The organism is Rufibacter sp. XAAS-G3-1 (assembly GCF_013623775.1).
Taxonomy (GTDB): Bacteria; Bacteroidota; Bacteroidia; order Cytophagales; family Hymenobacteraceae; genus Nibribacter.
On the sequence record NZ_JABFAM010000016.1, the window covers coordinates 1 to 57,671 of the forward strand.

33 protein-coding genes, 1 tRNA gene, 1 pseudogene and 1 riboswitch (1 of these 36 running past the window's edge) are annotated in these 57,671 nt (G+C 50.3%); of the genes and pseudogenes, 23 read left to right on the forward strand and 12 right to left on the reverse strand.

Going from position 1 to position 57,671, the window contains the following annotated elements; all coding sequences use genetic code 11:
- The first annotated feature begins 218 nt into the window (after positions 1-218).
- Positions 219-3,125, forward strand: coding sequence for a TrlF family AAA-like ATPase (locus HHO50_RS16700; RefSeq protein ID WP_181307603.1), 2,907 nt, complete (start codon positions 219-221; stop codon positions 3,123-3,125).
- A 32-nt stretch (positions 3,126-3,157) separates the two neighbouring features.
- On the opposite strand, the gene HHO50_RS16705 is transcribed toward HHO50_RS16700, so the two are convergent.
- On the reverse strand, positions 3,158-6,550 hold the full coding sequence (locus HHO50_RS16705) for a DEAD/DEAH box helicase (RefSeq protein WP_181307605.1): 3,393 nt from the start codon (positions 6,548-6,550) through the stop codon (positions 3,158-3,160).
- A gap of 391 nt (positions 6,551-6,941) precedes the next feature.
- Between HHO50_RS16705 and HHO50_RS16710 the strand changes: the two genes are divergently transcribed.
- From HHO50_RS16710 to HHO50_RS16755, 10 genes are all read left to right on the forward strand, one after another.
- On the forward strand, positions 6,942-9,170 hold the full coding sequence (locus tag HHO50_RS16710) for a M3 family metallopeptidase (RefSeq protein WP_255478789.1): 2,229 nt from the start codon (positions 6,942-6,944) through the stop codon (positions 9,168-9,170).
- 604 nt (positions 9,171-9,774) lie between these two features.
- Positions 9,775-11,334, forward strand: a complete 1,560-nt coding sequence (locus HHO50_RS16715) for a DUF3943 domain-containing protein (protein WP_181307607.1) — start codon at positions 9,775-9,777, stop codon at positions 11,332-11,334.
- Positions 11,335-11,969: 635 nt separating this feature from the next.
- Positions 11,970-12,404, forward strand: a complete 435-nt coding sequence (locus HHO50_RS16720) for a hypothetical protein (protein ID WP_181307608.1) — start codon at positions 11,970-11,972, stop codon at positions 12,402-12,404.
- A 62-nt stretch (positions 12,405-12,466) separates the two neighbouring features.
- A complete protein-coding gene (locus HHO50_RS16725; protein ID WP_181307610.1) occupies positions 12,467-13,264 on the forward strand; it encodes a HipA family kinase in 798 nt (265 codons plus the stop codon).
- The gene (locus tag HHO50_RS16730; RefSeq protein ID WP_181307612.1) at positions 13,242-13,625 is read left to right on the forward strand and encodes a DUF3037 domain-containing protein; all 384 of its coding nucleotides are present in this window, start codon (positions 13,242-13,244) and stop codon (positions 13,623-13,625) included. The genes HHO50_RS16725 and HHO50_RS16730 overlap by 23 nt, the downstream gene beginning before the upstream one ends.
- Before the next feature lie 371 nt (positions 13,626-13,996).
- Positions 13,997-14,170, forward strand: coding sequence for a hypothetical protein (locus HHO50_RS16735; protein WP_255478790.1), 174 nt, complete (start codon positions 13,997-13,999; stop codon positions 14,168-14,170).
- A gap of 472 nt (positions 14,171-14,642) precedes the next feature.
- Positions 14,643-16,163 carry a serine hydrolase gene (locus HHO50_RS16740; RefSeq protein WP_255478791.1) on the forward strand — a complete coding sequence of 507 codons (1,521 nt, stop codon included), beginning with the start codon at positions 14,643-14,645 and terminating at the stop codon, positions 16,161-16,163.
- Between the two features lie 225 nt (positions 16,164-16,388).
- Positions 16,389-17,915: a sensor histidine kinase gene (locus HHO50_RS16745; RefSeq protein WP_181307616.1), complete on the forward strand. Its 1,527-nt coding sequence runs from the start codon at positions 16,389-16,391 to the stop codon at positions 17,913-17,915.
- A 28-nt stretch (positions 17,916-17,943) separates the two neighbouring features.
- Positions 17,944-18,624 (forward strand): LytTR family DNA-binding domain-containing protein, encoded by a 681-nt coding sequence (locus HHO50_RS16750; RefSeq protein ID WP_181307618.1) that lies wholly within the window; start codon positions 17,944-17,946, stop codon positions 18,622-18,624.
- A gap of 476 nt (positions 18,625-19,100) precedes the next feature.
- On the forward strand, positions 19,101-19,301 hold the full coding sequence (locus tag HHO50_RS16755; RefSeq protein ID WP_181307620.1) for a hypothetical protein: 201 nt from the start codon (positions 19,101-19,103) through the stop codon (positions 19,299-19,301).
- A 257-nt stretch (positions 19,302-19,558) separates the two neighbouring features.
- On the opposite strand, the gene HHO50_RS16760 is transcribed toward HHO50_RS16755, so the two are convergent.
- Entirely contained in the window at positions 19,559-22,063 is a 2,505-nt protein-coding gene (locus tag HHO50_RS16760; RefSeq protein WP_181307622.1) for a T9SS type A sorting domain-containing protein, read from the reverse strand.
- A 1,605-nt stretch (positions 22,064-23,668) separates the two neighbouring features.
- Here HHO50_RS16760 and HHO50_RS16765 point away from each other — a divergent pair.
- The 6 genes and pseudogenes from HHO50_RS16765 (at position 23,669) to HHO50_RS16785 (ending at position 31,955) form a co-directional block, all read left to right on the forward strand.
- Positions 23,669-25,438, forward strand: a complete 1,770-nt coding sequence (locus HHO50_RS16765) for an APC family permease (protein WP_181307624.1) — start codon at positions 23,669-23,671, stop codon at positions 25,436-25,438.
- A gap of 1,473 nt (positions 25,439-26,911) precedes the next feature.
- Positions 26,912-27,352: pseudogene (locus HHO50_RS21055) on the forward strand (IS982 family transposase); the annotation flags it as partial.
- Between the two features lie 443 nt (positions 27,353-27,795).
- A riboswitch (TPP riboswitch) is annotated at positions 27,796-27,892 on the forward strand.
- Positions 27,854-28,114, forward strand: coding sequence for a hypothetical protein (locus tag HHO50_RS21580; protein ID WP_370457621.1), 261 nt, complete (start codon positions 27,854-27,856; stop codon positions 28,112-28,114). It overlaps the preceding riboswitch by 39 nt.
- Positions 28,114-28,443, forward strand: coding sequence for a class I SAM-dependent methyltransferase (locus HHO50_RS21585; protein WP_370457622.1), 330 nt, complete (start codon positions 28,114-28,116; stop codon positions 28,441-28,443). The genes HHO50_RS21580 and HHO50_RS21585 overlap by 1 nt, the downstream gene beginning before the upstream one ends.
- Positions 28,444-29,048: 605 nt before the next feature.
- A complete protein-coding gene (locus HHO50_RS16780; RefSeq protein ID WP_181307626.1) occupies positions 29,049-30,446 on the forward strand; it encodes a tail fiber domain-containing protein in 1,398 nt (465 codons plus the stop codon).
- Positions 30,447-30,494: 48 nt separating this feature from the next.
- Positions 30,495-31,955, forward strand: a complete 1,461-nt coding sequence (locus HHO50_RS16785) for a T9SS type A sorting domain-containing protein (protein WP_181307628.1) — start codon at positions 30,495-30,497, stop codon at positions 31,953-31,955.
- Here the strand turns inward: HHO50_RS16785 and HHO50_RS16790 are convergent.
- The 5 genes from HHO50_RS16790 to HHO50_RS16810 all read right to left on the reverse strand — a co-directional run bounded on the left by HHO50_RS16790 (position 31,928) and on the right by HHO50_RS16810 (position 39,214).
- The gene (locus HHO50_RS16790) at positions 31,928-32,278 is read right to left on the reverse strand and encodes a hypothetical protein (protein ID WP_181307630.1); all 351 of its coding nucleotides are present in this window, start codon (positions 32,276-32,278) and stop codon (positions 31,928-31,930) included. The genes HHO50_RS16785 and HHO50_RS16790 overlap by 28 nt on opposite strands.
- 401 nt (positions 32,279-32,679) lie before the next feature.
- Positions 32,680-32,754: transfer RNA gene (locus HHO50_RS16795), tRNA-Glu, on the reverse strand.
- 419 nt (positions 32,755-33,173) lie between these two features.
- Positions 33,174-34,490: a hypothetical protein gene (locus HHO50_RS16800; protein ID WP_181307632.1), complete on the reverse strand. Its 1,317-nt coding sequence runs from the start codon at positions 34,488-34,490 to the stop codon at positions 33,174-33,176.
- A 374-nt stretch (positions 34,491-34,864) separates the two neighbouring features.
- Positions 34,865-35,410 (reverse strand): RNA 2'-phosphotransferase, encoded by a 546-nt coding sequence (locus HHO50_RS16805; protein ID WP_181307634.1) that lies wholly within the window; start codon positions 35,408-35,410, stop codon positions 34,865-34,867.
- Between the two features lie 579 nt (positions 35,411-35,989).
- Positions 35,990-39,214 (reverse strand): S41 family peptidase, encoded by a 3,225-nt coding sequence (locus HHO50_RS16810; RefSeq protein WP_181307636.1) that lies wholly within the window; start codon positions 39,212-39,214, stop codon positions 35,990-35,992.
- 580 nt (positions 39,215-39,794) lie between these two features.
- On the opposite strand from HHO50_RS16810, the gene HHO50_RS16815 reads away from it, so the two are divergent.
- Both HHO50_RS16815 and HHO50_RS16820 read left to right on the forward strand, forming a co-directional pair.
- The gene (locus HHO50_RS16815; protein WP_181307639.1) at positions 39,795-42,236 is read left to right on the forward strand and encodes a TonB-dependent receptor; all 2,442 of its coding nucleotides are present in this window, start codon (positions 39,795-39,797) and stop codon (positions 42,234-42,236) included.
- Between the two features lie 86 nt (positions 42,237-42,322).
- Positions 42,323-43,624, forward strand: coding sequence for a PepSY domain-containing protein (locus HHO50_RS16820; RefSeq protein WP_181307641.1), 1,302 nt, complete (start codon positions 42,323-42,325; stop codon positions 43,622-43,624).
- 204 nt (positions 43,625-43,828) lie between these two features.
- On the opposite strand, the gene HHO50_RS16825 is transcribed toward HHO50_RS16820, so the two are convergent.
- Positions 43,829-45,466, reverse strand: a complete 1,638-nt coding sequence (locus tag HHO50_RS16825) for an amidase (protein ID WP_181307643.1) — start codon at positions 45,464-45,466, stop codon at positions 43,829-43,831.
- A gap of 165 nt (positions 45,467-45,631) precedes the next feature.
- On the opposite strand from HHO50_RS16825, the gene HHO50_RS16830 reads away from it, so the two are divergent.
- Together HHO50_RS16830 and HHO50_RS16835 are read left to right on the forward strand one after the other, a co-directional pair.
- The gene (locus HHO50_RS16830; RefSeq protein WP_181307645.1) at positions 45,632-46,768 is read left to right on the forward strand and encodes a P1 family peptidase; all 1,137 of its coding nucleotides are present in this window, start codon (positions 45,632-45,634) and stop codon (positions 46,766-46,768) included.
- Complete coding sequence (locus HHO50_RS16835) at positions 46,752-47,600, forward strand: aminotransferase class IV (RefSeq protein ID WP_181307647.1); 849 nt, start codon at positions 46,752-46,754, stop codon at positions 47,598-47,600. The genes HHO50_RS16830 and HHO50_RS16835 overlap by 17 nt, the downstream gene beginning before the upstream one ends.
- Positions 47,601-47,995: 395 nt before the next feature.
- Here HHO50_RS16835 and HHO50_RS16840 read toward each other — a convergent pair whose 3' ends face one another.
- From HHO50_RS16840 to HHO50_RS16855, 4 genes are all read right to left on the reverse strand, one after another.
- Positions 47,996-49,123, reverse strand: coding sequence for an endo-1,4-beta-xylanase (locus HHO50_RS16840; protein WP_181307649.1), 1,128 nt, complete (start codon positions 49,121-49,123; stop codon positions 47,996-47,998).
- Between the two features lie 178 nt (positions 49,124-49,301).
- Positions 49,302-50,060 carry an SDR family NAD(P)-dependent oxidoreductase gene (locus HHO50_RS16845; protein WP_181307651.1) on the reverse strand — a complete coding sequence of 253 codons (759 nt, stop codon included), beginning with the start codon at positions 50,058-50,060 and terminating at the stop codon, positions 49,302-49,304.
- A gap of 18 nt (positions 50,061-50,078) precedes the next feature.
- The gene (locus tag HHO50_RS16850; RefSeq protein WP_181307653.1) at positions 50,079-52,244 is read right to left on the reverse strand and encodes an alpha-glucuronidase family glycosyl hydrolase; all 2,166 of its coding nucleotides are present in this window, start codon (positions 52,242-52,244) and stop codon (positions 50,079-50,081) included.
- An 86-nt stretch (positions 52,245-52,330) separates the two neighbouring features.
- Positions 52,331-53,383, reverse strand: a complete 1,053-nt coding sequence (locus HHO50_RS16855) for a LacI family DNA-binding transcriptional regulator (protein WP_181307745.1) — start codon at positions 53,381-53,383, stop codon at positions 52,331-52,333.
- 665 nt (positions 53,384-54,048) lie between these two features.
- Between HHO50_RS16855 and HHO50_RS16860 the strand changes: the two genes are divergently transcribed.
- Positions 54,049-57,177, forward strand: coding sequence for a TonB-dependent receptor (locus HHO50_RS16860; RefSeq protein WP_181307655.1), 3,129 nt, complete (start codon positions 54,049-54,051; stop codon positions 57,175-57,177).
- Positions 57,178-57,189: 12 nt separating this feature from the next.
- Positions 57,190-57,671, forward strand: partial view of a RagB/SusD family nutrient uptake outer membrane protein gene (locus tag HHO50_RS16865; protein ID WP_181307657.1) — the 5' portion only. Its footprint extends 1,468 nt past the window's final position; 482 of the gene's 1,950 nt are visible here — the first part of the coding sequence; it begins with the start codon at positions 57,190-57,192; the stop codon falls past the right edge of the window.

Below are 57,671 nucleotides of genomic sequence, written 5' to 3' on the forward strand. Positions count from 1 at the left end.
CCCCAGAAGGGTTCCTGCTCAAGATAGTCCTGTTCCTTTTTGCCTACACAATCAACAAATGTATTTAATCGCAACTTGAGTTATGTTAGTAAGATGTTGATAAATAATTGTTTGCAAAAATATTGTAACAATCTAATTTTAATATATTTATGAAGTCAATCAACAGGGCTTTTGTTTTTACAGGTATGTTTATAACAATAATCCATTAGGAAAAAAATATGCAGGAATATACTCAATATAAAAGAGGGTCTGAATGGAGAATATGGGACTTGCATATTCATACTCCTGGAACTAAAAAGAACGATAGATTCGAAGGAAGTAGTTTAGAGGATAAGTGGCAGAATTACATCAATCATATAAATAATTGTTCTGAGCAAGTTTCAGTTATTGGTATAACGGACTATTTAAGTATTGATAATTATTTTATATTTAAAGATAAAGTCAAAGAAGGTGCTGTTACAAAGGTATTTGATTTGATAATGCCTAATGTAGAATTGAGAGTATTGCCGGTTACAGGTTCTGCAACCCCAATCAATCTTCATTGTATTTTCAATCCAAGTATAGATAATGAGTTGGAAAGCCGATTCTTTGGCAAATTAAAATTTAATCATGGAACAAGTAGCTATTCTGCTACAAGCTCCGAATTAAGAAGGTTTGGTAGGGATTTTACAGGAAATGCTAGTTTAAAAGATGAAGATGCTTTAAAAAAAGGTATAGAGCAATTTATAATACAACTTGATCAGCTACAAGAAATATTTAAAAATGATCCAAGCTTAAGAGATAATACAATTGTAGTAGTTTCAAATAAAAGTACTGATGGTGCCTCTGGTGTTATAAAACACATAGATTATTTAATTGAAAATGCTGGATCTCAATTAGATGCTACAAGGCAAAGTATATATCAATTCTCTGATGCAATTTTTTCTTCTAATAAAAAAGATAGAGACTATTTTATTGGTAAAAGTGGTATAGATTCTATTGATACTGTTGTTAAAAAATACGGATCATTAAAACCTTGTTTTCACGGGTGTGATGCTCATCTGAATGACAAAATATTCAAACCTGATGAAAATAGGTTCTGTTGGATTAAATCAGATCCAACTTTCTTTGGGTTGAAGCAGGTGATTTGTGAGCCTGAAGATAGAGCTATTATTCAGGCCTTAAAGCCTGAAATAAAAAATGATAGGTATGTAATTTCTGAAATAAAATTTAGTGATTCTAGCAACTTGTTTGGTAACCAAAAAATTTTATTGAATGATAATTTGAATGCTGTAATAGGAGGTAAATCTTCTGGGAAATCTCTTTTATTGTATTATGTCGCTAACAGTATCGATCCAGTTCAAGTATCTAAAACGTCTAAGAGGTTAGGGTTTGAAGGGTACAAATTCTCTACATCATTTAATTTTGAAGTTGTTTGGAAGAATGGAGAAGTAGACAAATTAAATGATGTAGATCCTGCTTTAAAGTCTAGAAAGATAACTTATATACCACAGTTGTATATAAACTACTTGGCTGAAAGGAATAACAAAGATGAACTTGGTAAGCTCATAATAAGCATCCTTTTGCAAGATCCTAATTTTAAAAGTATATATGAAGAGAGTACTACTTTGATTAAAGATATTACCTCTGAGATAAATACATTGCTAAGTGATTATTTAGAAGTACGTGCCAAATTAATTGATTTAAATACGAAGTCTACTGAGTTAGGTAAGTCTCCTGCTATTAAAAAAGAAATTGAAACAATTACTCTTTCAATTAATGATGGGCAAAGATCATCAAACTTAAGCCCTGAAGATTTTAAGATTTATAATGATTTAATCCAAAGCAAAACAAAGAATGAAGGATTGATTCTAGATCTAAGCCAAAAAAGAATTGCTTTAGGAAAGATTGTAACTGAATTAAGAACTTCTAGGGAGGATTTATTTGGAAATTATGAGATTGATGATGATTTTCCTGTTAGAGGTAAGTTAGATCGTATTTTGGATGAAATAATTGACTTGCCTCAAAATATACTGGAGCTAAAGGATAAGTGGCTATCCAATTATGATAAGATGATCTCAAGCGTTGAAAATGATATACAATTGTTAAAGTTAAGTTCTAGCTCTGAGCATTTTAATGAGCTTCTTGCTAAAGTAAATTTAGAGCTACAACCGTTTCAACTCAAGATTGCTGGTCAACAAGAACTTCAAAAACTAACAAAAAGGCTTGAAGTAGAAAATAACAGATTAGTTCAAGCAGTGAGCTTAGAAAAGCAGATTGCCATTCACATCGATGAATATAATAATCTTAGAATGCAAACAGCTAAACTAATAAAGAAACGGTTTGAATGTTATCAAAGCTTAGTAAAATACATTAATGAAAATAAAAGTTTAATTGGAACTGAGATTAAACTAAGTAGTTCATTAGTTTATAAGAAGGAAGATTTTATACTCTATGAACAAGTAAATAAGGCTTCACTTTCAAAAGATAGTTATTTTAATTCACTGTTTTCTTTTGATTTTGTTAATTATGAGAAGGTAATTGAGCTCTATGAAAAGCAATTGAAAGTTTCTGAAGAGCATTTAGTTATTGATAAAGAGACTAAGATTTCCTTAAGACAAAAGATCAGTTTAGAAGATGTGCTCAGAGGTTTGGTGAAAGATTGTTTCTCTTTAGATTTTAATATTACATATAAAGGAGATAATCTTTTGCACATGTCTCCAGGTAAGAAAGGTACAGTTCTACTTATCTTGTTTCTTCAAATTAGTTCTTCAGAGTACCCTATCTTGATTGATCAACCTGAAGATAATTTAGATAATAGAACTATTTACGATTTATTATGTAAAATGATCAAAGAGAAAAAGAAGGAGCGACAAATAATAATTGTCTCTCATAATGCTAATTTAGTTGTAGCAACTGATTCGGAAAATATCATTGGAGCTAACCAAGCTGGTCAGGAGGCTGAAAGACAAACATCAAATTATAGATTTGAATACGTTAATGGTTCGATTGAACATAGTTATTCAAAAGATACTGCCATTAAGGAAATTCTTTACCAACAAGGAATGAAAGAACATGTTTGTGATATTTTGGAAGGAGGTAATGAAGCATTTAAGCATAGGAAAATGAAATATTCTATTGCATAAATTTTATTACTTCAACATCCTTAAAGCCCACCTCACCCCAACAACGCCAGCAAATCCTGCTTACTCATTGCTTTCAGCATACCGCCATCGGTCTTTACTAAATCCTTTACCAAATCTTTCTTACTCGCCTGCAGCCGCATGATTTTCTCCTCCACGGTATCGGGGCAGATGAGGCGGACGGCGACTACGTTTTTCTCCTGCCCAATGCGGTAGGTGCGGTCAATGGCCTGGTTTTCTACGGCGGGGTTCCACCACGGGTCTACCAGGTACACATAATCAGCGCGGGTGAGGTTGAGGCCGGTCCCGCCCGCTTTCAGGCTGATGAGGAACACGCGCACGTCTTCCTGCTCCTGGAATGCCGCCACTGCGCCCTGCCGGTCTTTGGTCTGGCCGGTGAGCAGGGAGTACTTGATGCCGCGGGCATTCAGCTCTTTTTGGATTAACTCCAGCATGGATACAAACTGCGAGAACACCAGAATTTTGTGGTGCGGCGCTTTGCTTTCAATCTGCTCCAAGAGCACGTTCAGCTTGGACGAGGCCTCTCCGAAGGAAGCTTCCTCAGGCAGCAAGGCAGGGGAGTTGCAGATTTGGCGCAGTTTGGTGAGGCCGCGCAGCACGTGCATGGGGTTCTTCTGGATTTCTTCATCGGCCTGGGCCGAGATGAATTCCCGTATCTCCAGTTCATAGGCAGCGTACACTTGGCGCTGCTGAGTGCCCATCTTGCAGTAGAGCACCATCTCGGTTTTGTCCGGCAACTCTTTGGCAACCTGTTCCTTGGTGCGGCGCAGCAGAAACGGACTGATTTTGCGCTGTAATTCGGCGGCCCGTTTGCTGCTCTTGAACTGGTCAATGGGTTTGGAGTAGTGATCCCGGAAGAAGCGTTTGTTGCCCAGCAGGCCGGGACAGGCGAAGGAAAGCTGGCCGTAGAGGTCGTAGGTGTTGTTTTCCAGCGGGGTGCCGGTCATCACGATTCTGTTGCGGGCCTGCAACAAACGCACCGCCCGGTACCGCTGCGACTCGGGGTTCTTGATGTTCTGCGACTCGTCCAGGATGATGTAATTGAACCGGTATTCCTTCAGCACCAAAATGTCTGACAGCAGCGTGCCGTAAGACGTGAGCACCAGCTCATAGCCGTCCAGTTCCTGCGGATTTTTGACGCGGCTGTTGCCGTACACCGTCAGAAGCTTGAGCGAAGGCGCGAACTTGGCCACCTCTTCCTGCCAGTTAAACAACAGCGACGTGGGCACCACCACCAGATTGGTATTGCGGGCGACTTTGCCGCGCTGCGAGAGCAGGAAAGCCAGAATCTGCACCGTTTTCCCCAGACCCATGTCATCTGCCAGGCAGCCGCCAAAGTTGAACTGATCCAGAAACGAAAGCCAGTTCAAACCCTGCTGCTGGTAGGTGCGGAGGGTGGCGTGCAAGTCTTCGGGAACGGCTACCTGGGGGATGGCTTCAAAATTGGCGAGCTTCTTCCGGTAGGTGGCTAGTTCCTGGCGTACCTCCTGGCTTAGGACTTCCTCCTCGTAGAGTTCTTCAATGGTAGCAAAGTTCATCTTGGGCGTGCGCAGGCGTTCACCCACCACCTCTGCGGACTCAAAAAAGCGTTTGAGTTTCTCTATCCATTCCTGCGGCAGAATGCCCTGGGTGCCGTCGTCCAGCTGCACGAAGCGGCTTTTTTGGCGCAGCATTTTGTGCAGGTTTTTGAGCGAGGCCTTCTGCTTCCCGAACTGCACATCCAGAGAGGTGTCAAACCAGTTGATGCCGCTGGTCACCAGAATGGTGATTTTGACCTTGTGCGGGTTCAGGTTGGTGGCTTTGAGTTCTTTGAAGCCGAGGAGGGTGATGTCCTTGTTGCGCCAGGTGTCAAACGCCTCCAGAAACCAGTCCTGGTCTAGGAACCGGTCTTTGTGCAGGTAAAAGCAGTCCAGGTGCAGCTGTTCCTTGAAATACGGATGCTGCTTCAGAATCACGGCCAGAAACTGCAGCTCGGCTTCCTTGTCGCGGGTCACGGTGAAGGCATTGCCCAGTACATCGGTGGCGTAAATCTGTTTCTGGGAAAGCACCGGAACCTCCACGTGGCCGTAGCGCATCACTGGCGTGAGCAGCACGAAATCCTCTGATTCTGACAGATAAATGATTTGCTCCCGTCCATCGTCAAAACCCTGTTCCTCCAGTTGCTTCGGCGTAGCCGGTTTCAGGAACGAGTACGATATCTTGATGCGGGTTTCCAGACTGGCCAGAATATTCTCCCGGAACTCTTCAAACTTAGACGCATGCACCAGCAGGTAATAGCCGCGCTTCTGGAAAAAGTCGATGACCCGGCGCAAATCTGGGTTGTGCAGCAAATACAGCTGGTTCTGAATCTGGAGAAAGTGCCCGTATTTGAGTTGCAGGTGCTTCAAGGCGTACGGTTGGTCTTCAATGTGCAGCAGCGCCGTGACCGAGTAGAAATTGTCCTTCACCTGCACCTCCAGCACCAAGTCCAAGGGCGCTTTCTTCAGTTGAATGGGCGATACCGAACTGGCCGTGATGTTGGCCGAGACCTCGGGATTATGCTGGTACACCTCCAAACCCAGCGGATTCTGCACCAAGGCTTTAAGCGCCTCCAAATCGGCCTCAGAGGGTTCGGTGTTGTAGTTGTTCTGGAAACGGGAAAGCGCCGTGTAGAACTTGAGTTCCTCGGGCTGGTTGGTCTGCCACACAAAGTCCAGCGGATTCAGCGCCTTGAGCGGGTTCTTCACTTTTCCGGTTTGCGTGGTGGCCGCCTCCAGCAGTTCCACGCTCAGGTGCTTGTAGTATTTGTGCTCGCCCAGCACTAGGATGCGCTGCGTATTTTCTTTAGGGCTGGGGCCCGAAGGCAAAAAAGGCAGTCCTTGCTTAGGAACTAATTTCTCCTTCAGAAAGGCCTGCGATTCCTCGGTGATGGGCAGCAACTCCGTTAGCCGCGGTTTGATGAGCAGGCTTTTATTCGCGTACTCCAGGGAAAAGTATTGGTCCAGGTTTTCCTCGTCGGCCAGGCCGTACTCTGCGGCCACCGGTCTTATTTTCTGTTTCCGGAGCGTTTCGTCAAAAAAGGCCCGTAAATCGTTCCGGTTCAAAAGCGTTTGCAGCACCTGCGATTGGTGGGCGCACAGCGCTTGTTTGGGAGCCGGACAGCCGCAGGAAAGCAGCAGTCCGTTTTTAAGCTGTTTTACCGAAACGGCCGGAAAACGACCAAACGGCGACACCCCCGACATCACCGCCCGATTAATCTCCAGATGCGTCGGCTGCAAGTCAAAGCCGAGGGTGCCGCCCGCCATGGCCTCGGCGGAAGAGTGCCGGGCAATGATGGCATACGTGAGCGTAGCCCCCGTGATGCCTTCCAAAAAGTACTCTAAGGGGTGTACGCTTGCCTGCCTGGTTGCCTGTTCTTTCTCCGCCATGTCGCCGTTGCTTCTGCGGGTTGAAGGTAGGGATTTTCTGGCGAAGGCTTCGTTTTTGGGTTTCCGGATGAGAGAGTGGGTTCAAGCGTTTTAGGGCTGTTTTGAGAAAAAGAGGCTATAAACGGTTGAGTACCGGAAAGGGCAATCCCTTGTGGTTGCCCTCCACGCATGAACGGGTATTTTCTGGGAATTTCGTCTAAACCAGAAGACCCGTCGGGGCGGTGACGTTTTAAGTCTCATTTTTAGAAAACATGCCCAAAACGACTCTTTCAATTTATATGGATAGTAACCGATTTGCTTATTCCAGCGCGTTTTTGCTTTGTTTTTAGTAACTTCAAGTTTCAAATCACCCCTATGAGGTGCCTAAAGCACCTCTGATGAAACCGAACCTATGATGCGCAAACAAACTTTAGCAATTGGCAAGAAACCGAGTGTATTGGTCTTGCTGGCTTTGGTGGGCTGCACCTCCACCCAACCGCAGCAACCCACCGCCACTGTTCCCACTACTCCGGCCGTTACCCAACCGCAACAGGAGCCAGACAATCTGCTGCTGGCGGAATGGGCGGGCCCCTACGGCGGGGTTCCGGCGTTTGACAAAATGAAGCTGGCCGATATCAAGCCCGCCATGGAGAAAGGCATGGCCCTGCATTTGGCAGACATTGAGGCCCTTGTGAATAACCCGGCCGCGCCCACGTTTGAGAACACCATTGTGCCGTACGAGAAAGCGGGCGAGGACTTGGGCCGGGCATTCATTTACTACGGCATCTGGGGCAGCAACATGTCGAGCCCGGAGTACCGGAAAATCCAGGCAGAACTAGCCCCTAGAATCTCTGATTTCCGGTCGCAGGTTTCGCAGAACCCCCGGTTGTTCCAGCGCATCAAAGCGGTCTATGACAACGCGCAGAAAAACCCGCTGGCCCCCGACCAGCAGCGCGTGGTGCAGTTGATTTATGAGGAGTTCGCCATGGAAGGAGCGGGCCTCAGCCCCGAAGCCAAGCAGCGCTACGCCGCCATCAACAAAGAACTGTCCTCGTTGTACACCTCCTACGGCAACAACGTGCTCGCCGATGAGGAAAAATACGTGACCTACATCACCAAAGAGCAACTGGGCGGTTTGCCGGAGTCGTTCGTGAAAGCCGCTGCTAAAGCTGCCACGGATAACGGGAAACCGGGCATGTACGCCATCACCAACACGCGTTCCTCCATGGATCAGTTCCTAACCTATTCTAACAACCGCGCCCTGCGCGAGAAAGTCTGGAACACCTACTATTCACGCGGTGACAACGGCGATGCGAACGACAACAACCAGAACATCACCAAAATATTAGAGCTGCGCGATGAGCGGGTGAAACTGCTGGGCTACGACACGTACGCCGATTGGCGCCTGCAAAACCGCATGGCCAAGAACCCGCAGAACGCCATGAACCTGATGAACGCCGTGTGGCCCTCGGCGCTGGCCCGGGTAAAGCAGGAAGTGAAAGACATGCAGGCTGTCGCCAACGCAAGCGGGGCTAAAATCACCATCGCGCCCTGGGATTACCGGTACTACGCCGAGAAAGTGCGCCAGAAGAAGTACGCCCTGGACTCTGACGAAGTAAAGCAGTACCTGGAACTGGGCAACCTCACGCAGGCCATCTTCTACACCGCCGGTGAGTTGTTCAACTTCGCGTTCAAACCGGTTCCCGCTGGCTCTGTGCCGGTTTTCCACGAAGACGTGAACGTGTGGGAAGTAACCGATAAAACCACCGGGGCGCACATTGGGTTGTGGTACTTAGACCCATTTGCGCGTCCGGGCAAGCGGTCTGGAGCCTGGGCCTCGCAGTACCGCAGTTTCTCCACCTTTGACGGCAAGAAGACGGTGCTGGCCTCCAACAACTCCAACTTCATCAAGCCCGCTCCCGGCGAGCCGATGCTGGTTTCCTGGGATGATGCCACCACGTTCTTCCATGAGTTCGGGCACGCGCTCCACTTCCTGGCCTCTAACGTGAAGTACCCCACCCTCAACAGCGGCGTACGGGACTACACCGAGTTCCAGAGCCAGTTGCTGGAGCGCTGGCTGTCTACCGATAAGGTCATCAACCAATTCCTGAAGCACCACAAAACCGGCCAGGTGATGCCACCGGCGCTGGTCGCCAAAGTCAAGAAAGCCGCCACGTTCAACCAAGGCTTTGAGACCACGGAGTTCCTGGCCTCGGCGCTGATGGACATGAAATACCATACCCTACCCGATCCCTCCGGCCTAGACCCCGACAAGTTCGAGCGCGAAACGCTGGCCGCCCTGAACATGCCCAAAGAGGTGGTGATGCGTCACCGCTCGCCGCACTTCACGCACGTGTTCTCCGGCGAAGGCTACGCCACCGGCTACTACGGTTACCTCTGGGCCGATGTGTTGACGTCAGACGCTGCCGAAGCCTTTGAAGAAGCCCCCGGTGGGTTCTATGACAAAGAAGTAGCGGCCAAACTGGTGAAATACCTCTTCGCCCCGCGCAACTCCATGGATCCTGCCGAGGCCTACCGCCTGTTCCGCGGCCGTGACGCCAAAATAGACGCCCTCATGCGTGACCGTGGCTTCCCGGTTCCAAGCCAAAAACCAACTACCCAGAAAACGTCTAAGAAGTAGGTAGACGCGTAAAGCTATTAAACCCCGTGTGCTTCCGTAAAAAGGAAAGTACATGGGGCTTTTTGTTTTGTAGCAGTGAATACGCTGGCTCGCATACTCTCGCTCGCCTCCCGGACGCGTGTGGGGTACTTTCGGTCTCTGGCCGTATTTTGGGGTAGACCTGTTTCGGGCCTGTTTTTCCAAAAACAGGCCCGAAACAGGAACTGAAAACCTTTGTGCAGTTTGAAAGGAAAGTCCTTCGTAATGTTCTGCCTAGCGGCCAGAGGCCGAAGGTACCCCATACGCGTCCGGGAGGCGAGCGAGTGGTCTTCCGTAGTTTGAGATTACTTGTCCAGGACTACCCGGTCAAGGGGCAGCTTCTTTCAGAATGCGGCAGGCTCTGAGAGAAAAACGCAATTGCCGTTTGGGGCTATATTTCTGAAAATAAGGCTAAAACAGACAAGGAAGGTCTTGCGCACCTTTCTTCGGTAGGGGCCGGGCTTCGGGAAATACTACTTTTCTGTCGGTTTACCGTATGACGCCTGTAGGTACAAGAACTAGGTGGTTGGCACAGACAGGCGGCCAGAAAGCCTTGATAATTCTTGCAGGGCCATAAACTCATTTTATGAAATATACCCTTACGTTCTTCCTTTGCTTTTATTGGGTGTCTGTGTTGCAGGCGCAGGTAATCACGGCACCGGCAACGATTAAACCGGGGCTCGGCAATAGGGAAGAGCAGTTGCAACGCATCAAAGACCGTAAAAAGAGGCTTTTCGCTGATGCCCCCGGGGCAACAGAACCCGCCAACGCTTTTCTGCTGGACACCACGCGGTTCAACAGGTACGGCGACCTGCTGCATGATGATCCGGTGTACAACAAGCGGCAGCCCCTCTGGAAACCAGTGGCCCAGGTGCTGGGCGTCAACGCGGTGTTCATGGGCTTCAACCGCTACATCGCCAAAGCCGACTACGGCTACGTGAGTCCCAGCACCTGGAAAACCAATCTGGAATCAACCCCGGAGTGGGATACCGACGAGTTCGGCATCAACTTCATTGGGCATCCGTACCAGGGAACGCTGTATTTCAACGCCGCCCGTTCGCAAGGCTACAATTACTGGCAGTCTTTGCCCTTCGCCGTAGGCGGAAGTTTGACCTGGGAGTACTTCGGGGAAAACACGCTGCCCTCTTATAATGACATGATTTACACGCCCCTCAACGGGGCCGGCCTGGGCGAGATTCTGTACCGCCTGAGCTCCAATATTCTGGATGACCGCACCAGAGGGCGGGAGAGGGCCATGCGGGAGATTGCGGCGGGGGTAGTGAACCCGGTACGCGGGCTGAACCGGCTGTTGCAGGGCAAAACGTTTACAGTCACAAACAAGGAGGTGTACGAGAAAGAGCCCATCAACATCACCCTCTTTGCCGGGGTGCACCGCCAGAACGAAAACCAGGATGAGGTGTTCGGCTCCGGTGATACCAAGGGGATGGTGAACGTGCAACTGGACTACGGCAATCCGTTTGAACTGCAGAAACGCAAACCTTTTGACCTTTTCCGGCTTAGGGCCGAATTCAGCAAAGGCGGCGAGGATACCATGGCGGGCACTATCAACAACATCACCGGGTACGGAATCCTGTTCGGCCGAAACTCCACCATTGGGAAAGTGGACGTGCTCACGGGGCTTTTCCAATACTACGATTACTGGAACACCCGCAATTTTGATTTAGGGGCCCTGGGGTTTGGCGGCGGTGTGTTTACCCGGCTTCCGCTTAGTAACCAAGTCAGTCTGTACACCAATGCCCACCTGGGCGTCATTCCGCTGGCAGGCAACAGTACCCGCTTCGCTCCCGATGAAAACGGGCTACGTGATTATGTGTACACCACCGGACTGCACGGAAAGATAGAAAGTACCCTTAGTTTGGGCCGGTATGCCTCCGCCGCCTTCGTGTACTATCATTACTGGCTCAACACGTTTGAAGGGCTGGAAGGCAGCAACTCCATCGGGATTGTGCGCCCGCGGGTGACCGTGCAAGTCTATAAAAACCTGAGTTTGGGGTACGAACACTTCGGGTACACCACCAACCGGCGGTTAGAGGCGTATCCCACCCAGCGTGCCGTCATTACCGACCAGAAAATCTTTCTCCAGCTTTTCCTCCAAGACCCGCAACGGAAAGGGCGGTATAATTAATTGCCATTGGTATGGAGAGTTTTCTTGGAGGGAGTTGCGTTTTGAAGTTATTTAAGGGAAAATGGGCTGTAAACGGGTTGGCATAGACACTTGTAGGTCTGAAGACACTACGAGCTCTTTGGAGCGGGCGATAAAGCCGAGGCACACCGAGGAAGAGCAAGACCTCACAGATTTCCAAAACCTGTGAGGTATATAAAGTCTGCAGACGCATTGCCAATTCCCATTCTTTCCATCGAGCGCCTCGCCTGTGGCCCCTGGATAGCTGATGAGAAGAGTAGATGGCAGGCATGGGCCTTCAGGGGCAGTGCGAGAGGGGAAGACGGGGCCAGCGCACGGAGCGAAACCATGCAGAGAGAAGCACATGAACCCACGGAACAAACGGCAAAGCCAAGGGAACAGCGAACTGCATTCCCTAAATCAACAACTGCTTCGCCTTGCAAAATGAACAAACGTTTTAAGGCAGTTTCCGTGAAAACAGCCTTAAAACGCCTCTCTAGTCATCCTTAAAACGCATCGTTCCTGGAAATCTACGGCATCCTCACTTCCAAGCTGTATCTTTACTCCTAGAAACATTCCCAAGGCAACTCCCAACCGTTTCTTGAAGTATCACCAGGGAAAGGAAGCACCCAAAATCCATGAAAGTAATAGGCAACATCCTTGACATTTCCACCCAGCGAGACAGCCGGCACAAAGACATTGCCGTGTACCTAGATGCCATTGAATACCTCACCAGCAAGAAAGACGGCCGGTACTCCCAGGATTTTGAGTACCTGGATGAACTCGAAACCCCCTTGGTGATTACCGGCGACTGCCTGGCCCGGGTTAGTTCTAAGAAGGCAGAGGACAATGAGTATGAGTTCAAAGTCTATGACAAAGCAGGCGAGGAGTACGTCCTGAACCCGAACAAGCAGCTGTACCTGACCTTGGAGTACGACTTTGACGAAGACCTGACCATCCTGTCCTCGGCGTCTTATTACGTGACCATGCCCAACGAGGAGTTTACGAAATTCAAAACCGAGAAAGAGAAAGAAAACTCCCGCAAAAACTGGAAAGGCCGGAAGCGAGGGTAAGCCCGCGCTTCCAGAAAACCGGCAACAGTTTTTAAGTTATCTGATTTTCAAGAACCCAAATTATGAACCATACGCAACCAGAGCTTAGAACCGTCAATGTAGTGCGGTACGTGACCCCGCTGCGCGAAGGCGGTTCTTTGCCGGCCATTGTAGAGGCAGATGATGAGTTTCTGTACGTGCTCAAGTTCAGGGGCGCAGGACAGGGCGTGAAAGCCCTCATTGCCGAGTTGGTAGCCGGAGAACTAGCCCGAACGTTAGGACTACGCATTCCTGAACTGGTGTTCGCGAATTTGGACGAAAGCTTTGGACGAACGGAGCCCGATGAGGAAATCCAGGACTTGCTCCGCTTCAGCGAAGGGCTGAACCTGGGGCTCCATTACCTTTCCAAAGCCATCACCTTTGATGCCCTGGTGACCACTGTTGATGCCACGTTGGCCTCGCAGATTGTCTGGCTCGATTGCCTTATTACCAACGTAGACCGTACCGCCCGCAATACCAACCTGCTCATGTGGCACAAAGAACTGTGGCTCATAGACCACGGTGCGGCCTTTTACTTCCACCATTCCTGGAATAACTGGCAAGAGCAGGCCAAGCGGCCTTTTGTGCAAATCAAAGACCACGTGCTGCTGCCCCAAGCCTCTGAACTGGCAGCCGTGAATACGGCTTTCAAGGCCATGCTTACCCCAGAGAAAATCCAGTCCATCGTATCTTTGATCCCAGACGACTGGCTGACCGGAGATGCACCGTTTGCCACCCCAGAAGAGCACCGGCAGGCGTACGCCCAGTTCTTGGAGACCCGCCTGGCCCATACAGAAATCTTTGTCAACGAAGCCCAACATGCAAGAAAAGCACTTATTTGAGTACGCCGTTCTGCGGGTGGTTCCCCGCGTGGAGCGCGAGGAGTTTCTCAATGTGGGTGTCATTCTCTATTGTTCGTCGCAGGGGTTTCTCCAAACCGTTTTTCACCTGAACGAAGACCGTCTACGGGCGTTTGCGGGGGAGATAGACGTAGCTGAACTGCACGCCCGCCTGCAGGCCTTTGAGCGCATCTGCGCCGGAGGCAAGAACGGAGGCACCATTGGCAGCTTTCCCATCGCCTCCCGTTTCCGGTGGCTCACCGCTACTAGGAGTACCATCGTACAGAGCTCACCGGTACACCCCGGTTTGTGCGCAAATCCGCAGGAAACTCTTGCCCGATTGTATCACCAATTGGTGCTATAGGGGAGTGGAATACCCAAAAGCGAATTCATCGGTTACAGCCTTTTGAGTATTTGGATAAATATAACATACATTCTGCCTTCCTGAAAGGATCTAGTGGGCAAGCTAGATTGCCATTACTAACTGCTACTGCCGTTCGCCACCAAGATCCTTCCAGGATGATAAAGAAAAAAGCATGACCTTCGTTTCCTTCCTATTCTACTATTGTAATTGGTGGAAAGGCAGCTTTAATGAATTCCATGGGCGAAAATGATGTTTATCTAAAGCAGCCCGTGCAATTCATGATTCATTTAAAGTTGAAATGAGCGGCATGCAGGTTATAGCTAGTTTGAAATAAGAACTGATTAGTTCTGATAAGCAAAGATCCAATGAAAATGACAGAAGAAGAATTTGATAATAGATTGGTGGAGACATTGGATGGCTTCCTGGAAACCCTCGCTGAAAGCCCAGATGTGAACCTGGATAGGTTCTACACCATGACCTGCTTATTGGAGAATCTACGGTTTTTCAGTCCTGTTTTGTATTCCGCTATCAAAAACAAAGAATAAGGTTAAAACCACTTCAGAAGTGCCGCTGGTTTTAGCGGCAGATTAAGAAGCTGGTTAGCGTTTCAGGCCTGTTTCTGTAAAAGTAGCCTTGAAAACACGGCAAGCATCTGCATGCGGCAATGTACCGCCACACCTCTCGTTTTTGGCCTATTTTTATGGAAGTAGCCTAAAAACAAGCGTATAACCGGATGGTTTGCCCCAAAGGGATTGTTTTAAATGCCCGTGAATAAAAAGCTCTAAACAGGTTTTAAGAAAAAGCACCCAACGTGTCTCGTGCACATTGGGTGCTTTTTTATTGACGGATATTGATCCATCCAGTAGCTGATATTGATCCATCCAGTAGCTAATGAAAGGGCACTATAGCATCTGTCACATTTTCTTAGCCCTTCATCACATTTAGTTTCCCATCAAGTAAAAGCTTGTTACCCTTGCCCATAATTAGTTCAGGTTGTACAAAATCTAACTCAAACTTATGGGAACTCACCTTACAAAAATAGTACGCCCATCACAGATTCTGGGCAAGAACTCGCTTCTTTGCGGCAGTTTCTTTCTCTTGTCTATTGGTGCCCTCAGTCTGCCCGCCCGCGCCCAAAAGGCACCTGTGTCACAAACCGTTTCAATACCCGTAAAGAACACGCTACCCGGCAAATCCATTGATCTGGAACGCCTTGAATTTGTGGCTAACCTCATTGCCGAGGAACATTTAACGGCGGGTCTCATGCCGGGCATGGGCGTGGCGGTTGCCAAGAAGGGGGAAATCATCTTTGAGCGAGGGTATGGCGAAGCAGATGCGGAGATGGGCATCACTGCCGGGCCTGAAACCGTGTACAAGATAGGCTCCCTCACCAAGCAGTTTACCGCTGCCATCATCCTGCGGCTGGTGGAGGCAGGAAAAGTCTCTCTGGAAGATTCTATCACCAAATTTCTTCCAGATTACCCCACCCAAGGAAAGCACGTCACCATACGCCATCTGCTCAACCACACCTCCGGCATTAAGGCGTTCAGGGCCCTGACTGAGGAGAACCGGCAGCGGCTCAGGATAGACCTCTCGTATGCAGAGATGGTTGAACTTTTTGGGAAGCAGCCCTTAGCCTTTCAACCCGGCGAGAAGTATGAGTACAACAACATGGCCTATTACCTGCTGGGTGAAATTATCAGTAGGGTAACCGGTATGCCGTATGCAGACTACGTGGAGCGCGAACTGCTTCAGCCCCTAAATCTTAATAATACCGTTTATTGCCATGACCAACGGGTAATCCCGAACCGGGCCGAAGGGTACGAGTACGAGAAAGGCAAGCTGATCAATGCCCGTTTCGTCAGTATGCAGGTGGCTGGCGCGGCGGGTGCGCTCTGCTCTACTTTGGGAGACCTCATCCGCTGGACGCACCTTTTACATGCTGGCAAGGTGGTGTCCCCTGCGTCACTACGGCAGATGATTTCCCCCACCGTGCTCGCCAGCGGTGATACCGTTGGCTATGGTTACGGCCTCCAGTTAGATGAATTGGGAGGGCATCCTCAAATCTTTCACAGTGGCGGGGCAAATGGCTTTGTATCGGCGCTCGTCCATTTTCCGGCAGACGGATTGACCATTGCGGTACTGGTAAACTCCAACAAAGGAAAGCCCCATGAAGTAGTGAAGGCGCTGGCCCGCGCTGCCTTGGGAATTGAGGTGCAGGACTTACCTCTGGCCGCAGAAGACATGGCCCGTTATCAGGGCACCTTCACGTATCAGTCTGAGCAGAAACTTCGGGAGTTGCGGGTGTTCAGCGAGGAAGGAAAGTTGAAAGCGCAGCTCGTGGGCGGAAAGGCCTTCCGGCTTCGCTACCAGGGAAATCACGTGTTCATCCCCGAAACAGATGACGATGTACGGATTGGCTTTACCGTGAACAACGGCCCTGCGGAAGGCTTCAAGATTCACGAAGGAAGGTGGGAGGTAACTCCCGCGAAAAGGAAGCCTGTACAAAACGTGTCGTTGGGTGCGGAGAACCGGTAACGGCTCATAAATCCTCAAAACGGACTATTTCCTTGGGCAATTTCTTCAAAGGAGCCTTACTTTGAACGTCACAAATTGGTTTTGAGACACCAACTCTCCTCATCAGCCCCTTAAAAACTGAGATTTCTTCTGTCATCAGCTTTCATCACATTTTCTGCGGCTTTCATCACATATTTTATTTTTACTCCTATGATTCCTATATCATTGTTTCAAAATGACCAATCAATGAACGATTTAATATCAAATCCTTCCTACTTCAGAAAGGTAGAGTTTTGGGCCGCTACCACCATCTTTGTTTTTGCGGTGTTTTTCCTGAATACGACTCCATCGGATAAGTCCAGCCGCCTGTTTGAGGAGGCCGGAATCCCGTTCCATTATTATGAAGATTATTACTTTCCGCTGTTAATTAGGTACACGCTTATTTACCTGTCTTTCCTGTTCCTGAACTTCAAGGTGGTACCCAAGTCCATTGCCTGGACGCAGTCTAGTAGGGTAAAAGGAGTTATGTATACCTTCGTTTTATCACTCATCCCCTTCGTGATCATCGGGATGGCTTTTGGTATCACCGATACCTACGCCAAGAACTATCTGTTCACCAGATATAAAACCGAGGACGACACCTATAACGTCATCTTTCAAGACAGTTTCTTTTATGCGTTCCGCTTGCTGTTGCTGTTTGGTTTTTACTCCTTTGTCAAATACACGGGCATCTATCTGCTGTCCAGCTCAGAAGCCATTCAATCTAAATACCGAATCATTACGCGTGACGGGGTTTCGGCAATTGTTCTCTGGATGATCAGTATGTTCCTGTTGCTGGTGGTAGATGCAGAGAAGGAGCTGGTGTTTGGCTGGGGCATAGTAGGCCCGTCAGGGATTTTGCTGTACTGCTATTCTTTCTATGCTCTTATTCCAAAATCGCTCCTTAAAAAGAATCCTTTTAGAGCGTATTTAGGGAGAGCAGTGCTGATACTGATTGCCTCTGTATTTCCTATTGCTTTCTTGGCGCACCTTTTGGGGCAAGACGATGAGTTTAACTTTCCTTTGGCAATCTTCAACGTTTTTTTTCAGTTGCTCATCACGGTGCCGCTTTCCTGGTTGCTGTACCGGCGGCAGATGTTAGGTAATGCAGAGATTCACGTACTTAAAAAAGAACTGGGTCAGTCTACGGCAAACTTTGACTTTCTCCGTTCCCAAATTAACCCGCATTTCCTCTTTAATGCGCTCAACACCATTTACGGAACGGCCATTCAGGAAAACGCGGAGCGCACCAGCGAAGGGGTGGAAAGGTTAGGAAACATGATGCGGTTTATGCTGCAAGAAAACATGCAGGAAAGGATTTCACTGGCCCGGGAGATTGAGTACCTGGAGAATTACATAAGTTTGCAGCGGCTGCGTACCGATGCCAACCCCAAGGTACAGATCAAAGAAGAGATTGAGCAGCCGGTAGCCCCCATCCAGATCTCGCCCATGTTATTGATTCCTTTTGTGGAAAATGCCTTTAAACACGGCATCAGTCTACGGGAGCCTTCGCACATCAATATCACGCTGGAGACAAAAGAGAACAAGCTGTTTTTTGATGTACACAACAGCAAGCACCTAAAGCAGGGCACTGACCCCGAGAAAGACAAAAGTGGCATTGGGTTAAGTAATGTAAAGCAGCGCCTGCAACTTCTTTACCCCGGCAAACACGAACTAATGATAAGGGAGACCGGGAAAGAGTTCTTCGTACACCTTACCTTGCAGGTAACGTAGTTGAGGTACATAGTAAGCCACATTTTGTATGAAAGCCATTGCCATAGACGATGAACCCATTGCCCTGGACATCATCCGGTCGCATGCTTCTAAAGTTCCGTTCCTGGACTTGAAAGCCGAGTTTACCGATGCCTTTGAAGCCCTGGAATACCTGCAGAAAGAAAGCATTGACCTGCTCTTCCTGGACATTAAAATGCCCGACATCTCCGGCATAGATTTCTTCCATTCATTAAGCAAAAAACCACTCCTTATTTTCACCACGGCCTACTCAGAACATGCCGTGACCAGCTTTGAGATGGATGCGGTGGATTACCTGCTAAAGCCGTTCTCTTTAGCCCGTTTTATCAAAGGCTGCAACAAAGCGTTTGAGCTGTATAATTTCAGAAACGCCTCAGAAACGTCTGACCACTTATATCTAAAAACCGGCTATGAACAGATAAAGGTTTTCTTTAATGACATCCTGTATCTGGAGGCTACCGGAAACTACGTCACCTTCGCGCTCAAAGACAAAAACATTCTTTCCAGATGCACTTTCGTGGAGGCCATCAACCTGCTTCCGATAGATAGATTCGTGAGAGTCCACCGTTCTTATGTGGTTTCTCTGGATAAGGTTGACAAGGTGGAAAGGCACCAGGTGACCATTAACCATAAAACCATTCCTTTAAGTGAGGCTTTCCGGCAGAGTTTAGCTGAGTCTCTGAACAGGTAAAACCATTATTTATCCATTTCTGCGTTTTAGCATCTTATGCTTGTTTTGAAAGGGAGACGTAGGGGGGAGTGTTGCGCATAGCGTTAGATAACGGCGAAGCGGAGTAGTGTTTTTGGCCTGTTTTGATAAAAGTAGCCTCAAAACCACGGTACCAACGAATACTTGCGGCAGTGGGCAAATAGACCTCTTGTTTTTGGCTTGATTTCTTAAAAGTAGCCTAAAAACGGTGGTGCAAACAGACGCTTGCCTATAGGAATTCTTCCCTCCAAAAAGCCGGCCCCCTTCCATTCTGCGCGCGGTAAAATCTGAGTTGATGCTGATTCTGAGTACGATGGGCGCGTAAACTTCTCCCCGGTGATTGTCTATGAAGGCGGGCTGTAGGATTACCGTGGGTTGTTTGAGTAGTTAAACCAGGTGGTGCCACCCGCGCTCAAAAAGACCATGAACTGCGAGGTGATTTTCCTCACCCATGCCCAGTGGCAGCACGAAGTCAACCTTTCCATCAACCCCAAGGCCGAAGACCTGATCTGGGCACCGCCATTCAGGAAACCAAGCAGAGCCAGTTCGGCGACATTAACGCCTGGTACCAGCACCAGCTAAAAGCACAATGGGTACGGGAATTCAAAGAGCTTCAGCAAGAAGTAATTCCCTGGTGCGAGATCAGGTACATTTTCTAAAAAGCAGCCTGAAAACACGGGGCTGCTGCGTTTTATCAGTAGCGGCCCCGTGTTTTTCTATTGAGTAAATCAATAGGGGACATGCTATAGCAACTTTGTACCCCTCTAAAGCGAAAAAGCCCTTCAAATAGATTGAAGGGCTTTTTCGCTTTGATAGTTAGAGATATTAATGATCTATATCTTGAATGTTCTATATTTTACTCAGTTAGTATAGATGTACTTTACCTGTTCTGATAAAATAGTAGTGCGGCCAAAGCTTATTTGCTTACCACTACGCGTAGCTGATCTACTTTGCTGCCCCTGATGAGGCGGCAGATGTACACGCCCTTCGCGAGAGATTGACTGTTGAGTGATACCTCATAGTCTCGCCCGCTTTCGGTTTGGTCATCATAGAGAGTTGCTACTAAGCGGCCCATGGCGTCATATACCACTAACTTGGTTTGCGCACTTTCTGCCGAGCGGAAGCGGATGGTAGCTTGGTCTGTGAAAGGGTTAGGGTAAGCACTAAATGCCAGAAGTTGACCGCCCTGGTCTTGCGCTACTTTGGCGCTAGCTAAAGTTGAGGTGTTGAGGCAAGAGCCCGTTACGTTTACGGTGACGGTAGCGGTAGAGGAGTTTCCACGGTCATCCGTCACGGTGATCGTTACTTGATTGGCTCCCAAGTCGGCGCAGGTGAAGGTTGACTTGCTCAGGGTCATAGAGGCAATGCTGCCGCATCTGTCCCAGCTTCCCCAATCCACATCGGCGGCCTCAATGGTGCGCGTGCCATTATTATCCAAAGCAACCGTAAAGCCAGCGGCCAACACCGTAGGGCCCTCTCCGTCTACTACGTTAATGGTAACGGTTTCCGTAGCACTGTTTCCACTGTCATCCGTCACGGTGATCGTTACTTGATTGGCTCCCAAGTCGGCGCAGGTGAAGGTTGACTTGCTCAGGGTCATAGAGGCAATGCTGCCGCATCTGTCCCAACTCCCCCAATCCACATCGGCGGCCTCAATGGTGCGTGTGCCCTTGTTCGTGATGGCAACCGTGAAGCCAGCGGCCCGAATGATGGGTGGCGATGTGTCAAGGCCAGTATCTCCCATGCCCGTAATTGTGGCATTAGAAGTGGTCACCAGTAATTTATCAAGATGAGCGCCATCTTCCCGGTAGGCAATTGTAATGGTGTGCTGCCCAACAGCCAGGTTGGCACTTGTTAACCTCATCCATTGCCAGCCAGAGGTAGCAAGTCCATTCACCGTTACAAAAGGCCCGTTGTCAATCTTTACCCAATAGCTATCGTCATTGGCTGTGGGGGCATTGAGCCTTGTCACAAAGTTATAAGTGGCCGCACTATCTGTCATAAACGAAAATACAACAGATCCACTTGCACCTGCTGGAGCTGCGGCAGTACTGTTTAAACCACTCTTTACGGTGACATAAGACCCATTGGCAGCGGCAGTGTCAGCTACAATATTCCAGTCAGAACCTACTATGGCGCATTCTGCTTCCATCCATATTCTCTTACCAAGCGGTTCAGCGGGTAAAACAGGGTTATTAGTTCCCCACCACTTGTACCAGCGTTGGTAATCTATCTGAGGGTAGGGATTAACTGTGATGTCAGTATTGGTATTGGCTTTATCAAGAAGAAATTTGTCCACAAAAGCTTCTATGGCAGGACTCTGGCTTGCTGGAATGGCGCAGTGGCCGTGACCGCCATCTATATAGAAACCGAACCGGTCTCCTATACCCAGTGTCTTGTAAACCTCATGGGTTGCTCTGGCAGATACATAGGCAGACGGGTTAGCCAGCCACTCAAAGTCTGTGTTACCCGTTACCAGTAATGCTCTTGGTGCAATCATAGCCATCAACTCATGGTGGTCATGGGGGAGCCTGGAAACGTTGTTGCCGGCAAATTGGCGCATGTCTTCCCTAAACCATCTGTAATCGGTTGCACCCAGTTTTTCCACGCTACCAAGGGTCTCAGAAACCCGCCAGGCTGGAGCGCCACCCCCGCCCGATTCCTGGGCAATGGTGAGGGCAATTCTCTCGTCTAATGCACCAGAGAACAGCGCCATTTTACCAGCGTAGGAGCATCCGGTTACAGCCAGGTGCTTTAAGTCTATGGGTAGACTTGACTGCACCAGCTCCAAGCCATCAATGAGGCGGCTGACACCCCAGGCCCAGGCACTGTATTGGCCTGCATTGTCAAGGTTCTGATCTGGGTAAAGGCGGTAGTAGGGGTTGGTTAATTGCGGATTGCCGTACGTGGTTACCTGATTGGCGTTGAAAGCAATTCTGGCAATACTACGGCTTGAGAATATGTTAGCGGGAACACTTCCATTCTGACTATTCATCCCAATAACCGCAGGGAAAGGACCAGTACCTGTAGGAAGTATTACCTGTGAAGTCAGAGTAAGGGTTTGGCCGTTTACCGTTACGTTCACTGTAAGTGTACCGCCGGTTGCGCTGGGGGCGAAGGCAGCCGTAATGGTTTCCGGTCGGCTGGGTTTGGTTCCTATTTCATAGTGTTCAATTTCTGCTTTGATTTCATTGCGGCGGCGTTCCCAGTCGCTGAAATTGGTAGAACGTCCGCTACCGTCAGACCACATAAACGGATCTGGCAAAGGTTCTATGACCGGCAGTTGACTGAAGGATGGTAAGGGAGGGGGGGTATAGCCTGCACCGGTGTTTTCAACGCTGTACACCAGTGGGACCTGCGCATAGGTTCTTTGGCAGAAAAGGCTAAGAAGAAGGGCTAAGATGGTAATTTTTGTTTTCATCTTTTTTGGGTTAGGGGGTTAGAAAAATGTATTAAGAGTTAAAGGAAATAATCAAACCAATGTAATTACTCGCTGTTTTCTCACTGCTCTTCGCCGCCGCCCTCTTCTGCGCCAGCCCTCATGGATGATGGGCTACCTAGGCTATGAAAATAAGATATTGCTCTGTTGGGAGCATGCCCAATGCCTGCCCTCTTGGAAGACAACTTCAATAAGCCTCTTAAGCTCATCAAAGTCTCTTCCCCCCTAACCGTGAACAAGGAGCGTTATCCTAATTATCTGCCAACTGAAGCTTTTTCACTTTGAAAGGTGAAAGTCCTAACCACTTTAAACATGTTTTTGCTTTTCCCAACTCCCGCAAGAACAACTCTAGCCCAATCAACCTAAGTTCTAATGCGTCTAACCTTCTCTTTGAAATAAACTTAGAATAATTTTACCATAATTTTACCATAATTGCAACCGATTGCAAAAAAAAACATCATAAATTAAGGGTTTTCCAAAAAGAAGTGGCCTGTAGTTCAGATAACACTATTGAAACCGATATCAATAATCTTTAGAGAGTATGAGAGAAGGTGATGGCAGAGTTGTACGTAATGACAAATCTGTCTCTATTTAGTAATAGGAGTAGAATCCACGCAGCCTTATAGAAAGGAGTTGAGAAAGCAAATTGAGCAGTGATTAACTGGTGTTCCGCCATTGTGCTGGTGGTTCCCGGCAAGTCTGGAGACTCGCTTCATCCCGTGGCACGAGACTGGAATCTCGCGCCAGTACTTTCTGCCTGCCTGCTTCCGTGATGCCGTCTGCTCCATAAGACCTCGTAGTGTGCGTAGCTCCTACGAGCGCCTTCACCCAACCGTTTAAGGCTAGTTTTTCTAAAAACAGCCTTAAAACCTGTGAGGGTCTCCAAGACCTCACAGGTTTAGAACCATTCTGGCCCATTTTCCTGAAACCAGTCCCAAAACGCTGGGCGAAGGGAGGCTTTCTGCACCCGCAGAAAACCAGCCGTAGAAAGCAATGCGTGCAGGGGACAAGTTGGTGCCTGATCTCTACCGAAATCTAATAACGCCGGATTCCACGTTTTGAGCCTATTTTCCGTAAAACAGCCCCCAAACCCATCGGCGGTGCTCCCCACTTTGGGGGTGAGCCCTCTTGTTGCGGAAAACCAGTGTATCCTACCGCACGTGTAGCGCTAGCATAAATGTGGTTGACATGAAACGGCACACGTATCATTCTTATAGGAGAATGGGAGGAAAGAAAGTCCTTTGCCCCACGTGTACGCTTGTGCCTGAATCCTTGTACCTGAGCTTCATGAAACAGAAAGCTGTTTCTGGCCTGTTTTCTTAAAAGTAGCCTAAAAACGATGGCATAAGGCCACGCTTGCGCCGGAACCGAAGACGGCGATAGGTCACTATGCATAATTCCTTTTACCAGAAGTACACGTGGCGGCCTTTCTTTTTCTTACCTGAGGTTCTGGAACGCCGTTAGCATCACTTACACCTGAAAGCTGTGGCAAGCCCCTTTTTCTGCCTTATTTTATGGGTGGTGAAATACCCCTGGCAGCTTAGTCATAAAAGGTCGTATACTGCATGATATTTCCGGATAAGACAAATGGAGAAGGATCTTTCTAACGCTGTTTCACCCTCGCACGCGCCTAAGTTAAAAGAACTGTCGGCCACCGCTATCTGCGGGAACGATATCACTTCCTCGTGCCTCTACGTTTCGGCGCTGGCCATTATCTACGCGGGGCAGTACGCGTGGGTGGCGCTTCTGATGGTGGGTGGGGTGCTGTACCTGTTCCGGAGCATCTATGGGGAGGTGGTGGGCGCCTTGCCGTTGAACGGAGGGGCTTACAATGCGTTGCTCAACACCACCAGCAAGAGCACGGCCTCATTGGCGGCCTGCCTTACGCTGCTATCCTACATGGCTACGGCGGTTATTTCGGCCAGCGAGGCCATGCATTACGTGCACCATTTGTGGGAAGGGTTGCCCATTATTTATGCTACCATTGGACTGCTGGCGCTTTTCATGGGCTTGACCATTATGGGTATTGGGGAATCATCCATTGTGGCGGTCATCATTTTTATCACCCATATTTTCACGCTCACGCTTTTGGTGGTGGTGGGAGCCATTTTCCTGTTCAACAATGGGGTTGACACGCTGTCCCTCAATTACAGCCAGCCCTTGCAGGGAAGTATTTGGAAAGCCTTGTTTTTCGGCTTTGCCGCCGCCATGCTGGGTATCTCGGGCTTTGAGAGTTCGGCAAATTTTGTGGAAGAACAGGCACCGGGTGTTTTCCCCAAGACCTTGCGCAACATGTGGCTGGCCGTGACCATCTTTAACCCGCTTACGGCTTTTCTGGCCATCGCCATTCTTCCTATGGCCCAGGTGGCCGAAAACCAGACGGCTTTGCTGGCCTTTCTGGGAGAGGTAACGGGCGGGAAGTGGCTGGCGGTGTTGGTCTCTGTGAATGCCGCCATGGTGTTGAGTGGCGCGGTGCTCACTTCCTATGTGGGCGTTACCGGATTGGTGCACCGCATGACCCTTGATCGCTGTTTGCCCCAGTTTTTGTTGATCACAAACAAAAGGGGCTCCGCCTTTCTGATCATGATCAGTTTCTTTCTGCTGTGCGTTTCCATCCTGTTAATCACGAAGGGCGACATTGCGGCCTTGGCGGGCGTGTACACTATCTCTTTTCTGAGTGTGATGGCCTTGTTTGGGGTAGGGAATATTCTGCTGAAAATGCGTCGTAACCGGCTGCCCCGCCCGGTGCGGGCCTCCGGGATGGTGCTGTTTGTGGCCATCTCCGCCGTTTTAGCGGCCCTGGTAGGCAATGCAATCTTGAACCCTCCCTACGTATGGGTTTTCCTGAAGTATTTCATCCCCACGGTATCAGTTGTGTTCATTATGCTGTTCCGGATCAGGCTGCTTCGTTTCTTCACTTACTTGTTGCAGCAGATTGAGCAGCCCCTGGAAAAGATACTCCCCATTACGTCTTATACCATGAAGCGCCTGATCAGCACCATCAAGTCTCAGGAGTTCGTCTTCTTTACCCGGGGAGACAACATCGCGAACATCAACCAGGTCATGCGCTACATTGTGGAGAATGAGCATACCAGCCGGCTTAAGATTGTGAATGTTCTTGGGGAAGGGGAGGAGCCCCCTAAAAAGCTGATGCACGAGGTGGAAGTCCTGGATCGCGCCTATCCGGAACTGGTGGTGGATTTCGTCATTATCAGAGGGAGGCACTTTGGGCCGGAACTTATTCAGGAGCTCTCGTCTAAGTGGAAAATACCTAAAAATTTCATGTTCATCGGCTCGCCGGGAGACCGCTTTCCGTATGGCTTGCAAGAATTGGGCGGTGTGCGGCTGGTTATCTGATTAGTCTTCGGCCTTGCCGCCTTTTGCAGATGTCAGCAGAGTAGGGGTTGTTGTGTTTCAGGAAGGCATCTGCTTTGGAAAACCCATCTGCCTGGATTTGTCCGGGATGTGCTGTGTTATCCCAGCTAAATATTTTGGCTTAGGATATTCTTAAATTATCCTGTCTGAGGTATTCATGTATTGAGGCATTGGCCTGTATAGTTCAAATCAACAGAAGGGTTTGTGCTGATTTTGCAGAAAGTAAGAGAATACCCAGTAATTGGCCGAATCTTTGCCTAGCAATACCTGAACTAAGATGGGTATGAGAAACACAGGGCGCACCACAGACCAAACTCCAAAAGAAAATTCTATAACTGCCTCAGGGAGCCATGCCGCTCAGTACACGGTTGTCAGGCATGGGTTTATGTTAGACAAGAGGTTTGCCAGCTTTTATGAGGCCTACATGTATGGCTTAAACAAATTCTGCTCGCAGGATTTTCTGGTGCAGAAACTTGAGCCTTAGGGTATACCTATGGAATGGTTACAATTAGCAGGAGTGTGTAAATAGTGAGGGCTGGTTCTGAGATCAAATGCCGGAGGAAGAATCTCTACTTGTAGTAACGTTAACTAATACTCTTAATGGTTCCTTTTTTGTCTCTGCTTTTATGTGGAAATAGATGCACGGAATCTGCTGTTCCCTTGGCTTGTCTGTTTTTTGCGTGGGTGCAAGTGCTGTATTGTTTCATCTGTTCCGCTAAGCGCTCACGGCCGCGGGGCCCCGTCTTCCCCTCTCGCACTGCCCTTTCGGCCTGGGAAGTCCTTTGCTCTTAGCTGAGGTCTGTCCAGGGCCAAAAGCGAGGCGCGCTCGGGGAAGACTGGAACTGGGGAATGTAAAGGCGTTAGTAACAGGAGCAAAGGCAGGAGCGGTTATTGGTTACATTGCCCCTATTCCCCTGCAAAAGCGCATTCCTCTCCTCGGAGGGGTAGGGGTGGGTTTCGCTCTCCACCATCTCCCTCCAAGTCGCACCAATCATGCATAATGGTACAAGGTAGTAACATTAAATAACGTGAGTTTGATGCAAGAATAACAACAAACAAGGCTTTGCGAGTAAAAGGAGGGGGAAGCCAACCTTTAACAAGCAAAGCCATGAAGAATCATAGAATTTTTTTGCCAAGTACACGATTTCTGGAAAGAGTTCCGAGGGGAATGGGAGAAGAACTTACTTAAAGGAAAGCAGCGCAGGAGACCTTGCGGTCTGTGCATGAGCGAGGTGATGGCCATTGCTGTCCTGTTCCATCTCTCTGGCTACCGCACCTTCAAGGACTACTACCAGGGGCTAGTGCTCAGAGACTACCGCGCTTTCTTCCCGCACCTGGTCTCCTACGGCAGTTTCACAGAGCTCATGCAGGACTGCGCAGTCCCGCTGGCCCTGTTCATGCACAGGAGCAGACTGGCGCAAAGAGGGGGAGTAGCCTTCATACGACTCCACCTCTTTATCCGTCTGTCAGAACCCGCGCATCCACCAGCACCGGGTGTTTGCCGGCTCCGCCAAAAGAGGCAAGGCTTCCACCGGCTGGTTCCTGGGCCATAAGCTGCACGTGGTCATCAACCACCTAGGGGAGATCGTCTCCTTCTGTATAACCCCGGGCAACACCGATGACCGAAAGCCAGTGGAGCAACTCACCCAGGGTATGTGGGGCAAGCTATCCGCCGACATGGGCTACATCAGCCGGAGCTTGAAGGAAAAGCTGAAAGCGAAAGGAGTAGAGTTCATCACCAGGCTAAGGAGCAACATGAAAAGGCAGGCCCTTGCCCAGTTCGAGCAGCTCATGCCCAGGAAACGGCCACTGATTGAGTCGGTCAATGGGCTTCCTCAAGAACTACCTTCCAGATACAGCATACCCGCCACAGAAGCAGGCATAATTGGCTGGTAAACGTGCTCTCTGGTCTGATTGCCTACTCTTTCCTACCGCAAAAGCCCAGCCTCAAATTCTTTCAGAATAAAACTGAACTACTTACACTTTAGTCTTAGCTCGAACTTACGTTGATTAAGGCCCTCAGATTGAAAGGTAGATTGCGGTAGACAATGTAACGCCACGGGACAACAGCAACCTTGTGAGTTAAAAAAAGCCCCTCAGAATGAACTGAGGGGCTTTGTAGTAGTCCGTAGGAGTAAATTATCGAACCTTATCCCCAATGATTTAATAGCTTTATATAACTACCTGCAATAGGTGAATATAAGAAGTACTTAAGTACATGTAGTTTGCAGTATAGATAATGAGCCAGTCCGAGGAGATAGATGAGGCTTTTATATTGATTAGTAAAACTTTAAGTCATTTAAAAACTGACTTAAATGGGAGTTCATTATATTGTCCTTCATAAATGCACCGGGTGCTTAACACTTAGTTAGGCTGAGATGATACCCGGAACCTGATTTGGATAATGCCAGCGTAGGAATGCAGTATGCAAAATTGTCCATTTGTACTCAATTCCATTGGCTTATGCCAGGTGAGTGGAGTTTTGTTTTAAATAAACATAAAATGGATATAGAAAAAGCAGCTTTCGGATTAATCCCCAAAGCCAGCGGAACTGGCAAAACAGACCCGAATGGTTCTTTAACCGCGAGAATAACGACACCTACGAACTCTGGTATGAAGGCAGGTACAGGCGGGCAGAGGTCTGGCAGAAGAAGATAATGGAACAGCTCGTCTCCAAAGACGGGCGAATCAAAACGTTGCTTGAGTTTGGCTGCGGCACTGCCCGTTTCACCGGGTGGTGGAAAGAGATCGGGATCGAGGCTACCGGAGGGGATCTCTCGCCCCTGTTGCTTTCTCAAGCTATCCATCTGTTTGAGGGGAACCTGGTATTGGCAGACTCCCACCACATGCCTTTTAAAGACCATATCTTCGACGCGCTTGCCTTTATAACTACGTTTGAATATCACAAAGACCCTGTAAAATTAATCCGGGAGGTGACCGGGCAAGTTCTAACCCCATTTCGTGCAGGTGCACCCGCGCTGCTTTGAGGAGATGCAGGCAAGGTACCCCAACCTCATCCGGAACGAGCTGTGCCTGTATAGCTACTGCCACAGCAACCTCTCTAACAAAGAAACCGGGGCCCTGCTCAACATAGAGCCTGCCAGCTTGCGGCGGGCCGAGACGAGGCCCCATAAAAAACTTCCCAGGACAAGGGCGAAAGTATGCCTGATAGCGGCGCACCAAAGGCCGATTTTTCATCTATTTCAAAAAAATCATTAGTAATTCTCTTCCGGGCTCTGTTTCTTCTACCCGCTTTCTTAACCTCTAGAGGGTAAGTCCTTAAAGTCTGTTTTAATTCAACCAGTTGATTTTCAAAATCTTGAAAATGCTGTAAATGTTTTGCCTATTGCTATGTTTTAGGATATAACTGCTTTATTATTTAAATTAAGTTTTTTGAATATTTATAATCCGGGTATAACTTTATATTTATGGCAGACTAGCCACAGATAAGCAGGAATAGTAAAGAAGTCCTTGAAACCCTGGGGCAGAACTTTTCTTGGGTAGCAACTACCACACTTAATTCTATTTTTATATTGAAATGAAGAGACGCCCTAATTCCATTGTCCCCGGTAAAATCAGAGCCCTGTTTAGTATGCTACTGGTAATTTTTTCCCTGGGGTACGGCTCCGCAGCGTTAGGCCAATCTACCGGTGTGCGCATAGGCACTAGTCCCGCTGCCCCGCCAGACCCCAGCGCCATGCTAGACATTGCCGCTACTGATAAAGGCCTGCTCATTCCGCGCCTTACGGAAGTGCAGCGCCAAGCCATTGCCAGCCCGGCTACCGGCCTGATGGTTTTCCAGACCGACGGTTCTTCGGTGGGCTTCTGGTACTATGTTAGCCCGGGCGGCTGGACGGCTCTGAGCCCCGGCGGTGATAATTTAGGCAACCACAAGGCTACTCAAAACCTGAACCTCTCTGATAAAGTGCTGGTGGGGCAAACAACGTCTGCTGCCGCTGTAAGCGCCAGCGGCTTAAGGGTAGACTCTGACGGCAAGGTGAGCATAGGCCCTAAACGGAATGCCACAGTTTACGCGGGGTTAGAAGAACATACTGGCGCCGGTATTCTTTCTACCGGAACATTTAAGTCGGATAGTGATTTTAATACCATATCAGGTGCTGGCACCAGATTGCTCTGGTCGCCGGAAAGGGCCGCTTTCAGGGTGGGCCAGGTAAGCGGTGGCCAGTGGGATGGCGCAAACGTGGGCCGTAATTCGGTAGGGATGGGCTCTGACGTCGTGGCTTCGGGCAGTAATGCCATTGCCTTGGGTAACGGAACAAGAGCTACCGGTGAAAATTCGTTTGCATCAGGCCATAACGCTATAGCCTCCGGTAATTATTCGTTTGCATCAGGCAACTCCGTAACAGCTTCCGGGCACTATAGTACTGCCATAGGTTCAATGGTATCTACAGATAATAGGCAAGGCGGAGTAATTATGGGCGACAACGGCTCTTATGGAATGATTACTAAACCAACTGCCAATAACCAGATGATAATGCGCTTTACTGGTGGTTATATACTATACTCCACTGCAAATGCTACTTCTGGCGTAGAGGTGGCTGCGGGGGGCGGTTCCTGGAGCTCTGTTTCAGACAGCACCCGCAAAGAGAACTTCCGCCCCATAGACGCTGAGCAGGTACTGCTTAAAGTGGCAGCCCTGCCCGTCACCGAGTGGAACTACAAGTCTCAGACCCCAAATGAACGCCACATAGGCCCCATGGCTCAGGATTTTTACTCCGCCTTCCGTCTTGACGGCATCGGCCGCGACACCACCATTAACACCATCGATATTGATGGAGTGAACATGGTCGCCATCCAGGCACTGGAGAAAAGAACAAGGGAGCTGCAAAAGCAGCTAGAGCTGCTACTTCTTCAGAATGCCGCGCTGCAAGCCAACGCCCAGAAAACCGATGCCGCCTTGCAACACCTGCAGGAGCAGGTGGCCAAACTCTCAGGTGAAGTGCCTGTCAGTCCCCAAGCCCAGAAATAGTTTATAGAAAAGCAATCAGGCGAATAGCTTATGCAATTTTTAAAAGGAATGAAAGCAGCGTTGCTTTTCCCTGTTTGCCTGGGTTGTCTGGCCTCTGAGGGGCAGGCCCAGGACATCATCACAAATAACGGAGCCTCCATTTTTGTATCTGGCGGGGCGGTGCTTACCGTGAAAGGCGGTTTCGTGAACAGCAGCGTCAGCGGGGCCGCCGTGCCTTCCGTAGAGAACAACGGAACCATCCAGGTATCAGAAAATTGGCAACTTAACAGCCCGGCTTTATATACCGGTACCGGCACCTTAGAACTAAACGGCACCGGCGCGCAGCAGATTTCCGGTACAGCGGTCCATAACCTGCAAGTAAACAATAGTGCCGGTGCTACGCATTTGGATTACCTTACCGTTACTGGCAATTTAACCTTTACCAATGGTAGTTTAACGGCCGCCGCTGGTAAATCCATAGTCCTGGAGGGCAGCATCACGGAAAACAATGACCGCCTTTATGAAGGAGAGCTAACCAAAGTTATGCCCGTAAGCCCTGCAACTACCAGCCAGCACTTTGGCAACATAGGCGTTACTTTTCAGAACCCAGACGGCGGTGACTGGGGCCAAGTAACCATTTCTCGGATAACCGGGGCTCTTGGCGCAATAGTCAGCCCGAACAACCCCGATGTACAAGGTATTGAACGGCACTGGGATATAGAAACGCAGTTTACGCCCGCAGACAAAACTATTGACCTTACTTTAAGTTGGCTCACCAGTGAGAATAACGGGCTAGCCTTTCCCGAAAACCTGGCCCAGGTATGGAAAAGTGAAGACAAGGGGGCAACCTGGCTGCCCGTTGGAGGAATGGTACCGATTAACTTGTCTATGTACGGGAATTTGCAGAGCGTAACAGTGCAGACCGGGAGTTCCGCCATGTGGACCGTCAGTAATGTGCCCGTTCCTTTGCCGGTCACCTGGCTTTCTTTTGAGGGCAAGGCCACTGCGGCAGGAATTCAACTGTCCTGGTCAACTGCTTCTGAGATAAACTCATCCTCCTTCATAGTACAGCGGGCTGTCAACGCAAAAGACTTTTCTGATCTTGGGGAAGTGGCCGCCGCCGGCACCAGTGCCCTTCTGCAGAGGTATGGATTTATGGATAACACGGCTGCGGCTGGCCAAGGCATTTTCTACTACCGCCTGCGCCAGGTAGACTTAGACGGAAACTTTGAGTACAGCAAAGTGGTGGCCGTAGAACGGAAGGGTAAATCAGCAGCGATGAAGATTTCAGTATTCCCAAACCCCTTCATCGTTCATGGGCTCGGGCTTACGGTGGATTTTGATAGGTCCGGAATGGCTGCCGGTTTCCGTCTCTATGACCTGCAGGGGAAAACCCTATACAGCAGCCAGACAGAAGTAAAGGATGGCAGGGTGATACTGGGGGAGCTGCCTGAGCTGGCCGAGGGTCTGTACCTGCTGGAGGTCATTGCCGAGGGAACTACTCAGGTGTTCAAGCTTAGAAAGGAGTAAAAATTGCCTTTTAAAAGAGCCAAGACCATCACGGTGCGGGACTCTGCGGGCACCACTTTCTTTACCACTGAGGTGCAATTGAAATCTTCCAGCAACAGGTATTGACTGGTGCGCAGGGCGTCAGAGGAATGGGTGAGAAACGCTAGCCGTTCACTCCGCTCCATCAACTGTATAAACTGATGGAAATTGGAGAGGTCTTCGTCAGTGGGTTGGTCCAGGTAGTATCCCTTCTGCCTTGGGCAAAAGGTAATATTAACGCCATAACAATTAAATATGTCTTTCTTATCACGCTCAAATGTTCGATAAGAAATGGGTTCCAACATTTCTTCCTCTAATCGATGCCGTAACTTCTCTTTGGTAGGGTACCGAAAGGGCGGTTGAACCAGGCGTAGGATGGCTAGGTGTCGCCTGATTATAGCAAGATGGTTCATTGATTCAATTTTGGATACCTTATTCATAGGAAGATATGAATTTAAGCTTAAGGAACCGTGAGGGTAGCCACCTTTATATTGTTTTTCAAATAGACGATAAGCTATTAAGCCAAACTTATAAAGTAGGTTGGAGAGCAGCAGAGAAGGGTGATGTAGTAGGAGGAATACGGTAAGGTTGGGCGAAAAGAGGCTTAGCGAACCAAGCGGGTGAACTCGCTTTTAGGCGGAGATATCGCAGAAAATGGCGGGAAAACAAAAAGGGGAAAAGCTGGATATTTCCTGCTTTTCCCCTCTGGTAGTCCGTAGGGGAATCGAACCCCTGTTACCAGAATGAAAATCTGGTGTCCTAACCCCTAGACGAACGGACCATCTTTCGGTTTTGATGGTGCAAATATAGAAGGGTGATTCTGATCTGCCAAACATCTGAAAGAAAAAAGTTCAGCTTTTGCTTTAGATGCGGTCTTTTGATGGATAAGTGATTGGTTCTCAAAGGACGTTTCTCCTGAAAATAATTTCGCGGGCCTCCTGTTTTAGGGCTGTTTTCTTGAAAGGAGCCTTGAAACAGGGGGCGGCTTTAGACGTATTTGCTTTTTTTGTGGACAAAATTTCACATGATTCAACCTTAGCCAGAATGCACCTTTCTCTAAGCTGCCCAAAGGAGCCTGCAGGCTTTTGAGTACTTTTGAGAAAAACAGCCTCAAAACGGGCGGACATCCACCGTTTCTGACCTGGTATCAAACTATGCCCTGTCAGGATCACGGTTGCTTGGTGGGCAGGAGAAAGGAAGTTAGTCAAAGTTTACCTTGCCGCCGTGTTTCTCAATGTTGTACAGGTTTCTTGCCAGTTCAAAAACGATGGGATCAGAAAGGCTATTGGCTTTGCGGGCCTCCTGTTCAGAGGTGCCTTCCTGTAGGTGATTAAGGTATTGTTGGTAGCAACTTCGGATAAGTTGGAAGAGGCCGTGGAGTGATTTTTCAGAAGTTTCTACCTGCGCTGCATCAAACGCTGTTCTTTCCACAACCTCGTCCACCAGGTAAAACTCGTCTTGCATAATCTGGTGCGTGCCTTCTTCGTCCAGCACCAGGGGTTTGTAGACCTTGAAGTAGTGCTCGTCGGCAAGGAACGTGCTTCCGGTGCTGTTGATCAGGTTGATGATGACGGGGGAGTCCAGGGCCTGTTCTGCTGATTTTTGGGAAAACAAGGCCAGAATCTGCAGGCCTTGTGGGTAATGGGCCAACAAATGTGAAAGATCACCCAGGTCAAAGCCCAGCGATACGGCTTTGGAGGCAGAACCGGTGTGTAATCTTCCCGTTACCGTTACCGCCGTGTCTTCGGCGTAGACAATCTCCTCCATTTCAAAAGGATCTGAAAGTAAGATGGATTGGGGGGAGTAGGTGGAGGGATCAATGCCGTGAGAGGTAGAAACCGCGGGCGCAGGAAGGGTGGCTAGCTGCTCCAGAAGCTGGGCGTCTTTGTTTTCCTGCAAGAAAAGGCTGGAAACAAAGATACTGTGTTCGGCGCTATCGCCTATGGCCGCTAGTTGTTGAAGGTACATGTCCAGAAACTGAAGCTTGTTTTTGAGTTTCTTATAGATTTTGGTCTTTCTGAACGTCTTTCTATGGTAGTAAAGCAGGGTGGCCACCTCGCCGTAGCAGTCCAGTTCTTTTACCTTTTCCATTTCCTGCAGAACGGCTTCGGGCGTGGCCCTGTCTTTCAGCAGCATTTCCTCAAACAGGAAGATAGGATAGTCATGGGTGGGTTGCCCAATCTCGGGCAAGACGTTGAAGGCACTCAGCTTCTCGTTTTTGGCCTCCAGCAAGACTTCCAGGTTTGTTTTGACCGGTGCCATCAGATGCTCGGTGGCGGCCACTTGCAACTGCTGCTGGGTTTCCTGTAGCGCTTCCTCAGACAAAGGAACGGTTTCGGTCAATTGCCACAGAATCTGGAGATGGGTATGAGAGGGCGGAAGACCGTAGGCAGCCATAATGTCCTCCTCCAACTCCACCACCGATTCAAACAACTCCGTGTTTTCCTCCGGACCACCTTTCTCTTTCAAGTCCTGGTAATAGTGGTAATAAGTCCTGAGTTTTTCCGTCACCTGCATATCCTGTATATTTTTCTGTGGTTAGAAAAAGGCTTTCGTATTCTGGACTCCCGCAAGGGGCAAGTCCTAAGACAAATGTGTTGCTACTTCATCACCCGTTCAATCCTGGCCTGAACAAATTTTCTGGCCATTGAAGCTTGTACGCAAAGCATACTCCTAAGACTTGTACTTTTAGGATAATTTGTAGCGGAGCAGATAAACGGCCGCGCGGAAGATCATAAATGGACTTGCTTTCCTACAGGAATAGGAATTGAGATACTCTGTTTTGCAGGTATTTTGAGGTAGGCAAGCACTAGGGAAACCCAAGGGAGCCATCTCTTCTGAAAAGGAGCTGTTTTCTGAAATCTGGCCCGAAAACGGGGGCATGCGTGCTTTTAAGAACCTGTGTAGGCTTCCAGATAGCTGGGAGCCACAGCATAAGTGAGCCAGACCTTATTCTCAGATTGATAGAATTTTACACCGTTTTGGTGCATCTGGCCACTTCTTACCAGAAAGATGAAGGGTTTCCCGTGGCGGGCCCCTACTTTGGATGCGGTTTCTACCTCAGCAGATAAATGCACGTACTGCCGGGAGTGCCGCTGCAAACCTTCTCTCTGAATAGACGCAACCTGGTGTTCTGCCGTGCCATGGTACAGAAACTCTGGCGGAGGTACGGGCTGCAACTTTAAATCTACCGGAACAGAATGTCCTTGGCTGGCCCTGATCTGGGTGTGCTTTTCATTGAAGGCGAAGCGTTGTTTGTCATTGCTCGCAACAACTTCTTCCAGTCTCTCCTGCGTTAGAGGCTTCCCTTGGGCTTGCATTTTCTGTAATAGCAGATCAACATTGGCCCAGCCTTCCTCATCTAAGTCAATGCCTAAAACCTCCGGCTTGTGCCGAAGAACCAAGCTCAGGAATTTACTGATGTCTCTGTCTTTCATCTAACGCAAGGGTTTTGGTTGTCAGGAATTAAGTATTTGGACAAAATAAAATAGACACTTTGCCATCTTGGAAAGATCTTGTGGGCAAGCTAAAATTTCCATTACTAATTGCTACTGCCGTTTGGCACCAAGAGCCTTCCAGGATGGCAAAGAAACGGGAGGTATCCTTATTTGTGTCTCAGATATTCTTCCTGTTTTACGGCCGTTTTTTGAAAAAGACACTGGAAACAGGCTGTGAAGATGTCTCCTGTTGCATAGAAAAAGGGTAGTTCATTAAAAGTAATGATAAACGAAAAAGCACTCGCTTGCCTCTCGGCCGCGGGAGGGTTACCCGCGGCCTCTGGGCGTATTATAGGATAGCTCCGTTTCGGGCCTGATTTTCCAAAAACAGGCCCGAAACAGGAACTGAAAGCTTTTGGACTATTTGAAAGAAAAGTAAAGTCATTCCTAATGTTCTTCCTAGCGGCCAGAGGCCGCGGGGAACCCACCCTCGCCAGAGGCGAGCGAGTGGAATCTAGGACTACCATAGAAACAGAAAAGCCCGGCTGAACCGGGCTTTTCTGTTTCTATGGTAGGATATTACTTCACTTCTTTCAGTAGCTCTTGTACGGCTACTTCCAGCTGTTGGTCTTTGCCTTTGCTTACCAGTTCGTATTCGTTCATCACTTTCACGTCTGGCTCGGTTTGCAGGTTCTCAAGGTAGCGGCCTTGCACGTCTTTCACGCCCAGGGGCGGAACACCCCAACGCACGCTGCTGTCTTGCAGGTTTTCCCAGCCGCCCCAGGTGCAGGTGCCCGGTACCGGCATGCCCACCAGTTTGCCTAACTTCAGGTCAACGTAACTGAACGCGAAGCAGTGGCCGTCTGAGTAGTTGGCTTCGTTGGCCAGCGCGATGCTGGGTTTCGTCCACCGGAAGGAAGGTTCAATGCCCACCGCGCGGTTATCCGTGGTGTAGTTCAGGAACATCTTTCCGCTCAGGAACATGGCTAAATCTGCCACCAGGTCGCCGCCGCTGTTGTGGCGGGTGTCTACCACCATGCCTTTGCGGTTGGCGTACTTGCCCATCACTTCCTCGTACACGGTACGGTAGGCAGGGTCGTTCATGCCCGCAATGTGCACGTAACCCAGTTGGCCGTTGCTCAGGCGGTCTACCTCTTCGGCGTTGCGGCGTACCCAGCGCTTATATAGTAAGGTGTTCTCCTCACCGGCGGAGATAGGCTTTACCGTGATTTCGCGGCGTTTTCGGGAATTCGGGTCAAAAACGGTGAGCAGCGTGTTCTTGTCGGCTTTTCGGTTCAGGAACTGGGCGTAGTCTTTGTCTGGGGAAAGCGTTTCACCGTCTATCTTCTCAATGACCATGCCGGGCTTCACGTCCAAACCGGCTTTCTGGAGGGGGCCACCCAAGAGTACTTCCTCTATTTTGAGGCCGTTTCCGGTAAAGTTCTGGTCATAGAAAACGCCCAATGAAGCAGTGGCATCGGCGTTCACCGGCACGTTGGCGAAGCTGGAGCCGGAGTGGGAGACGTTCAGTTCACCCAACAATTCGCTCAGCATCTCAGAGAACTCATAGTTGTTGCTGAGGTGGGGCAGGTACTTCTCATAATCGCCTTTCAGGCCTTTCCAGTTGGCCCCGTGGAAACCGGCGGTGTAAAAGGTTTTCTGCGTGCGGCGCCATACGTGCTCAAACATGAAAGCGCGTTCCGCCGCCACGTTCAGGTTCAGGTCGCCGCTGATGCTCACGTTCTCCTGCTTGTTGGCGGTGGGGTCTAGTTTAATCACGCGGCCATCGGCAAGCAGGAACAGGTTTTTGTATTCTTTGTCCCAGTCCATGCTGGCACGGTTCGCGTTCAGGGTCACGGCCATTTTGGTTTCCTTCGTGCGCAGGTTGGTGCTCCAGAGATTGTAGCCTTTCTCAAACCGGGCCAGGTAATAGAGCGTCTCACCGTCTTTAGACACCAGGGCGTCACCTAAGGGGGCCGAGTGCAGGGTTAGGCGGGCTTTGCGGGTTTTCAGGCCTTCCCAGTCAATGGCCAGGGGCTCTTCGTCTTGTTTCTTCTTTTTGTCTTTCTCCTTCTCTTTGGCGGCTTTCTCTTCCTGCTCTTTGATGAGCGCATAATCTTCTTTGCTCAACCTGAATTTGTCATACGCTCCCTGGGTCATGAACAGGGCGAAGATGTCTGACTGGGCCCCGCCACTGGTGGCTTGGGAGCGCATGCCCTCACGGGTACTGTTCCAGATCAGCATGTTGCCCCCCGCCATCCACTGCGGGGAGTCATCCTGGTAGCCGCTCTCCGTGAGGTTTATTTTTTTACCTTTTCCATCGGCAGAGATCAGGCCTACTTCGCCATTGGCGAAACCCGGTTCTGAGAAATCAAAGGCGATCCATTTGCTGTCTGGGCTCCAGGTAAAGTACTGGTCGTTGTCGCGCATGGAGAACAGCTCATTGGTGGTGAGCAGGGTGCGTACCTTCTTGTCCTTTGTATTATACACCTTGAGGGTGATGCGGTCTTCCAGAAACGCGATCTCTTTGCCGTCTGGCGAGAACTGGGGCTCGTAGTTTTCCTTGTCGTTGTCAATGAGGGCCGTTTCATGGAGCAGGGTAGAGGCGTAGAAGTAAGGCTCCTCTTTGCGGCTGATCTGGGTCTGGTAGATTTTCCAGCCTTTGCCGCGCTCGGTGGCGTAAATCAGGGTTTTGCCGTCTGGGGAGAAGCTCACGTGGCGCTCCTGCTCTGGGGTGTTGGTGATGCGTTTGGTGGCGTTTCCTTCCACGGCAGAGACAAACACTTCGCCCCGGTAGATGAAGGCCACTTCTTTGCCGTTAGGCGACACCGCCAGATCCTGCACGCCGTTTCCGGCCACGGGCACAATGCGCTCATTATTGGTTTTGGCACCAGTAGCAATGCGCACGTTCACCTTCTGCGGCGCACCGTTGGGCTGCATGGTGTACAGGTCACCGTCAAACCCGAAGCAGAGCATGCCGTTGTTAGATGCCGTCAGGAAGCGAACCGGGTGCTTGGTGAATTTGGTAACTTGGGTGGAGGTGCCGGGTTGGTCGGCGGCCAGGCGGTGCACATTGAACGTGCCGCTTTCCTCACTCAGGTAATAGATGGTTTTGTCATTGTCGGCGAAAACGGGGGTGCGGTCTTCACCGGCGTAGGTGGTGAGTTTGGTGTGCTTGCCGGTTTTGGCGTCAAAACTCCACAGGTCACGGGTAACGGCAGAAACGTGGTGTTTCCGCCATTGGTTTTCGCCGCCTTTCTTGTCTTGGTACAGCATGATCTGGCCGTTCTGGCTCAGCTTCACTTCCTCGGCGGGCGTCGTCAATACCTGCTGCACCCGGCCTCCGGCCAATCCTACTTTGTACAGCTCAGGCTGGTAAAACGTAGGGTACTGGCGGTTGGAAGCCATGTCCAGGCGGGTAGAACCAAAATAGACGGTCTTCCCGTCGGGGCTGAACTCATACGGATACTCGTTGGCCGAGTGGAACGTCATGCGCTGGGCCTCGCCCCCCGTGGCGGGCATCTGGAACAAGTCAAAGTTGCCGTACCGGTCAGACGCGAACACAATGGTTTTGCCGTCTTTGCTCCACACCGGCATGTAATCGTGGGCCTCATGAATGGTAAGGGGCACGGCAGTTCCGCCACTGGCGGGTACCCGGTAAAGGTCGCCTTTGTAGGTGAAGACAATGGTTTGCCCGTCGGGCGAAATGGAAGAGTAGCGCAGCCACGACGGCGCGTCCTGGGCGTTTGCCGCGCTAAGCGTGGTGGCCAGCAAGGCACCGGTATAGAGTAGTTTCTTTAGCATACAGAAATAGAATGACGCAGTAAGTTACGGAGTGGCGCGTGGATTTGAAAACAGAGTTGTGTTGCTGCGTTTCTTTGCCTTGAGAACCTGTTGAGAGTTTACATAAACCGGCATTTAAAGCAATTCCCCTGGTGCAGGCGTCCGCTTGTGCCGTCGTTTCCAGGCTGTTTTTACAAAAACAGGCCAAAATCAAGAGGTTTGTTTATGCTCTGGCGTAAGCATCTGCTTGTACCTCTGTTTTTAGGTTGTTTTTCTGAAAACAGGCAGAAAACCCCAAACAGCTTCAAAATAAGGGTAAAGGAACCAGGTAGTGTGACCCGTTCCAAGGAATGGAACAGAAGGCGATAGGTGGTATTAATATTAGGAGTGAAACCTGAAGGAGGGAAGCGGAAAAAACGGTCTGGGTCAAATAAGTTCCCTTACTATCAAAAAACTTTACTCTATTATTTGTAATTAATCTAAATAGGTAGTTAGTTTGTTTCTGTTTAGAAGTAGTCTAAATAATAGCGGTGCCAAACTGACGAGTTACAGCACCGCGGTGAATAGAGTTTTCTACCACAGTTTTCAAACCCTACCCGTAATGTTCAAAAAACTTACTGTCTATAGCTTCCTTCTGCTTCTCACCCAATTTGCCTATGCGCAGCGCCATACTTCTATCATTAGAGGTACGGTGACGCAGGAAAACGGAAGCCCTCTCGCGTTCGCGACCGTAGCCCTGGTGGGCACTTCCTACGGCACCTCTACGAATGACGCCGGTTACTATACCCTGAAGCCCTTGGCCGAGGGTACTTACCAGATAAGAATTTCCATGCTTGGGTTCCAGACCATTGACAAGAAGTTTCAGCTTCAGGCCAATCAGGAACTGGAGCTTTCCTTTGCTATGAAACCCGTAGCCAGCCAGATTGGGCAGGTAGAGGTGTTTGGGGAACGGGAGAAGCAGCCCGAGAAATTGGATGCCATCACCCGCCTTCCCTTAAAGCCCATTGACCAGATCCAGTCCATCTCCGTTATCTCAGACCGTTTAATTGAGCAGCAGGGAGCCTTGACCGTCATGGAAGCGGCTAGAAACGTGCCCGGCGTGTATACCTACTCCACCTACGGCGGCGTAAGGGAAAGTATTTCTTCCCGAGGCTTCAGGGGAATTCCCACGCTGAAGAATGGCGTGCGCGTGCTCACCGATTTTAGAGGCATGGGCTTCTCCACCGACATGCAGGGCGTGGAGAGCATACAGGTGCTGAAAGGCGCTTCCTCCGTGACCATGGGCGCCGCCACTGACTTAGGCGGCCCCGGCGGAATTGTGAACGTAGTGACCAAAACCCCCAAGTTTGAGAATGCCGGACAGGCATCTCTGCGGGTAGGCAGCTTCGGTCTTATCAGGCCTACGTTTGATGTGCAAGGCGTGCTGAACGAAGCCAATACCTTGGCCTTCAGATTAAATGGCGCGTATGAAACCGGAGGCAAGTTCAGAGACCACATGGTCAAAGAATCCTTCTATATAAATCCCTCTTTGGCGTGGCGGCCAGATGCCAAGACCTCAGTGGTGTTAGAGATGGATTACTACAACAACAACCAAACCATAGACGCCGGTACCGTTAACCTGAGCGTAGGCAATAAAGAGAACCAAATCTATGACCTGCCCAGAGAACAGTTCCTGGGGTTTGAATCTGACCTGTCAATGGTGAAACATACCACGTTTGCGGCCAGAATCAAGCGTGATTTAACGGATAACGTTTACCTGCGGGCGGCCTATTTCCGTTCTAATTATGATTCAGACGCCATAAGAACCAGTTTGGCCGCCGCCCGCAGAGATGTGAGCAAAGGAATCAACGTAGATCAGAACCATATCTTCAACCGTTCCATTGCCCACAACCAGGCCCGGTTTGATAAAAGCAGCGTGTTTCAGGTAGACCTGGTAGGCGCAGATGTAGAATCGGGCTTTTTGAAGCACACCTTCCAGGTTGGTTTTGACTACAGAACGATTGATCTGGAGGAACCCGTCTTCAATTCCATTGCCGTAGACCAGATTGATGTCCTGAACCCGGCTACCATCACCAATACCCTGCCAAACAACATTGCCAACTTCCAGAGAACCGGCGGCACCCATTCCTTTGACACCAGATTAGGCCTCACCTTCCAAGATGTGATTCAGGTAACGCCCTGGGCCAGAATTCATGGCGGCGTACGGTACAGCACCAACCAAACCAGCACCCCTGAGGGCGCTAAGATTGAGCGCTCAGATTACTGGAACCCCTTGGCCGGCATCGTGCTTACGGTAAGAGAAGGAATCAACCTGTTTGGTTCTTACACCAACAGCACCAATCCCAGATCTGCCTCAGTGGTAGACGTGAACGGCAATGCCCTGGGTGCCGAGCGCATTGACCAGGTAGAGGCCGGGGTGAAGTCATCTTGGTTTGCGGATCGCCTCAGATTCAACCTGACCCTCTACAAGATCAACAACAAAGACATGAACCTGCAGGTGTTTAGGGTAGATGAAACCGGGGCGGTGGTAGCGGCTGGCTACTATACCAAAGGCGGTAACGATGAACGCAAAGGCGTGGAAGTGGAGTTGACCGGTAGAGTTCTACCCAACTTAGAGGTAGTGGCGGGCTATGCCTACATTGATGCCCAGTACAAAGAACACTCTACCTTTGTGCCCGGCTCATCTCCCAACAACACCCCAGACCATACATTCAATGCCTGGGCGAATTATTCGGTGCATGAAGGCGCGCTGAGAGGCCTGAACGTTGGGTTGGGTACCTATTACCTAGGCAAACGCCCTTACAATGACTGGACGCTGGAAGGTGTCCAATACCACAACATTGACCCAAACACCGCCCCTTGGTATAACAAAGCCTATACCCTGGTAAATGCGCAGCTGGGCTATGAGTTTCAGGAGCACTGGGGAGTGCGGGTGTTGTTTAACAACATCTTTGACAAAGTAGGGTATGATGCGTACCGTACCAGCTTCATTGACCGCATTCAGCCAAGAAACTTCTCCGGAACCGTTACCTACCGCTTCTAAGATTAAAATTGCTGCCAAAGTTTACCAGCTGCCGGTGCGTGTGTGCCGGCAGCTTTTATGCTCAAAACCATTAACCTCACACCTATATGAAAAAGGAGTTCACCTGGCGGAAATTGTTCAATGACATCCACCTTTGGCTGGGGTTGGCCAGTGGTTTGGTGTTGTTCGTGGTCTGCCTTACCGGTACCATCTTCACCTTTCACACCGAAATTGAAGAAGCGATTGAACCGGAGAAATACCGCGTAGAGATACCGGCCAATGCCGTGCCGCTTTCGCCCGATGACCTCATTTCAACCCTGCAAACCGCCCAGAAGGGAAAAGTGACGGCCCTGCAGATTCCGCAAGACCCTGCTAAGCCTTACCGCCTCACCCTCAAAAAGGAAGGAGGAAGCAAGGGCGGCAAACCCGAAGGGGAGAAAGCCAAAGGCTCTGGCGCACCAACAGTTCTGGCCGCCGGTAAAGGCGGAGAAGGAAAGAACGGCGGCAAAGGAGGCCCCGGCGGGGGCGGCGGACGTGGAACAACCTACCTGGTAAACCAATACACCGGCGAAGTGAAAGGCACCACCGAAGGCCCGGCCCACGGCTTTTTTGAAATCGCCGAAGGCCTGCACCGTACCCTCATGGTGAAAACCGAGCCCGGCACCCTGAACCCCGGTAAGATCATTGTGGGCGGCGCAACCATCATCTTCGTGTTCCTTATCTTGACCGGTCTGGTGATCTGGTTCCCTAAAAAACTGAAGAACTGGAAACAGGGGCTTAAAGTGAAAACCAGCGGCAACTGGAAACGCATCAACCATGACCTGCACAACTCCCTAGGCTTTTACTCCTCTTTTCTGTTGCTGATTATGGCCTTGAGCGGACTTTGCTGGTCATTTGACTGGTACCGCGAAGGAGCCAGCGCCCTTCTGGGAGACCAGATCTTCAAGCAACGGTCAGAAAAGCCGATGGATTCTGATCTGGCCGGATTCACTGCCCAAAAGCCGACCCTGGCCAACTTCATCAGAACCGCAAATGAAATTCTGCCCTACGAAGGAAACTACCGCATCTCTCTGCCCGCCGACTCTGTCAGCGCAGTGGTGTTGAATAAATCTAAAAGCGGTTTCTTCGCGCTTTCCGCCTCAGACAAAGTGCAGTTAGACCAATACACCGGCAAAGCCTTGAAAGTGGAGAAGTTCGCAGACAAGAAGTTTAATGAGAAAATAGCGGCCAGCGTAAGAGGAATGCACCTGGGCGAAATCTTCGGGACGTTCTCCAAAATCATCTATTTCATCTGCTGCCTCATCGCGACCAGCTTGCCCATCACCGGTACTTTCATCTGGTGGAACAAGCTGAAGAAGAAATCAACCAGACAAGTAGCTTCTTCCAGACCAGCGGTATCCAGAGCATAAATAGTTATATGTTTCTGTTTTGGGGCTGTTTTTAAGAAATCGACTCTAAAACAGATTCTGGCTACTAAGGCGAAGTCCTTCGGCCAGGAGCCGGAATTCAATCCAAAGGAAAGGGCTTGAACATCTTGTTCAAGCCCTTTCCTTTGGTGGGTTCTTCTAGTCCTTTTAGGCCTGTTTTTCTAAAAACAGACCTAAAACCGATGCTTAGGAAGGAATAGTCGTTTTCAGGAATTGCGGGGCTTTCCGGTTTCTGGAAACCTGCTCATAGGCGTACGCGATGCCGAGGAGTTGCGGCTCAGCGTACGCGCGCCCAAAAAAGGAAATACCCACCGGTAAGCCTTGTACCTGCCCCATGGGAACCGTGATGTGCGGATACCCGGAGATAGCGGCCGGGGTGGAGAGACCATACCCCGTAAAGGAATCGCCGTTCACCAGGTCAATGCACCAGGACGGGCCGTAAGTAGGGCCGGAGATGGCGTCCAGGTTGTGCTCTTTCATGATGCTGTCAATGGCCTCCCGCGAGCCGGAAAGTTGCTTGGCTAGGGCCTCCTGGTACTCCTTCGTCTTCAGGTCACCCAGTTTGTCTGACATTTCCAGGATTTCCTGCTGGAAGAAAGGCATGGAAGTGGCCTCGTTCTGCTTGTTCCAGGCAATTACGTCTGAGAGGGTTTTCACCTTCGCGTTGGCGGTTGAAAGGTACTTGTTCACGCCATCCTTGAACTCGTACTGGAGAATCTTGAAGCTGGAGCCGGAGACCTCCCTAATCTTCTTCATCACTTCCACTTCCACAATGGTAGCGCCCTTGCTTTTCAGTTGCTCCAGGGCTTGTTGCAGCAGGGCATCAATGGCTACGTGGCCTTTCAGGAAAGATTTCTCCACGCCGATGCGCTTGCCCTGGAGGCTGTTCGCATCCAGAAATTGGGTGTAGTCCGTCTGGGCTTTGCCGGTATTTTCTTTGGTGACGCTGTCGTTCGGGTCAACGCCCGCCAACACGCCTAGAAGAATAGCCGCATCGGTCACGGTTCTGGCAATGGGGCCAGCGGTATCCTGCGTATGCGAAATCGGGATAATGCCCGTACGGCTCACCAAACCCACGGTTGGTTTGAAGCCCACCACGCCACTTACCGCCGACGGGCACACCACAGAACCATTGGTTTCGGTACCAACCGCCACCACGCATAGGTTGGCGGAAACGGCTACCCCAGACCCAGAACTTGAACCACAAGGGGTACGGTCTAGCACGTAGGCGTTTTTGGTTTGCCCGCCCCGTCCGCTCCAGCCGCTGGAAGACTCAGTAGACCGGAAGTTGGCCCACTCGCTCAGGTTGGTTTTGCCAATCAAGACGGCACCGGCGTTCCGCAGTTGACTTACTATGAAAGCATCTTTGGCGGCTTTGTTATTGGCTAAGGCCAGGGCACCCGCCGAGGTGCTCATTTTGTCGTGCGTGTCTACGTTGTCTTTCACCATCACCGGGATGCCGTGCAGCGGCCCGCGCACCTTGCCGGCTTTACGCTCCTTGTCCATGGCCTCGGCAATCTGGATGGCATCTGGGTTCACCTCAAGCACCGAATTGGTTTTAGGGCCGCTCTTGTCCACGCTCTTGATGCGGTTCAGGTACAGTTGGGTGATGGCTTTGGAGGTCAGTTCACCAGATTGCATCTTGCGCTGTAGGTCTTGGATGGTGGCCTCGTTCAGTTGGAAATCGGTGGGAGCGGCTTCCGCTGCGGCGGTTCCTTCCTGGGCGGTGTTGCTGGTAACCGAGGTGGCGCAGGCACCCAGCCCCAAAGCCGAGAAAGAGATTCCGGCCAAAGAACCGGTTCTTAGGAAATTGCGTCTGTTCATTCGTTTGGATTTTGTAGAAAGATAACCCTTCCGGGTTAAAAATGAAATGCTTCTTTGCAGGCTTTTTTGAGAAAACAGCCCTAAAACAGACCATTGATTTCCGCTGGTGAGGGTAAATTATTCCAACAGAACCGATAGATTTACCCCGGTAACCAGAAAACACGCATGAAACAGGGACTACTATTTCTTCTGATGATGGTTTTAACGAATGTGACGCACGCCCAGGAACGGAAACGCCTTCGGGAATACGGCGTCAAAATTGGCGTGCTGCCCACCGGAAAAGGGAACGCGATTACCGACGTAGCCGGGGTGCTGGTAGGCCAGGTCACCCTGAACAAAGGCAACCAGGTGCGGACGGGGGTTACCGCCATTCTTCCGCACGCCGGAAACCTGTTCCAGCAGAAAGTACCGGCGGCGGTGTACGTGGGCAACGGCTTCGGGAAGTTGGCGGGCAGTTCACAGGTGCAGGAACTGGGGAATTTAGAATCACCCATCGTTTTAACGAATACGTTGGGCGTGGCCACCGCCATGAACGCGGTGATTACCCATACGTTGCAACTACGCGGCAATGAAAAGGTGCAGTCCGTGAATGCGGTGGTGGGCGAAACCAACGACGGCGGACTGAATGACATCAGGGGCCGCCATGTGGGGGAGAAGCACGTGCTGGAAGCCATTCAGAAGGCGAAAGCGGGAATTGTGGAGGAAGGCAACGTAGGCGCGGGCACCGGAACCATTTGTTTCGGCTTCAAAGGCGGCATGGGGACTTCTTCCCGTACATTACCGGCCAGGTTGGGTGGCTACACGGTGGGGGTGCTGGTGCAAACCAATTTTGGGGGCGTGTTGCAGATTGCCGGCGCACCGGTAGGAGAGGAACTGGAACGCTTTTCTTTCCGGGAACAGATTCTGGAGAAAGCCGATGGCTCCTGTATGATAGTCGTGGCCACTGATGCGCCCGTAGATGCCCGCAACCTGGAGCGGATGGCCAAGCGGGCCATGCTGGGCTTGGGCAAAACCGGCGGCATTGCCTCTAACGGCAGCGGCGATTACGTCATTGCTTTCTCGGCCCACCCGGGGCTGCGGATTCCGTATGAAAGCCGGGAGAAAACCCAGACCATGGCGCTGCTCCGCAACGATGAGATGTCTCCTTTGTTCATGGCCACCATTGAAGCCACCGAAGAAGCCATTCTCAATTCCCTGTTCAAAGCCGAAACCACCGTTGGCCGGGACAAAAACAAAGTAGAGGCCCTGCCTCTGGAGAAAACCCTTGACATTTTAAAGAAACACCATGTCCTTAAACCATAAACTGTACGCCTACCTGCACGAGGAAATACTGCCCCTAGAAAGCGCCTACCTGCACGTAAGCGACCTCTCCATCCAGCGCGGCTACGGCATTTTCGACTTTTTTAAAACGCACAATGGGCAGCCGCTGTTCCTGGAAGATTACCTGAACCGGTTCTACGCCTCGGCCTCGCTCATGGGGCTGGAAGTACCTCTTCCGGAAGACGAATTAGTCTCCACCATCACCCGGTTGATTCAGATGAACGGCCTCGCAGATTCAGGCATGAAAATGATTTTGACCGGCGGCTATTCTGAGAACGGCTACAATCCTGGCCCGCCCAACCTGATCATGATAGAGCAGCCGCTTACCTTGCCCTCTGAGGTGCAAGTCACAACGGGTATTAAGGTGATCACCCATGAGTATGTGCGGGAATTGGCGGCGGCCAAAACCATCAACTACACCGTGGGCGTCCGGTTGATTCAGCAAGTGAAAGCCAAAGGAGCCGAAGATGTGCTGTATCACCAAAATGGCGTAGTTTCAGAGTTTCCGCGTAGCAACTTCTTTCTGGTGAAGGAGGACAACACCATTATCACTCCGGTACATGAAATCCTGAAAGGCATCACCCGGAAAAACGTACTGGAGCTAGCCGGTAAAAAGTACCGGGTGGAGGAAGAAACCGTAACGTTGGAAGACATAGCCCAAGCCAAGGAAGCCTTCATGACCAGCACCACCAAACGAATCCTGCCCATTGTGGCCGTAGACGGAAACCCCGTAGGCAATGGCAAGCCCGGGGCAGTCACTCTGCAACTGCTGAAAGATTTAGTTGCTCTGGAAGGGCGGCAAGTGAGTCTGTAAAAAGAGAAGGGCAATCTCTGGTGGTTGCCTTTGTAGTGACAGCATGGTTTCTAGGGTTGCCGGGAAACGCCAACGGTTGGGCATTCCTATGAAAGCCCAACCGTTGTAGCATTGGTTTCTGTTACGACCCTACGTGATACTGCCGGTGGTACCCGGCGAGACTGAAGTCTCGCGCCAGTAGGCTTTAAACCTGTGAGGTCTTGGGCATCTCACAGGTTTTCGCGTTTACAGCCTGTTTTCCGTAAAACAGCCCTAAAACGTATCGGCAGGGCTCCCCTCTCCGTGGGAGAGGGGCTGGGGGTGAGGTTTCTTTCCCGTTTTGGGTCTGTTTTCCTGAAAACAGCCCTAAAACGAGGGGGTAAAGAATCTATGCCAGCAATGAACTGCCGTGCGCCTTACTTCTTTTTAACTGCGTTCACAATGGCATGGAAGGCAGGCTTGGGTTGGTAGTTACGGTCAAAGATCATGGGGTAGCTGGTGCGGCCTTGGATGGGCCAGTTGTTCAACCAGGAATCCGCATCGGTGACGCCCCAGAAAGTGACGCGGGTGATCTTGTCTCGGTGCTTGTGGAACAGGGCGAAGAGTTCCGCGTAGCGTTTGGCCAGTTTCTGTTCTACCTCTTCCGGCAGGCCTTTGGTGTAGACGTTGTATTTCTGGTCAAACTCAAACGTAGCGTCAATGTCGGCACCCTGGCGGTTGCTGGGGTTGGGCAGCACGTCAATGTCCACCTCGGTGAACATCACCTTGCCTACTTTGGAGAACTTGATGATGCTTTCCTCAATCTGCTGGATGGTGGGGTTTTCCAAGCCATAATGCCCTTGCATGCCTATTCCGTACACTTTCAGGCCTTTGGCTTGCAGGCTTTTCACCAGCTTGAGGGCCCCGTCGGCTTTGGCGGGCTTCCATAGGTTGTAGTCATTGTAGTACAGCTCCGCTTTGGGGTCTGCCTTGCGGGCGGTTTCAAAGGCGTTGGCCAGGTATTCCTCGCCGGTGATCTGGTACCATTTGCTGTTGCGCAGGGTGCCGTCATCGTTCAGGGCCTCGTTCACCACGTCCCAGCCGTGGATCTGCCCTTTGTACCTTCCTGCCACTGCCATGATGTGCTCGGTCTGCCGTTTCAGAAGCTGCTCTTTGGTGGCGGGTTTGCCGGGTGCAGACTCAAACACCCAATTTGGGGTTTGCTGATGCCAGGTCAAGGTATGACCCACAATGAACTGCTTGTGCTTTTTACCCAGCGCCACGAAATCATCGGCGGGTTTGAAGTTGTATTTGTCTGGTTGCGGGTGCACGTTCCCCCACTTCAGCAGGTTCTCTGGGGTGATGGTGCTGAAGTGCTTCGCGATGATGGCCTCCGCTTTGGGGTCTTTGCCACTGGCTTGCGGGTAGTTCAGGGCCGCTCCAATGTGGAAATCGTCCTTGAAGATTTGCTTCAAAGACGGCTCTCCCTGGTTGACCGTGCCGGCCACGCAACCCAAGGCTGCAAAGGCAATGCCGGCCGCAAACATGATTCTGTTCTTTCTCATGGACTTGATCTATTTGATGGGCTTATTGTATCTTGTGGTAGTCAAAACTAACGTTGGTATTGCAGAACGGCCCACGTCTGGAATCTTATTCGGTGGAAGGTTGCCTTTTCTGTTTCAGGTTTGTTTCTGGAAAAACAGGCCTGAAACAGAAAAGGCAATCTGACTTGTAGAAGGTGTTTTAAAACCCGATGGAGTTTCCGCCGTCCACGGGCAACACGGTACCGGTCACGTATTTGGAACTGTCTGAGGCGAAGAAATACACCGCTTCGGCCACATCGGCCGGAGAGCCGAAGGCACCCATTGGGGTACGGCCCATGGCTTTGTTTTTGCGTTCCGGGTCGCTGTCCATGGCTTTGGCCGACATGGCCGTGGCGATAAAACCAGGAGCCACGCAGTTGGTTCTAATGCCCATGGGCGAAAGCTCGGTGGCCATGGCGCGGGTCATGCCTTCAATGGCAGATTTAGACGCCGTGTAGGAAATCACCTTTGGAATGCCGTACTGGGAGGCCATGGAGCTGATGTTCACAATAGAGCCTTCGCCGTGCGGCAGCATCGTTTTCACCACCTCACGGCTCAACGCGAAAACTGCGGTTACGTTGGTCGTGTTGATGCGCTGGAACTCTTCATCGGTTACTTCCACGAAAGGCTTCTTCTGGTTGATGCCCGCGTTGTTGACCAGAATATCCAGCTTGCCGTGTTCCTGCGCCAGGCGTTCCACCAGGGCCGGAATGCCTTCCAGGTTGCTCAAGTCAAAAGACTCCGTGAGGCAAAGCTCCCCGAATTGGTCTTTCACGTCTTTCAGTTTCTGCGCATCGCGGCCAATAACAATGGTTTTGATGTTCTGCTGGATAAATTTCTCTACAATGGCCAGGCCTATTCCTGAGGCGCCGCCGGTGACAATGGCGGTTTTGTTTGCGGGTGTGGTGTGTGGGGTCATAAATTCTTTCCTTCAATATTAAATCCCCGGGGCGAATTTGGGGTCTATCTTCATATACTCTTCCAAGGTGCCCTGAGGTTGCTCCAGTCCTTGCGGAATAGGCCGCTTGGAGAACGTTTGGAAATACAGCAGACAGGCATCGCGCCACCAACGGGCGTCTTTCTCCTGGATGGCCAGGTACTGTTTCACCTGCTGGTGTCTTTCCTTGTCCACTTGTCCTGCCAGGGCATTCCAGGTTTTCTGCATGGTTCTCACGGAATCTACGCCGCCGGAGTAGCGGTAGCAAAGTTCATCCCACAGGGTTCTGCCGGACTTTGTTTTCGCGTCCCAGGCCACGTGGTGGAACCAGAGCAGGACATCCTCTGGGCAGGTAGCGGGGTTTTCCCATTGGGCCTGCACCTCTGGGGCGTACTGTGACAGGGCATTGCTGCCCGTTTTGGTGCGGTCGAACCCGATGCCTTTCTCATCGGCGCGGTGGTAGTACACCGAAGTCCAGTCGGCGCGGGGTTTGTCTTTGATCCAGGGGGCCGGGCCGTAATGGTGATCCCAGCCCATGAGGTGGTGCAAGCCCATAGGGGTCATGTAGTTCACCACGGTCTCACGGGAAGCCATCATCATGTTCCGGATGGGGGTCACCAACGAAGGCGAACCGGAAAAGGTCATTTTAATCCACTCGTCGGCAATGTCTTCTGCCGTTAAGGCGTGATCCCAGGCCAACCGGCCGAAGGCGTACCAGTTCGCTTGCCCAAACGGGTGGCTCGTCCAGTTGATGTCGTTCCCTATGTTCGCCACGCCGGCCATGCCCGAGATAGCGTGGTTGTCCAGGCTGCCGTCTACTACCTTGGCCACGGTAGAGCCCTGGCCTTTGGCGTACGTGTCTGATTCCAAGGTTTCTTTGAACATGGGAGCCAGATAGGCCAGGTGGGTGCCTTGTCCCAGGTATTCCTGCGTGATCTGAAACTCCATCATGAGCGGCGTTTTAGGCATCGCCCCGAAAAGCGGGTGAAATGGTTCGCGCGGTTGGAAGTCAATGGCGCCGTTCTTTACCTGCACTATCACATTTCCCTGGAAGGTGCCGTCCAGCGGCTTGAACTCAGTGTACGCCTGTTTGTGACGGTCATCGGGCACGTTGTTATCATACACAAACGCGCGCCACATCACAACGCCGCCTTTGGGGGCAAGCGCCTCGGCCAGCAGGTTCGCGCCATCGGCGTGGGAGCGGTTGTAGTTCTGCGGGCCCGGCTGGCCCTCAGAGTTGGCCTTCACCGTAAAGCCCCCGAAATCAGGAACGTAGGTGTAGATCTCATTCACTTTGTTTTTCCACCAGGCTTTCACCTCGGGGTTCAAGGGATCAGCGGTTTTCAGTTTGCCTATTTCAATGGGCGAGCTGAAACGGGCCGTCAAATACACCTTGATGCCATACGGCCGGAACACATCGGCGAGCGCCTTTACTTTCTTTAGGTATTCCGGCGTTAGCACCAGTGAATTGGCGTTCACGTTGGTGAGCACCGTGCCGTTGATCCCGACGGAGGCGTTGGCGCGGGCGTAGTCAATGTAGCGCTGGTCAATGTAATCGGGGAGTTTGTGCCAGTCCCAGATGGAGAAACCGGCGTAGCCGCGCTCTACCGTACGGTCTAGGTTGTCCCAGTGGTTTAAGATGCGCAGTTTGGTTTTGGGGCTGTTGCTCACGTTCAGGTTTTGGATGTCCTGCTGGGTTTGCAGCAAGCGCAGCAAGTGAAATGTGCCGTACAGAACGCCTTTCTCAGAGTTGGCGGCAATGACGGTATAGGCGTTTCCCTTGTGTTTTTGCGAAAGCAGCAGAAAACCTTCCTGGCCCACTTCTTTGAGTTTCTGATCCAGTCCCAGGTCTTTGATGAGGGAAGAAGTAGCGGGGGTGCCTGCCACCAGTCCTCCTTTTTTAGAGGCGTTGTCCGTGATGGTCACTTTGGAGCCCAGCAATCCGCTTAAGGCCATATCCAGTTCATCTTTCACCACCGCGAGGGTAGGAGAAGAGCCTTGCACGGTTACGTTGCCCAGGGTCTTCCGGTATTGTTTCAGGAGGTCTTTGTTCTGGATCAGGTCATAGCGTTGCCACAGGCGGTAGCCATCCTCGGCCTGGGCCGGTTTCTGGCCGAAGATTAGAACGACAAGGAAGGCGAAACAGAAAACTATTTTTTTGCTCATGGTACTTGGCGAATTATGTAGCGAAGGAAGATCAGTTTTAGGCCTGATTTCAAGAAAACAGGCCTAAAACCATGAAAGCAGATGACTTAGATAAGCACTACTCTTTGTTTGGGGCTTACTTTACTTTTTAGCGAAGAATCCCGGATGATTAATTCTGACCTCAGGGTGATGGTGTTGCTGGGAGCCCTTTCTTCTGTTCCGTTCATTTGCAGCAGCAAAACCCTCACCGCCATTTCGCCCATTTCCTGGCCGGGATAGTTGATGGTGGTAAGGTTAGGTTCTATCACTCTGGAGATGGTGTCATTGTTGAAGCCTACCACGGCCATGTCTTTGGGCACCGAGATGCCGGCTTGTTTCAAGGTCTTGATACAACTAACCGCGCAGGTGTCATTAGAGACAAAAATGCCATCTGGTAAGGTCTTCATGTCCAGGATCTGTTTGGCGGCTTGCTCACCGGCTTCTTCGCTGAGGTTGTTGATGAGCACGTTGGCATCATCATAGGCAAGGTCATGGTCAACCAGGGCGTATTTATAGCCTTTCAATCTATCTGTGTAGACGTTCCTTTTCAGATTACCGGTAATATGGACAATGTTCCGGCAGCCTTGCTCAATCAAATGGGAAGTGGCCTTGTACGCTGCCTGCAGGTTGTCAATCACAATGCTGGTGCAATCCCGGTGTTCGGCCACCCGGTCATAGAAGATAACCGGAATGCCCCGGTTTATGAAGTTCTCGAAATGCTCAATTTGGTCGGTTTCATAGGACAGGGAAACCAACAAGCCGTCTACCCGGCTGTCAAACATGGTTTTGGCGTTGGCCATCTCCTTTTGGAGCGTCTCCAAAGATTGGCTGATGATGAGGTTATACCCGGCTTCATTCGCCATCTTTTCCATCCCCGAAATCACCGAAGACATAAAGGGGCTGTTCAAGCGGGGCACAATGACCCCTATGGTATTGGTGCGCTGTTTTCTCAGGTTGCTGGCAAACAGGTTGGAACGGTACCCCATCTGGGCGGCGGCATCAGCGATTCTCTGCTTGGTGTTCTTGTTGACGGCCGGATGGTCATTGAGTGCCCTGCTAATGGTAGTAGGAGACAGATCCAGTTCGCGCGCTATGTCATATATAGTAATGTCCTTCTCCATCCTGATTATAGTCATTCAGAAACAAATATATGAAATCGATTTCATTAAATGAAATTACAATTTCCGTAATATACTCAAACAACGCCATTGGTAAAACCATAAGTTTCAGGGCGTAGTGGGTGCCTTGGTTCTTTATTTAATTGAAAAGGAACTTAAATAAGTTAAATATAGGTTTGTGGCATCAGCGGGGAATCCTTTGAAATCTAAATGGCAGGCAGGTTTCTGCTGAAAACCGCCTGCCATTTAGATTCTTCCAAAAATGTAGCGGATGGCCGGGTGTTTCTTTTGGAAAAATTTATGAAATCGGTTGTAATATTTGAAATTTATATTCAAGTTTGTAGAGTCAGAAGGAGGTGCGTCTCCTATTGCTCCTTCTGGAGAGGGTAAAAGGAGGGTGTGATTGGGTTTTCTGGCTGTTTTAGTAGAATTGCCTTGAAAGCAACCCATGTTGAGGCTGGATGAAATCCTCCAGAAGTTAACCTGTACGGCCATGGAGGCAGAATTTACCAAAATGATAAAAAGCGGTAGTTTTTAGTTGCCAGCCTAGGGTTGCTCAGGAACTGCAAGGCAAGGCAGAAAGCAGGCTTATCAGGAATCACAAACCATACTATATATCTTCTCCATTCTTACCCTTATTAGCACAATTAACCTAAACAACTGTATGTATGAAAGGTAATATTACTCAAAATCCCAGGTCTACGATTTTCCATCGTTCTGGGGCTGAAATCTTGAAACTAGCCCTTTTGCTGGTGGTTTCTCTTATGATGAGCGTGCCAGCCATGGCCCAGTCGGTTACCATTACCGGAAGGGTATTGGATAATACCGGTTCCGGTATGCCGGGTGTTACTGTCCTGCTGAAAGGCACCACTACGGCCGCACCTACAGATGTGCAAGGGAATTACTCTCTGTCTGTGCCTAGTGCCACTGGTACCTTGGTGTACTCCTTTATTGGGTATGTGACCCAGGAAGTAGCCATCAATGGAAGAACTACGATCAATGTGACCCTAGCGAATGACCAGCAGACCATTGATGAGGTGGTAGTAGTAGGGTATGGCGTTCAGAGGGCAGAGGCGGTGACCGGCTCCGTTGCCTCTATAAGTGCAGAAGAGATCAACCAGGTGCCGTCTGGTAATATCACGCAGGCCTTGCAGGGACGTTTGCCAGGTGTGGAGTTTGCGCAGTCATCCTCTCAGCCAGGTGCCTCCATGCAAATCCGGATTCGCGGTACGCGCTCCATCTCTGGCGGAAATGATCCCTTGGTGGTGCTGGATGGTATTCCCTTCCCAGGGGCTATCTCAGATATCAACCCCAATGACATCCAGAGCGTTGATATCTTGAAAGATGCATCGGCCACCGCTATTTATGGCTCGCGTGGTGCCAACGGCGTAATATTGGTTACCACCAAAACAGGGAAAGCAGGGCAGAAGCCACAAGTAAGCTACAATGGCTTTCACGGCGTGAAGAATGTTTTTGCCAAATATGACATGATGAACGGCCCAGAGCTTTTTGCGCTGCGTCAGGCGGCCGGAGCCGGGCAGTTTGCGGGCCGTTTAGGGCTAGACGAAGCGGAAGACGTAGACACAGATTGGCAAGACCTGCTCTACCGGACGGCTATCACCACAAACCACAACGTAGGTGTGACCGGTGGTACAGAACAAGGCCGCTACAACTTCAGTGTAGGGTATTTCAAGGATCAAGGTGTTATCCCTACCCAGCAGTTCACCCGTGGCTCCATACGGGGTGGTCTTGATCAGGGAATTGGGAAACATTTCCGGGTAGGCTTCACTACCTTCAACAACTACAGCTTGTCTGAAGGCTCTAACGTGGGGCTGTACAATATTCTGAGCATGTCTCCGCTTGCCAATCCATATAATGCTGATGGCTCTTTGAAAAGAACCGTAAGAATGCCTTTGGATGAAACCTGGCTCTATACAAGAGACATGTTGGAAGATGGAGGTCTGGATGATCTATGGTTAAACCAAACCAGGGCTTTTGCCACCTACAACACCCTTTACGCGGAAGTGCAAATCCCGGGAGTGGAAGGCTTGAAGTACCGCGCCAACGTGGGCCTTAACTACCGCCAGAGCAATGGAGGCGCTTACACGGCAGCAGGGATCAACAACATCCTGGCAACCACCCCTTCCACTGCTTCTGTGAGCAACCAGGCAACCACTGACTGGACGATTGAAAACATATTGACCTACGACCGCACTTTTGCCGAAAAGCACAACGTGAATGTAGTAGGCTTGTACTCTGCCTCTGAAAATAGACTGAACGGCTCAAGCATGTCTGCTAGGGATATTCCATCAGACGCTTTCCAATTCTACAACCTTGGACAGGCTGCCGGAGAAATCACGGTTAATCCTGATAATCAGCCCTATAGGCAATACGGCTTGCTGTCCTGGATGGGCCGTGCCATGTACTCCTACGATGACCGCTATATGATCAGCGCAACCGTACGCTCCGATGGCTCCTCCAGATTGGCTCCGGGATACCAATGGAATACCTATCCTGCCGTATCTGTTGGTTGGAATATCGCCAGAGAAGCCTTCATGGAGAATATCACCGCAGTGGATATGTTGAAACTGCGGGTGGGCTACGGAATAACCTCTAACCAAGGCATTGCTCCCTACTCTACTCTTGGACGTTTGAGTACCAGACCTTACAACTTTGGCCCTGATAATTACGCAACCGGGTACTACCCTACGGAACTGCCTAATCCTAGATTAGGATGGGAGTTTTCTAAAACATGGAACTACGGGTTGGATTTCGCCCTCTTAAACAACCGCCTGTCTGGTACAGTGGAATACTATGTCACCAATACCGAAGACGTACTGCTGAGCCTTACCTTGCCTCCTACAGCAGGTGTGAACAGCTATACGGGAAATATAGGGACAATTCAAAATAAAGGACTGGAGTTCTCGCTTAATGGTCTCATACTGGACAACCTCAACGGTTGGACTTGGGAAGCCGGTGTTAACCTCTACGGCAACCGCAACAAAATCACCTCGCTTTCTTCGGGAGCACCTGATGATAGAACTAACTGGTTATTTGTTGGTCAGCCCGTCAATGTGATCTATGATTATGAGAGACTTGGCCTCTGGCAGGAGGAAGACCCGTACAGAAGCATCCTTGAACCAGGTGGAACCGTGGGTATGATCAAAGTGAGATACACGGGAGAGTACAATGCCGATGGTACCCCTGTAAGAGCCATAGGGCCTGATGACCGGCAAGTCCTGAACGCAAATCCTGATTTCCAGGGCGGTTTCAACACCCGGGTTGGGTTTAAGGGTTTTGACCTGACCATGGTGGGAGCCTTTCAGAGAGGTGGGCTTCTCAACAGTACGCTTTACGGAGCACAAGGCTATTTGAACATGTTGAACGGACGTCGTGGAAACGTTGCGGTTGACTACTGGACACCGGAAAACACAGACGCCCGCTATCCAAATCCGGCCGGCATAAGAAGTGGCGATAACCCTAAATATGCCAGCACCCTGGGTTACTTTGACGCCTCCTACCTGAAGATACGCACCATCACGCTTGGTTATAACTTCCAAAGTAGCAACTGGTTGCAGAAAGCTGGTGTCAGCAATCTGCGCCTTTACGCTACCACGCAAAACCCATTTGTGATGTTCTCGCCTTACCACAGAGAATCTGGTATGGACCCTGAAACCAACTCCTACGCAGACCAAAACGTGGCGGTAACAACCGGTACCCCAGCCCGTCTGCTTACTATTGGCACTAATGCACCTTCTACGCGCAACTACCTGTTTGGTCTCAATATCACATTCTAATCAAAGAAGAGCATGAAATTCATAAAATATAAAGCTTTTATAGGGACAGCGTTGACACTGGCATTGTCCATGTCAGCCTGCGAAAGTGTGCTGGAAGAAGAGCCCCGTTCTACTTATACCCCTGAGTTTTTCAAAACTGAACGAGGCGTCCAAGGTGGAATAACCTCAATGTACGCCCACCTGCGCTATATCTACGGACAGGCCTACTACTACAACGCCACCCAGACCGGTACCGATGAAGTGACCTATGCGCAGAGTGCAGACCAGAACTTTTTGGTAATGGATCTTTCCGGCCGGGGCGAAATCACGCCTCAGGACAGCCGGGCCGATGTCTTGTGGGGAGCCGCCTTCTCTAACATCAACACTGCCAACGGGGTCATTGAAAATGCCGCCGCAGTAGGAACCATCTCAGATGCACTAATTGCCGAAGCCAGGTTCTTCCGCGCCTTCGATTACTTTGAGCTGGTAAAAACGTTTGGCGGCGTGCCTTTGGA

What these genes read in the sequence shown, in the direction of transcription:
- HHO50_RS16700 (WP_181307603.1), top strand. Translation starts at nt 219, where the DNA reads ATGCAGGAATATACTCAATATAAAAGAGGGTCTGAATGGAGAATATGG.
- HHO50_RS16705 (WP_181307605.1), bottom strand. Translation starts at nt 6,550, where the DNA reads ATGGCGGAGAAAGAACAGGCAACCAGGCAGGCAAGCGTACACCCCTTA.
- HHO50_RS16710 (WP_255478789.1), top strand. Translation starts at nt 6,942, where the DNA reads ATGATGCGCAAACAAACTTTAGCAATTGGCAAGAAACCGAGTGTATTG.
- HHO50_RS16715 (WP_181307607.1), top strand. Translation starts at nt 9,775, where the DNA reads ATGAAATATACCCTTACGTTCTTCCTTTGCTTTTATTGGGTGTCTGTG.
- HHO50_RS16720 (WP_181307608.1), top strand. Translation starts at nt 11,970, where the DNA reads ATGAAAGTAATAGGCAACATCCTTGACATTTCCACCCAGCGAGACAGC.
- HHO50_RS16725 (WP_181307610.1), top strand. Translation starts at nt 12,467, where the DNA reads ATGAACCATACGCAACCAGAGCTTAGAACCGTCAATGTAGTGCGGTAC.
- HHO50_RS16730 (WP_181307612.1), top strand. Translation starts at nt 13,242, where the DNA reads ATGCAAGAAAAGCACTTATTTGAGTACGCCGTTCTGCGGGTGGTTCCC.
- HHO50_RS16735 (WP_255478790.1), top strand. Translation starts at nt 13,997, where the DNA reads ATGACAGAAGAAGAATTTGATAATAGATTGGTGGAGACATTGGATGGC.
- HHO50_RS16740 (WP_255478791.1), top strand. Translation starts at nt 14,643, where the DNA reads ATGGGAACTCACCTTACAAAAATAGTACGCCCATCACAGATTCTGGGC.
- HHO50_RS16745 (WP_181307616.1), top strand. Translation starts at nt 16,389, where the DNA reads ATGAACGATTTAATATCAAATCCTTCCTACTTCAGAAAGGTAGAGTTT.
- HHO50_RS16750 (WP_181307618.1), top strand. Translation starts at nt 17,944, where the DNA reads ATGAAAGCCATTGCCATAGACGATGAACCCATTGCCCTGGACATCATC.
- HHO50_RS16760 (WP_181307622.1), bottom strand. Translation starts at nt 22,063, where the DNA reads ATGAAAACAAAAATTACCATCTTAGCCCTTCTTCTTAGCCTTTTCTGC.
- HHO50_RS16765 (WP_181307624.1), top strand. Translation starts at nt 23,669, where the DNA reads ATGGAGAAGGATCTTTCTAACGCTGTTTCACCCTCGCACGCGCCTAAG.
- HHO50_RS21585 (WP_370457622.1), top strand. Translation starts at nt 28,114, where the DNA reads ATGGAACAGCTCGTCTCCAAAGACGGGCGAATCAAAACGTTGCTTGAG.
- HHO50_RS16780 (WP_181307626.1), top strand. Translation starts at nt 29,049, where the DNA reads ATGCTACTGGTAATTTTTTCCCTGGGGTACGGCTCCGCAGCGTTAGGC.
- HHO50_RS16785 (WP_181307628.1), top strand. Translation starts at nt 30,495, where the DNA reads ATGAAAGCAGCGTTGCTTTTCCCTGTTTGCCTGGGTTGTCTGGCCTCT.
- HHO50_RS16790 (WP_181307630.1), bottom strand. Translation starts at nt 32,278, where the DNA reads ATGTTGGAACCCATTTCTTATCGAACATTTGAGCGTGATAAGAAAGAC.
- HHO50_RS16800 (WP_181307632.1), bottom strand. Translation starts at nt 34,490, where the DNA reads ATGCAGGTGACGGAAAAACTCAGGACTTATTACCACTATTACCAGGAC.
- HHO50_RS16805 (WP_181307634.1), bottom strand. Translation starts at nt 35,410, where the DNA reads ATGAAAGACAGAGACATCAGTAAATTCCTGAGCTTGGTTCTTCGGCAC.
- HHO50_RS16810 (WP_181307636.1), bottom strand. Translation starts at nt 39,214, where the DNA reads ATGCTAAAGAAACTACTCTATACCGGTGCCTTGCTGGCCACCACGCTT.
- HHO50_RS16815 (WP_181307639.1), top strand. Translation starts at nt 39,795, where the DNA reads ATGTTCAAAAAACTTACTGTCTATAGCTTCCTTCTGCTTCTCACCCAA.
- HHO50_RS16820 (WP_181307641.1), top strand. Translation starts at nt 42,323, where the DNA reads ATGAAAAAGGAGTTCACCTGGCGGAAATTGTTCAATGACATCCACCTT.
- HHO50_RS16825 (WP_181307643.1), bottom strand. Translation starts at nt 45,466, where the DNA reads ATGAACAGACGCAATTTCCTAAGAACCGGTTCTTTGGCCGGAATCTCT.
- HHO50_RS16830 (WP_181307645.1), top strand. Translation starts at nt 45,632, where the DNA reads ATGAAACAGGGACTACTATTTCTTCTGATGATGGTTTTAACGAATGTG.
- HHO50_RS16835 (WP_181307647.1), top strand. Translation starts at nt 46,752, where the DNA reads ATGTCCTTAAACCATAAACTGTACGCCTACCTGCACGAGGAAATACTG.
- HHO50_RS16840 (WP_181307649.1), bottom strand. Translation starts at nt 49,123, where the DNA reads ATGAGAAAGAACAGAATCATGTTTGCGGCCGGCATTGCCTTTGCAGCC.
- HHO50_RS16845 (WP_181307651.1), bottom strand. Translation starts at nt 50,060, where the DNA reads ATGACCCCACACACCACACCCGCAAACAAAACCGCCATTGTCACCGGC.
- HHO50_RS16850 (WP_181307653.1), bottom strand. Translation starts at nt 52,244, where the DNA reads ATGAGCAAAAAAATAGTTTTCTGTTTCGCCTTCCTTGTCGTTCTAATC.
- HHO50_RS16855 (WP_181307745.1), bottom strand. Translation starts at nt 53,383, where the DNA reads ATGGAGAAGGACATTACTATATATGACATAGCGCGCGAACTGGATCTG.
- HHO50_RS16860 (WP_181307655.1), top strand. Translation starts at nt 54,049, where the DNA reads ATGAAAGGTAATATTACTCAAAATCCCAGGTCTACGATTTTCCATCGT.